60 protein-coding genes, 9 pseudogenes, 1 riboswitch and 2 other annotated features (1 of these 72 only partly in view) are annotated in these 57,671 nt (G+C 34.1%); of the genes and pseudogenes, 24 read left to right on the top strand and 45 right to left on the bottom strand.

Annotated features, from left to right (window positions below; all coding sequences use genetic code 11):
• Window positions 1–134: 134 nt before the first annotated feature.
• Entirely contained in the window at window positions 135–644 is a 510-nt protein-coding gene (locus C568_RS0100545) for a GNAT family N-acetyltransferase (RefSeq protein ID WP_003204482.1), read from the bottom strand.
• A 222-nt stretch (window positions 645–866) separates the two neighbouring features.
• On the opposite strand from C568_RS0100545, the gene C568_RS0100540 reads away from it, so the two are divergent.
• Window positions 867–1,442, top strand: a complete 576-nt coding sequence (locus C568_RS0100540) for a histidine phosphatase family protein (protein WP_006097532.1) — start codon at window positions 867–869, stop codon at window positions 1,440–1,442.
• A 535-nt stretch (window positions 1,443–1,977) separates the two neighbouring features.
• On the top strand, window positions 1,978–3,357 hold the full coding sequence (locus C568_RS0100535; RefSeq protein WP_006097531.1) for an aldehyde dehydrogenase: 1,380 nt from the start codon (window positions 1,978–1,980) through the stop codon (window positions 3,355–3,357).
• A gap of 218 nt (window positions 3,358–3,575) precedes the next feature.
• Here C568_RS0100535 and C568_RS0100530 read toward each other — a convergent pair whose 3' ends face one another.
• The 4 genes from C568_RS0100530 to C568_RS0100515 form a co-directional block, all read right to left on the bottom strand.
• Entirely contained in the window at window positions 3,576–4,112 is a 537-nt protein-coding gene (locus tag C568_RS0100530) for a histidine phosphatase family protein (RefSeq protein WP_018767015.1), read from the bottom strand.
• Window positions 4,113–4,407: 295 nt separating this feature from the next.
• Complete coding sequence (locus tag C568_RS0100525; RefSeq protein ID WP_018767014.1) at window positions 4,408–5,250, bottom strand: alpha/beta fold hydrolase; 843 nt, start codon at window positions 5,248–5,250, stop codon at window positions 4,408–4,410.
• 183 nt (window positions 5,251–5,433) lie between these two features.
• Complete coding sequence (locus C568_RS34530; protein ID WP_003204467.1) at window positions 5,434–5,595, bottom strand: hypothetical protein; 162 nt, start codon at window positions 5,593–5,595, stop codon at window positions 5,434–5,436.
• A 118-nt stretch (window positions 5,596–5,713) separates the two neighbouring features.
• Entirely contained in the window at window positions 5,714–6,946 is a 1,233-nt protein-coding gene (locus tag C568_RS0100515) for an MFS transporter (protein WP_050774453.1), read from the bottom strand.
• Window positions 6,947–7,917: 971 nt separating this feature from the next.
• Here C568_RS0100515 and C568_RS0100510 point away from each other — a divergent pair.
• Window positions 7,918–8,652 carry a ZIP family metal transporter gene (locus C568_RS0100510; protein ID WP_018780441.1) on the top strand — a complete coding sequence of 245 codons (735 nt, stop codon included), beginning with the start codon at window positions 7,918–7,920 and terminating at the stop codon, window positions 8,650–8,652.
• 83 nt (window positions 8,653–8,735) lie between these two features.
• Window positions 8,736–10,436 (top strand): pyruvate oxidase, encoded by a 1,701-nt coding sequence (locus tag C568_RS0100505; RefSeq protein WP_006097527.1) that lies wholly within the window; start codon window positions 8,736–8,738, stop codon window positions 10,434–10,436.
• Window positions 10,437–10,482: 46 nt separating this feature from the next.
• On the opposite strand, the pseudogene C568_RS32440 reads toward C568_RS0100505, so the two are convergent.
• Window positions 10,483–11,182: pseudogene (locus tag C568_RS32440) on the bottom strand (ABC transporter permease subunit); the annotation flags it as partial.
• A gap of 381 nt (window positions 11,183–11,563) precedes the next feature.
• Window positions 11,564–12,220, bottom strand: coding sequence for a DUF5105 domain-containing protein (locus tag C568_RS0100495; protein WP_231382350.1), 657 nt, complete (start codon window positions 12,218–12,220; stop codon window positions 11,564–11,566).
• A 628-nt stretch (window positions 12,221–12,848) separates the two neighbouring features.
• Here C568_RS0100495 and C568_RS36345 point away from each other — a divergent pair.
• Window positions 12,849–13,054, top strand: a pseudogene (locus C568_RS36345) (transposase); the annotation flags it as partial.
• Window positions 13,055–13,073: 19 nt separating this feature from the next.
• Window positions 13,074–13,547 (top strand): hypothetical protein, encoded by a 474-nt coding sequence (locus tag C568_RS36340; protein ID WP_018780439.1) that lies wholly within the window; start codon window positions 13,074–13,076, stop codon window positions 13,545–13,547.
• 16 nt (window positions 13,548–13,563) lie between these two features.
• Here the strand turns inward: C568_RS36340 and C568_RS0100480 are convergent, their stop codons facing one another.
• The 5 genes from C568_RS0100480 to C568_RS0100460 form a co-directional block, all read right to left on the bottom strand.
• The gene (locus C568_RS0100480) at window positions 13,564–14,196 is read right to left on the bottom strand and encodes a sterol desaturase family protein (protein ID WP_003204448.1); all 633 of its coding nucleotides are present in this window, start codon (window positions 14,194–14,196) and stop codon (window positions 13,564–13,566) included.
• 21 nt (window positions 14,197–14,217) lie between these two features.
• A complete protein-coding gene (locus tag C568_RS0100475; RefSeq protein ID WP_018780438.1) occupies window positions 14,218–14,901 on the bottom strand; it encodes a GntR family transcriptional regulator in 684 nt (227 codons plus the stop codon).
• 734 nt (window positions 14,902–15,635) lie between these two features.
• Window positions 15,636–15,902: a hypothetical protein gene (locus C568_RS0100470; RefSeq protein ID WP_018780437.1), complete on the bottom strand. Its 267-nt coding sequence runs from the start codon at window positions 15,900–15,902 to the stop codon at window positions 15,636–15,638.
• A 192-nt stretch (window positions 15,903–16,094) separates the two neighbouring features.
• The gene (locus C568_RS0100465) at window positions 16,095–16,409 is read right to left on the bottom strand and encodes a DUF3895 domain-containing protein (RefSeq protein WP_003204444.1); all 315 of its coding nucleotides are present in this window, start codon (window positions 16,407–16,409) and stop codon (window positions 16,095–16,097) included.
• Window positions 16,410–16,810: 401 nt separating this feature from the next.
• Window positions 16,811–17,509 (bottom strand): hypothetical protein, encoded by a 699-nt coding sequence (locus C568_RS0100460; protein WP_196813653.1) that lies wholly within the window; start codon window positions 17,507–17,509, stop codon window positions 16,811–16,813.
• A gap of 39 nt (window positions 17,510–17,548) precedes the next feature.
• On the opposite strand from C568_RS0100460, the pseudogene C568_RS0100455 reads away from it, so the two are divergent.
• From C568_RS0100455 to C568_RS0100445, 3 genes and pseudogenes are all read left to right on the top strand, one after another.
• A pseudogene (locus C568_RS0100455) lies at window positions 17,549–17,959 on the top strand (TGS domain-containing protein); the annotation flags it as partial.
• Between the two features lie 665 nt (window positions 17,960–18,624).
• Window positions 18,625–19,431: a hypothetical protein gene (locus C568_RS0100450; RefSeq protein WP_006097518.1), complete on the top strand. Its 807-nt coding sequence runs from the start codon at window positions 18,625–18,627 to the stop codon at window positions 19,429–19,431.
• Window positions 19,418–20,002, top strand: coding sequence for a hypothetical protein (locus tag C568_RS0100445; protein WP_018780434.1), 585 nt, complete (start codon window positions 19,418–19,420; stop codon window positions 20,000–20,002). Before C568_RS0100450 ends, C568_RS0100445 begins: the two co-directional genes overlap by 14 nt.
• 546 nt (window positions 20,003–20,548) lie before the next feature.
• Here C568_RS0100445 and C568_RS32435 read toward each other — a convergent pair.
• Window positions 20,549–20,743, bottom strand: a complete 195-nt coding sequence (locus C568_RS32435; RefSeq protein ID WP_078212172.1) for a hypothetical protein — start codon at window positions 20,741–20,743, stop codon at window positions 20,549–20,551.
• A 305-nt stretch (window positions 20,744–21,048) separates the two neighbouring features.
• Here C568_RS32435 and C568_RS0100435 point away from each other — a divergent pair, with 305 nt between their 5' ends.
• The gene (locus C568_RS0100435) at window positions 21,049–21,264 is read left to right on the top strand and encodes a hypothetical protein (protein ID WP_018780432.1); all 216 of its coding nucleotides are present in this window, start codon (window positions 21,049–21,051) and stop codon (window positions 21,262–21,264) included.
• Window positions 21,265–22,010: 746 nt separating this feature from the next.
• On the opposite strand, the gene C568_RS0100425 is transcribed toward C568_RS0100435, so the two are convergent.
• The 3 genes and pseudogenes from C568_RS0100425 to C568_RS0100410 all read right to left on the bottom strand — a co-directional run.
• Window positions 22,011–22,262, bottom strand: a complete 252-nt coding sequence (locus C568_RS0100425) for a hypothetical protein (protein ID WP_018780430.1) — start codon at window positions 22,260–22,262, stop codon at window positions 22,011–22,013.
• A gap of 609 nt (window positions 22,263–22,871) precedes the next feature.
• On the bottom strand, window positions 22,872–23,327 hold the full coding sequence (locus tag C568_RS0100415) for a hypothetical protein (protein WP_018780428.1): 456 nt from the start codon (window positions 23,325–23,327) through the stop codon (window positions 22,872–22,874).
• A gap of 149 nt (window positions 23,328–23,476) precedes the next feature.
• Window positions 23,477–23,980 (bottom strand): annotated as a pseudogene (locus tag C568_RS0100410) (Holliday junction resolvase RecU); the annotation flags it as partial.
• Between the two features lie 129 nt (window positions 23,981–24,109).
• Between C568_RS0100410 and C568_RS35045 the strand changes: the two are divergent.
• Window positions 24,110–24,407: pseudogene (locus C568_RS35045) on the top strand (hypothetical protein).
• 306 nt (window positions 24,408–24,713) lie between these two features.
• Here the strand turns inward: C568_RS35045 and C568_RS0100405 are convergent.
• From C568_RS0100405 to C568_RS0100390, 3 genes and pseudogenes are all read right to left on the bottom strand, one after another.
• On the bottom strand, window positions 24,714–24,908 hold the full coding sequence (locus C568_RS0100405) for a hypothetical protein (protein WP_018780426.1): 195 nt from the start codon (window positions 24,906–24,908) through the stop codon (window positions 24,714–24,716).
• Between the two features lie 432 nt (window positions 24,909–25,340).
• Window positions 25,341–25,559: a hypothetical protein gene (locus C568_RS0100395; protein ID WP_018780424.1), complete on the bottom strand. Its 219-nt coding sequence runs from the start codon at window positions 25,557–25,559 to the stop codon at window positions 25,341–25,343.
• 208 nt (window positions 25,560–25,767) lie between these two features.
• Window positions 25,768–26,052 (bottom strand): annotated as a pseudogene (locus C568_RS0100390) (IS4 family transposase); the annotation flags it as partial.
• Between the two features lie 452 nt (window positions 26,053–26,504).
• On the opposite strand from C568_RS0100390, the gene C568_RS0100385 reads away from it, so the two are divergent.
• On the top strand, window positions 26,505–26,918 hold the full coding sequence (locus tag C568_RS0100385) for a hypothetical protein (protein WP_231398607.1): 414 nt from the start codon (window positions 26,505–26,507) through the stop codon (window positions 26,916–26,918).
• Between the two features lie 350 nt (window positions 26,919–27,268).
• Here the strand turns inward: C568_RS0100385 and C568_RS36025 are convergent, their stop codons facing one another.
• The 3 genes from C568_RS36025 to C568_RS36015 all read right to left on the bottom strand — a co-directional run bounded on the left by C568_RS36025 (window position 27,269) and on the right by C568_RS36015 (window position 28,161).
• Window positions 27,269–27,568, bottom strand: a complete 300-nt coding sequence (locus tag C568_RS36025; RefSeq protein WP_018780421.1) for a WYL domain-containing protein — start codon at window positions 27,566–27,568, stop codon at window positions 27,269–27,271.
• Entirely contained in the window at window positions 27,565–27,882 is a 318-nt protein-coding gene (locus C568_RS36020; RefSeq protein WP_250636978.1) for a helix-turn-helix transcriptional regulator, read from the bottom strand. The genes C568_RS36025 and C568_RS36020 overlap by 4 nt, the downstream gene beginning before the upstream one ends.
• A 144-nt stretch (window positions 27,883–28,026) precedes the next feature.
• The gene (locus C568_RS36015) at window positions 28,027–28,161 is read right to left on the bottom strand and encodes a hypothetical protein (protein ID WP_006096861.1); all 135 of its coding nucleotides are present in this window, start codon (window positions 28,159–28,161) and stop codon (window positions 28,027–28,029) included.
• Between the two features lie 451 nt (window positions 28,162–28,612).
• On the opposite strand from C568_RS36015, the gene C568_RS0100365 reads away from it, so the two are divergent.
• Window positions 28,613–28,885 (top strand): hypothetical protein, encoded by a 273-nt coding sequence (locus C568_RS0100365; protein WP_018780419.1) that lies wholly within the window; start codon window positions 28,613–28,615, stop codon window positions 28,883–28,885.
• Window positions 28,886–29,266: 381 nt separating this feature from the next.
• Here C568_RS0100365 and C568_RS0100360 read toward each other — a convergent pair whose 3' ends face one another.
• Complete coding sequence (locus C568_RS0100360; protein ID WP_018780418.1) at window positions 29,267–29,722, bottom strand: DinB family protein; 456 nt, start codon at window positions 29,720–29,722, stop codon at window positions 29,267–29,269.
• Between the two features lie 39 nt (window positions 29,723–29,761).
• Here C568_RS0100360 and tnpA point away from each other — a divergent pair, with 39 nt between their 5' ends.
• The 6 genes and pseudogenes from tnpA (at window position 29,762) to C568_RS30285 (ending at window position 34,664) form a co-directional block, all read left to right on the top strand.
• Window positions 29,762–30,082 (top strand): IS66 family insertion sequence element accessory protein TnpA, encoded by a 321-nt coding sequence (gene tnpA, locus C568_RS0100355; protein WP_018780417.1) that lies wholly within the window; start codon window positions 29,762–29,764, stop codon window positions 30,080–30,082.
• Window positions 30,079–30,435 carry an IS66 family insertion sequence element accessory protein TnpB gene (gene tnpB / locus C568_RS0100350; RefSeq protein ID WP_018780416.1) on the top strand — a complete coding sequence of 119 codons (357 nt, stop codon included), beginning with the start codon at window positions 30,079–30,081 and terminating at the stop codon, window positions 30,433–30,435. Before tnpA ends, tnpB begins: the two co-directional genes overlap by 4 nt.
• Window positions 30,436–30,486: 51 nt before the next feature.
• Window positions 30,487–32,052 (top strand): IS66 family transposase, encoded by a 1,566-nt coding sequence (gene tnpC, locus C568_RS0100345; RefSeq protein ID WP_018780415.1) that lies wholly within the window; start codon window positions 30,487–30,489, stop codon window positions 32,050–32,052.
• Between the two features lie 59 nt (window positions 32,053–32,111).
• A pseudogene (locus tag C568_RS32425) lies at window positions 32,112–32,270 on the top strand (EamA family transporter); the annotation flags it as partial.
• Window positions 32,271–32,288: 18 nt separating this feature from the next.
• Complete coding sequence (locus C568_RS0100340) at window positions 32,289–33,974, top strand: M3 family oligoendopeptidase (protein ID WP_018780414.1); 1,686 nt, start codon at window positions 32,289–32,291, stop codon at window positions 33,972–33,974.
• Window positions 33,975–34,358: 384 nt separating this feature from the next.
• Window positions 34,359–34,664 (top strand): hypothetical protein, encoded by a 306-nt coding sequence (locus C568_RS30285; RefSeq protein WP_018780413.1) that lies wholly within the window; start codon window positions 34,359–34,361, stop codon window positions 34,662–34,664.
• Window positions 34,665–34,778: 114 nt separating this feature from the next.
• Here C568_RS30285 and C568_RS0100330 read toward each other — a convergent pair whose 3' ends face one another.
• The 6 genes and pseudogenes from C568_RS0100330 to C568_RS0100300 form a co-directional block, all read right to left on the bottom strand.
• Window positions 34,779–35,369 carry a DUF4030 domain-containing protein gene (locus tag C568_RS0100330; RefSeq protein WP_018780412.1) on the bottom strand — a complete coding sequence of 197 codons (591 nt, stop codon included), beginning with the start codon at window positions 35,367–35,369 and terminating at the stop codon, window positions 34,779–34,781.
• A gap of 412 nt (window positions 35,370–35,781) precedes the next feature.
• Window positions 35,782–36,327: a hypothetical protein gene (locus C568_RS35040; protein ID WP_018780411.1), complete on the bottom strand. Its 546-nt coding sequence runs from the start codon at window positions 36,325–36,327 to the stop codon at window positions 35,782–35,784.
• Window positions 36,328–36,345: 18 nt separating this feature from the next.
• A complete protein-coding gene (locus C568_RS0100320; protein ID WP_018780410.1) occupies window positions 36,346–36,627 on the bottom strand; it encodes a colicin E3/pyocin S6 family cytotoxin in 282 nt (93 codons plus the stop codon).
• Window positions 36,614–36,706 (bottom strand): annotated as a pseudogene (locus C568_RS36335) (DinB family protein); the annotation flags it as partial. The gene C568_RS0100320 and the pseudogene C568_RS36335, both read right to left, overlap by 14 nt.
• A gap of 314 nt (window positions 36,707–37,020) precedes the next feature.
• The gene (locus C568_RS0100310) at window positions 37,021–37,305 is read right to left on the bottom strand and encodes a hypothetical protein (RefSeq protein ID WP_018780409.1); all 285 of its coding nucleotides are present in this window, start codon (window positions 37,303–37,305) and stop codon (window positions 37,021–37,023) included.
• Between the two features lie 461 nt (window positions 37,306–37,766).
• Window positions 37,767–38,528, bottom strand: a complete 762-nt coding sequence (locus C568_RS0100300) for an SDR family NAD(P)-dependent oxidoreductase (protein WP_018780407.1) — start codon at window positions 38,526–38,528, stop codon at window positions 37,767–37,769.
• 113 nt (window positions 38,529–38,641) lie between these two features.
• Between C568_RS0100300 and C568_RS0100295 the strand changes: the two genes are divergently transcribed.
• Window positions 38,642–39,004, top strand: coding sequence for a MerR family transcriptional regulator (locus tag C568_RS0100295; RefSeq protein ID WP_018780406.1), 363 nt, complete (start codon window positions 38,642–38,644; stop codon window positions 39,002–39,004).
• Window positions 39,005–39,160: 156 nt separating this feature from the next.
• On the opposite strand, the pseudogene C568_RS36330 reads toward C568_RS0100295, so the two are convergent.
• From C568_RS36330 to C568_RS0100260, 7 genes and pseudogenes are all read right to left on the bottom strand, one after another.
• Window positions 39,161–39,235 (bottom strand): annotated as a pseudogene (locus C568_RS36330) (IS6 family transposase); the annotation flags it as partial.
• Between the two features lie 273 nt (window positions 39,236–39,508).
• Window positions 39,509–41,389, bottom strand: coding sequence for an ABC transporter permease (locus tag C568_RS0100290; RefSeq protein WP_018780405.1), 1,881 nt, complete (start codon window positions 41,387–41,389; stop codon window positions 39,509–39,511).
• Between the two features lie 11 nt (window positions 41,390–41,400).
• Complete coding sequence (locus C568_RS0100285) at window positions 41,401–42,168, bottom strand: ABC transporter ATP-binding protein (protein WP_029426823.1); 768 nt, start codon at window positions 42,166–42,168, stop codon at window positions 41,401–41,403.
• A 548-nt stretch (window positions 42,169–42,716) separates the two neighbouring features.
• Window positions 42,717–44,642, bottom strand: coding sequence for a threonine--tRNA ligase (gene thrS, locus C568_RS0100280; RefSeq protein ID WP_018780403.1), 1,926 nt, complete (start codon window positions 44,640–44,642; stop codon window positions 42,717–42,719).
• A 46-nt stretch (window positions 44,643–44,688) separates the two neighbouring features.
• Window positions 44,689–44,916, bottom strand: a binding site (T-box leader).
• A 36-nt stretch (window positions 44,917–44,952) separates the two neighbouring features.
• Window positions 44,953–45,179, bottom strand: a binding site (T-box leader).
• Window positions 45,180–45,312: 133 nt separating this feature from the next.
• Window positions 45,313–46,020: a 23S rRNA pseudouridine(2604) synthase RluF gene (gene rluF, locus C568_RS0100270; RefSeq protein WP_003197651.1), complete on the bottom strand. Its 708-nt coding sequence runs from the start codon at window positions 46,018–46,020 to the stop codon at window positions 45,313–45,315.
• 282 nt (window positions 46,021–46,302) lie between these two features.
• Window positions 46,303–46,923: a DUF4937 domain-containing protein gene (locus tag C568_RS0100265; protein WP_018780402.1), complete on the bottom strand. Its 621-nt coding sequence runs from the start codon at window positions 46,921–46,923 to the stop codon at window positions 46,303–46,305.
• Between the two features lie 123 nt (window positions 46,924–47,046).
• Window positions 47,047–47,850 carry a hypothetical protein gene (locus tag C568_RS0100260; protein ID WP_018780401.1) on the bottom strand — a complete coding sequence of 268 codons (804 nt, stop codon included), beginning with the start codon at window positions 47,848–47,850 and terminating at the stop codon, window positions 47,047–47,049.
• A 142-nt stretch (window positions 47,851–47,992) separates the two neighbouring features.
• On the opposite strand from C568_RS0100260, the gene C568_RS34525 reads away from it, so the two are divergent.
• The gene (locus C568_RS34525; protein ID WP_006096871.1) at window positions 47,993–48,154 is read left to right on the top strand and encodes a hypothetical protein; all 162 of its coding nucleotides are present in this window, start codon (window positions 47,993–47,995) and stop codon (window positions 48,152–48,154) included.
• Between the two features lie 64 nt (window positions 48,155–48,218).
• Here C568_RS34525 and C568_RS0100250 read toward each other — a convergent pair whose 3' ends face one another.
• Window positions 48,219–48,527 (bottom strand): hypothetical protein, encoded by a 309-nt coding sequence (locus tag C568_RS0100250; RefSeq protein WP_018780400.1) that lies wholly within the window; start codon window positions 48,525–48,527, stop codon window positions 48,219–48,221.
• A gap of 195 nt (window positions 48,528–48,722) precedes the next feature.
• On the opposite strand from C568_RS0100250, the gene C568_RS0100245 reads away from it, so the two are divergent.
• Both C568_RS0100245 and C568_RS0100240 read left to right on the top strand, forming a co-directional pair.
• A complete protein-coding gene (locus tag C568_RS0100245; RefSeq protein ID WP_018780399.1) occupies window positions 48,723–49,307 on the top strand; it encodes a hypothetical protein in 585 nt (194 codons plus the stop codon).
• A gap of 270 nt (window positions 49,308–49,577) precedes the next feature.
• A riboswitch (glycine riboswitch) is annotated at window positions 49,578–49,700 on the top strand.
• Between the two features lie 106 nt (window positions 49,701–49,806).
• Window positions 49,807–51,174: an alanine/glycine:cation symporter family protein gene (locus C568_RS0100240; protein ID WP_018780398.1), complete on the top strand. Its 1,368-nt coding sequence runs from the start codon at window positions 49,807–49,809 to the stop codon at window positions 51,172–51,174.
• A gap of 63 nt (window positions 51,175–51,237) precedes the next feature.
• On the opposite strand, the gene C568_RS0100235 is transcribed toward C568_RS0100240, so the two are convergent.
• From C568_RS0100235 to C568_RS0100225, 3 genes are read right to left on the bottom strand one after another with little or no spacing between them, the layout of a single operon-like run.
• A complete protein-coding gene (locus C568_RS0100235) occupies window positions 51,238–52,185 on the bottom strand; it encodes an MBL fold metallo-hydrolase (RefSeq protein ID WP_018780397.1) in 948 nt (315 codons plus the stop codon).
• 57 nt (window positions 52,186–52,242) lie between these two features.
• Window positions 52,243–52,755 carry a DinB family protein gene (locus tag C568_RS0100230; protein WP_018780396.1) on the bottom strand — a complete coding sequence of 171 codons (513 nt, stop codon included), beginning with the start codon at window positions 52,753–52,755 and terminating at the stop codon, window positions 52,243–52,245.
• Window positions 52,756–52,794: 39 nt separating this feature from the next.
• On the bottom strand, window positions 52,795–53,559 hold the full coding sequence (locus C568_RS0100225; protein WP_018780395.1) for a DUF3891 family protein: 765 nt from the start codon (window positions 53,557–53,559) through the stop codon (window positions 52,795–52,797).
• Between the two features lie 238 nt (window positions 53,560–53,797).
• Between C568_RS0100225 and C568_RS0100220 the strand changes: the two genes are divergently transcribed.
• Window positions 53,798–54,070, top strand: coding sequence for an HU family DNA-binding protein (locus C568_RS0100220; RefSeq protein WP_018767205.1), 273 nt, complete (start codon window positions 53,798–53,800; stop codon window positions 54,068–54,070).
• Between the two features lie 33 nt (window positions 54,071–54,103).
• On the opposite strand, the gene C568_RS0100215 is transcribed toward C568_RS0100220, so the two are convergent.
• The 5 genes from C568_RS0100215 to C568_RS0100195 form a co-directional block, all read right to left on the bottom strand.
• A complete protein-coding gene (locus C568_RS0100215; RefSeq protein WP_018780394.1) occupies window positions 54,104–54,652 on the bottom strand; it encodes a hypothetical protein in 549 nt (182 codons plus the stop codon).
• Window positions 54,653–54,765: 113 nt separating this feature from the next.
• Window positions 54,766–55,530, bottom strand: a complete 765-nt coding sequence (locus C568_RS0100210; protein WP_029426821.1) for a 4'-phosphopantetheinyl transferase family protein — start codon at window positions 55,528–55,530, stop codon at window positions 54,766–54,768.
• 161 nt (window positions 55,531–55,691) lie between these two features.
• Entirely contained in the window at window positions 55,692–57,146 is a 1,455-nt protein-coding gene (locus tag C568_RS0100205; protein ID WP_018780392.1) for an MDR family MFS transporter, read from the bottom strand.
• A gap of 2 nt (window positions 57,147–57,148) precedes the next feature.
• Entirely contained in the window at window positions 57,149–57,370 is a 222-nt protein-coding gene (locus tag C568_RS0100200) for an MbtH family protein (RefSeq protein ID WP_016114820.1), read from the bottom strand.
• Window positions 57,367–57,671: the final stretch of an amino acid adenylation domain-containing protein gene (locus C568_RS0100195; protein ID WP_018780391.1), read on the bottom strand. 6,850 nt of this gene lie beyond the right edge of the window; 305 of the gene's 7,155 nt are visible here — the last part of the coding sequence; its start codon lies off the right edge, out of view — the gene reads right to left on this strand; its stop codon occupies window positions 57,367–57,369. The genes C568_RS0100200 and C568_RS0100195 overlap by 4 nt, the downstream gene beginning before the upstream one ends.

The raw sequence follows: 57,671 nt of genomic DNA, 5'->3' as shown, positions 1-57,671 counted from the left end.
ACTCTAGTATAGACTACTTACATAATAAGTAAAAGTGTTATGTTTATGTAAATCTTACATCTTTAAGAAAAAGCTACTCCCCATTACAAGAAAAAGAATGCTTTACAAAAAAAGCATTCTTTTTCTTGTAATTTTTAATTATGTACAATTAAACCATTGGGCCGAAGACGACTCATCATAATTTCATCAATGAACTTACCATGAGCTTTTAGATTCCCCCTTTTTATACCTTCTTCCCTAAATCCAAATTTTTCATATAGTACTTTTGCACCAGGGTTTATTTCCAAAACACCAAGTTCTACTCTCTCTAGCATTAACCAATTATCTGTAAGATCCAGCATTTTCGTCATCAAACCTTTCCCAATGCCTTTATTATGATATTCACTATCTACACCGATAAATAAATCTCCCGAATGTGACCTTCGTCCTTGCCCTTGCGTTAAACCAATAAACCCAACGACTTTTCCATCATACTCAGCAACAAATTCAAATTGATTCGGCGCTAGATTTCGAATCCTATTTTCCATCGCATCCACTCGCATACTAGGCAAGAAAACCATATATGGTAAAACATCATTTTGTATGCATATACGATGAATTGCTCTAGCATCTTGTATTTCTACTGCACGAATCGTAACCTCCATCACTTTACCTCCTTTTCAACTAATACATTAAAGGTTCTTTATTTCTATACAAGAATCCTACTTGCATTTATCTTTAAATCTCCTAATTCATCTGTTTGCATAACAATATTCTTAAAACTTTTGTATAGAAAATATAAAATTTCCTTTTTTTATTTCCTGAATTGTCATATAATAACGGAATGATTTTTATTTTTCTAAAAACTATAGTTTGGAGGTTTTCATATGACTACACTCGGTATTATCCGGCATGGCAGCACACATTGGAATAAAGAAGGTAGAGCACAAGGAAATTCAAATATTCCACTTGATCAAGCTGGATTATCTGAAGCTTATAAACTTGCAGAACGTTTAGCTACAGAGAAGTGGGATGTAATCTACTCTAGCGATTTATTAAGAGCGAAACAAACTGCTGAGGCAATAGAAAAAAACATTGAAAATATACAAATCCATTTAGAGCCTAGACTTCGCGAAGTAAGCGGTGGACAAATTGAAGGAACAACCGAAGACGAACGAATTTCGAAGTGGGGAGATAATTGGAGAGAGCTTGATTTAGGAATCGAAAGTGCTGATAGCGTTAAAGCAAGAGCTATACCTTTTATTGAAGAAATTACATATAAATATCCTAACAAAAACATCTTAATCGTTAGTCATGGCTCATTCATTAAGCAGCTTCTCAAAGAATTAGTACCTCATTTGAGCATGATAGAATCTCCTAAAAATACATCAATAACTAAAATTATAAAAATAGAGAACGGATGGGATCCAGAATTATATAATTGCACGGTACATTTAGATTAAATGTTTAAAATTCTAACAAAAAAGAAGCTCTTAGTAGCAAGTCTTCTTTTTTGTTTTATAGTTTCCTACAAATATGAGATATTCGCTATTATATAGTGCTTAAATCTTTTCCCATAATAACATAAGGAACATCATCTTTCTGTATTAGTACGATATTCACCACAAATCCCCTCCTAATAAAAAAATCATAGCAGTTACTGTGTTTATAAAAAAATTAAAGAATATTGAAATAAAATATTCTATCTATAATTTCTTTCTTATTATTAATACAAAAACGTTCACGTGTAGCTTTAAAGTAAAGTTTGATTAAATTAACGGTTTTAACCTTGATATAAAAGCAAATATGAAGAGCATGTTTTGAAATACTATGTAATATTTATCGAATTTACCCAATTCTAAGATAACCACCCTTAGTTTAACAGTAGCTTTTTTCAGCAAACGGATGCATTAGTGAATAGAATATATGGAGCAAATACTCTCTATAATTGATATACATAGTATTTAAATATTTTCTTTCTATTGGAGGGATTTCCTAATGGTTGATAATATTCAACAACTTATTCAAGAGCATAGACAATTTTCCCATAATGATTATACAAAAAGTCTTCAATTCCGCCTTAAACAGTTAGAAAAATTAAAAATTTCTATTCAACAATATGAAAATCAAGTGCTGAGCGCATTATATCAAGATTTACACAAAAGCGAGTTTGAAGCTTATGCTGCAGAAATTGGTTTCACATTAAACAGTATCAACTTTATAATGAAATACCTAAAACAGTGGATGAAACCACAAAAAGTAAAAACACCTATTCACTTTTTACCTTCCAAAAGCTACATAATAAAAGAGCCATATGGTACAGTGCTAATTATTGGACCTTTTAATTATCCATTCCAATCATTAATTGAACCTCTTATTGGGGCAATTGCGGCAGGAAACTGTGTAGTTCTCAAACCTTCAGAAAATGCACCAAATGTTTCAACTGTAATTAACAAAATAATAAGTGAAACGTTTGATAAGCAATATATTCGTGTAATTGAAGGAGACAGAGAAACAACTTCTTTATTAATTCATGCACCATTTGACTATATCTTTTTTACTGGTAGCGTTCAAGTTGGAAAAATTGTCATGGAAGCCGCGGCAAAAAATCTTGTACCAGTAACATTAGAACTTGGTGGAAAAGGACCAGCTATTGTCGATGAAACAGCTAACCTCGATATAGCAGCCAAACGTATTATCTGGGGAAAATTCATAAACGCTGGGCAATCCTGTATTGCACCCGATTATGTTATTGCACACAAATCTGTTAAGGTAAAACTAATTTCGAAGATGAAAGAAATAATCACCCGCTTTTATGGATCGGATGTATCAAAAAGCAATGATTATGGTCGAATTGTCAATGAGAGACAATTTGATAGACTTATTTCTATATTAGAAAAAGACCAAAATCATATAATATTTGGTGGAAATTCATCTAGAAGTCATTTATATATTGAACCAACACTTCTTGAAGTAAAATCATGGGATGATGCAGCTATGAAAGAAGAAATTTTCGGACCAATTTTACCAATTATGGAGTACAACGATTTAGATGGGGTCATTCACATGGTTAACAACCATCCTAAACCGTTAGCCTTGTATGTGTTTACTGAAAATAAAAATGTTGAAAAACAGGTATTAGGACGAATTTCTTTTGGAGGAGGATGCGTCAATGATACAATGTCACATATGGCTAATCTCCACTTACCCTTTGGTGGAGTAGGAAATGCAGGGTTCGGTTCCTATCATGGCAAACATAGTTTTGATACTTTTACACATCGTAAAAGCATTTTAAAGAAAAGCTCAAGGATAGATTTAGGGTTTGTATTTCCACCGTATAGGAACAAAATTAAAATTTTGCGAAAGATTTTTAAGTAATAAGAAAGAAACTGTTTGCTGAACATAGGGTATGGCAATCAAAAGTAAAATAGGGGGTTAACTATTACCATTATTATTTATAAAATCTGCCCCCGCATTCTCAATACTAAAAAGGCATCCACTGGGAATCAGCAGATGCCTTTTTGCGTTTTAGTTTATTCAATTAACATTAACGTTAACATTAAACCCAAAAATACAATATTTCATAACCCTTTATATCACGAGTTACGATTAAATTTACATACTTTATATTCTCCATTATTGGATGAAAACTTTAAAATATTTCTGTCTTCTGGAATCCCCTCAAAATAAGCACCGATACAGCCAGTTGTACACCTGTGTCCAGATAACAAAATATTTAACTCTCTTTTTCTATATTTCACTTCAAGATCATGCATAAAGTTAAAAATTCTTTGCACATAGCTGTTACTATCCTCAACTCCATTATAAGCTCTAGAATCAGGAGCACCTCCAGCCATTTTTACTTCGTCTTTTCTTAATCCGTCTGCCTCTCCTAAATCAAAAACATCAAGTCTTTTATCGGTTATTGCTTTTATACCCGTTACGATTTCTGCTGTTTCAACTGCTCTTTCTTGCGGAGAAGAAAATACATAATCAAATTTTATATGTTTAAGCTTATCTCTTAAACATTCTGCTTGTTCTATACCATACTCATTTAATGGTAATCCTAATCTCCCTTGCAGTCTTCCTTCTTTGTTCAAATCTGTTTGCCCATGTCTAATTACATAAATCATGGCTATCCCCTCCCTGTTATTTTTATCCCCTTTAATTCAATAATTGCTTTTGATTACTATTCTAAATTCCTATGATACAGAATCAAATATATCTATCACTTTTTATTGATTTAATATTTATAATTTTAACATTTTCATTCACTAAATTAAGAGTTCTATTCTCATTTTCAATATGTAAAAAAGATATAACAAGTAATAATATCCTTATTGAATTCACACACCTAAAAAATCGATTCCCTGAACTTGAAAGGAATCGATTTTTCCTTTGACTTATTCAACTAAAACATCTATTTGTTTAATAAGAATGAGACCAGCACTTTCTTATTTCTTCCACTACAACCTCTGGTTTATCCCAATGTAGCATATGAGTAGTATTAGGAATTAATTTTACTGTTCCTCCTGTTTTCTGTTTAAATATGTTTGCTGTCTTACTTCTATATGCATCCCAGCTATTGGGTAATGTAGCCCTTAATAATAGGATGTTGGACGGCAAATTTTCATAAATATCTATTGTTTCATGTTTATGCATAGCTTTAATGATATGACCGACTGTTACACCTCTTGCATGCCAATACACTTTATTGTCATTTTCTAAACCCAGGCCTTTTACGGCCAGTTCTAACAAGGCAGACCATCTTGTATATGCTGCTTTTTCACTTTTGAAGAAAGATTTCCAATCATTAAATACATATTCTTCAAAATCTTTTTCATAGTAAGCTATTTCTTCTTCTACAGTTTCTTCTTTAAGTCTTTTTGTTTGATATCCTCCATCTATGAGAATACTACCTTTTACTCTTTCGGGGTATTCCATCAAATAAAACAAAGACACCAAACTTCCCCAAGAATGTGATAAGAAATAAAATTGTTCAATTTCAAGATGATTCAATAGGTCGTTTAACCATGTTGCCAAACGAGGCATTTCATATTCTTCAGCACTTTCAAACGGAGAAGTTTTACCGTGTCCAGGCACATCAATTGAAATCAATCTATACTCCGCTTTGAGCTGCTCAGCAATTTCTATAAAACTAAGACTCGTGCTTCCTAATCCATGTAAACAAAAAATTACGGGATTATTTTTACTCTCCCATTCTGTAATATGTACATCTATGTTCCCATTATTGATAAAATAGCGTTTCAAAATATTCCCCCCAAAAATTTCAATACAACTACTACTCATTTCGAATACATTTTTCATCTATGCGTCTTGACTATCATATACTTTTTTAGTAACAGGTTATTATTTTATCCCATATTAACAGGCAGTAGGACTCTCACCTCAAGATTGATAAAGAAACGAGGAAGAATTGGAGAATTGTACATTTTAATATAAAGATGTAGTATCTTTGATTTCTATGTCAAGTTTTCCATTTGCATCAACAAATTTTATCGTTATTACAGCATTTCCAGAATAACCTCTTTCAAAATATCCAATAACATATTCTGTATATAAATTCCCTTTGGTATCTTTACATTGAAGCTTCATTGCACTCTCACCAAAATTCTCAGTTGGATTTACGTTAGATTTATACTCTAGGTATCTTAATATCCGATTGAATATGCCCTTGACAACATTCTAATGGATTTTCATCTGAATCAAATACTCATAGTTTACGTATAGGACTCGTAAGTGCAATTATGACTTCAATGAACTTTGTAGCTGATGCTAGTATAAATATTGCAACTGGGTTAAAGTCAGAAATCACTCCACCCGCTAATGCTCCTAACGGCATAGCCAGACGGGTAAGCACTCTTGAGAATCCTAAAACTCTTCCTTGCATATCGGTAGGTACAGTTTCCTGTCGGACCGATGCTACAATGGTATTCCAAGCTATATTACAAATCATAGCAATACCAAATGCAATACCTGGTGCAAGCCAATATTTACTCCATATGGCATAGGTCAATCCAATCGCACCTATACCTAAAAGAACAGGAATAAGAATTCCACGTCTGAAACGTTGTTCGAGCGGAACAACAATGATACTTCCTAAAAGGCCACCTACTCCGATCAACGTATAATTAAGACCACTTTGTTCAGCAGATAAGTGTAATGTTGAAAGCAAGTAATACATAAGTGCTCCCAGTATGGCACTAGCGCCAAAGTTACCTACCATTGCTTGAAAAGATAAAGCAAGGTTAAGACGATCATTTAATAGCCATTTAAATCCCTCTTTCATATCGTTCCCTAGGTTCCCCAATAGATTTCCCGCTTTATCCATGGGTTTTCTTTTTTCGATTTTTGGTAATAGCAAGACTACAATTAAAGTAGCTACAAAAGAGAGGACATTTATCCAGAGAGCGTTAAGTCCTCCTATTACAGCAATTATAATGCCCGCTAATGCGGGTCCTGTTAAACTAGCAATTTGATTAACCATTTGGTATGCCGAATTGGCTCTTGTTAACGACTGACCTGCGATATGTGGAATTACTGTAACAGTAGCTACATCAAACAACATGGATAGTATTGCTAAAATAAAAGAAACAACGTATAGATGCCAGATTTGGAGAAGACCTAGCATATGAAGAATGGGAATGAATGCTACCAAAGCAATACATCCTAGATCAGCGGTCCACATTAATTTTCGTCGGTCACAACGATCTACCACTACTCCTACTATTGGACCAAATAAAACAATGGGTAGCACACCAATAGCAAAAAGAGAACTCATTATTACTGCTGAACCAGTCAACTCATAGGCAATCCAAGGAAGGGCAAACGTATAAAGGGAATCACCAACCCTGGAAATCAGTAAGCCAAAAACAAAAATCACGTATATACTAGGCAACTGTGTAATTGTTGAAAGCACATTTCCACTTGTTTCTTTGGATTGCAGCGGTGAATTAAGATTTGTCTCCTTTTTAATTGTCAAAACTATATCCCCCTTTAACAGGTGAATTTTGGTATGTATTTATGGGTAGTAAGCATCCTACTGATTATTAGCCTGACCAATCGGGCTTTTACAGGCAGTTGATCCCCCACCCAACTTCTTTGCTTTTGTTGAATTTTGAGGTAGGGGTCTGCCCACAAATAGCGGGATAAATGTTCTTCAAAAAGCTGATTAAGTGCTTGATAATTATAAAATTCTACAAAATATCCAAAAATCCTTACATTACTTAATACTTGCTCCTATCATTATAAGAATTACTTTTTTAAATAATGAACGTTTTATGTTTTATATAAGAGAAGTGTATACATCATGGATTGAATGAAAAGACAACATTAATGTGATTGAAGAACTGTCTTCAACTTCTTATAGAAAAAAGCAATCAACATATTATGTAAGTTTAATATATTTGCCCTTTTTAGTTTATTTTAATTCTGATCTCGATACATAATCCCTCGTCTGTAATATTAAAAGTAGATTCTTTTTAAACTTCTTCAAATCAAAAGTATTTTTGCTTTTTAACAAGCAAATAATAATTTATTTTTCACCTTATTCCCCCTTTTTTTCATATAAACCATGTATTCGAATAAATATCTCACAAGTTTGAAAGTCTATCATTTTGAAATTTTTTATACAAATTCTACTTACAGATATCAATCATTACATTTCATTAGAAAACTCTACAAGTTCAAGTTGATTCAATAGCTATCAATATATTCTGATTGGATTGTATATGAACAGACTCGCTTTTCTCTAAAACAAATACAATCTCCCGTTGTTTCAGACTAACGATTTTTTCACCATATTATTCGGATACTTCGAATCTCAATAATCTAGAATTACTTCCAAATAATTTGGACTAATCTCCCCTTTCACACAGTAAGCTGAAAATGAAGGCCATAAAAATGGAGTGTGATTCTATGGAACGATTATGGATTCCGATGATCGTTACGTTTTTTTCGTTTGGTGGATTACTATTAGGTGGCGCTGTCGGACTTGCCACACGTCAACTGATAGAAGAGAAAATGCATCGTTTATATGCGCTATGCGGCGGTATCTTACTCGGTCTATTATCACTAGAAATCATTCCAGAAACTTTTTCAAGCTATGAAATCATGGGTCCTATGCTCGGAATTGCCATTGGTTTATTAATTATGAGTTTACTAGATAATTATTGCCATCACCCTATCATACATAAAAAAGACCAGCAAGCATGGCAAACTTTTTTATTTCTCTCCTTCGCTATTTTTATTCACAATATGCCGAGCGGCTTTGCATTAGGCGCTGCTTTTACAAACCATAATGAAACTGCCATTCCCTTCTTATTTGCGATTGTTATACACCATATTCCAGAAGGATTAGCTTTAATCATTCCATTTTTATTTACACAGCATAAATATCTCTCATTTCTATTAACAATTCTGTTATTATCAATTATCCTCGGCACTGGCACAATCTTTGGGATGATGAACGGGAAAGCGATTCATTTACAAGGGATGATAATGGGAAGTGCAATCGGTTCTTTAGGATATGTCACAATACATGAAATGCTTTGGAAAGCGAAGAAACACCTCGCTTTACTTCCCTTCTTATCCTGGTCTATGAGCGGTTTTTTACTCATAACAGCCTTTACATTCTTCGCAGGACACCATTAGAACTGCACTTTTATTTATTATTTGTATATTTTACCTTTTTTTTCGAAACATAGTAGTATCACAGTATGTAAGGAGGATCTTTCATGTTTCGAAAAACAGCAGGTGAAGCGCTTGTTGATTTGCTTATCGAATGGGGCGTTGATCACATTTACGGTATGCCCGGTGATTCGATCAATTCTATTATTGAGCCACTTCGAAAAAAACAAGACCAAATTAAATTCATTCAAGTTCGCCATGAAGAAGCCGGTGCATTAGCGGCTGCATCTTATGCAAAATTAACAGGAAAATTAGGCGTTTGTATGGCTATCGCTGGGCCTGGTGCGATCCACTTACTAAATGGATTATATGATGCAAAACTAGATCAAGCACCCGTTCTCGCAATTACAGGTCAAGTTGAATCAGATTTACTCGGAACAGGATTTTTCCAAGAGGTAAACTTAGAAAGAATGTTTGATGATGTCGCTGTTTATAATCAACGAATTATGTCAGCAGAACAACTCCCTGCGGTTGTAAACCAAGCGATTCGTATGGCATATACAAAGAAAGGTGTATCTGTTCTTACCATACCAGATGATGTTCCGAAGTTTGAAGTAGAAGCTGGCGCACGTATAACAAGTTCTTCTTTTACATTACCCGAACTCTTTCCGCAAGAAGAGGATCTAAAGTTAGCAAAGCTAGCATTAAATAACGCAAAAAAACCTGTTATTTTAGCTGGAAAAGGAGCAAAACATGCGAAGGAATCTTTACTTGCATTCGCAGAACATATTGGCGCACCAATTGTTTTAACACTTCCAGCTAAAGGAATTATTCCTGATGAACATCCCCTTTGTATAGGCGGATTAGGGTTAATTGGAACAAAACCATCTTACGAAGCAATGAAGCATGCAGATACATTAATCATGATTGGTACTTCTTACCCTTTCACTGGTTTTTTACCCGAAAAAGCAAAAACGCTTCATATTGATACGGATCCTGCACAAATTGGGAAGCGTTATGCGACAGATATCGGATTAGCTGGTGATGCAGATAAAACATTGAAATGGTTTTTAGAAAATGTGGAGAAGCATGAGGATCATTCATTCCTAGAATATCATCAAGAACTGATGAAGAAATGGGAAGAAAAATTGCATAATCAAGAAGAGGACTCTTCTACTCCAATTAAACCACAAAGAGTTATGCATGCCTTGCAACATGTCGCTCATGATGATGCCATTTTATCAGTAGATGTTGGGAATGTAACAGTATGGGCTGCTCGTCATTTTCGGATGACGAATCAACAATTTATCATCTCTAGTTGGCTCGCTACACTCGGATGTGGTCTACCTGGAGCAATTGCTGGTCAAATCGCTTATCCAGATAAACAAGTCTTTGCAATTTGTGGTGATGGTGGATTTGGAATGACAATGAATGATTTTGTCACTGCAGTAAAATATAAATTACCAATTGTGATTGTTGTACTCAACAACCATAAGATTGCAATGATTAAATTCGAACAAGAAGTAATGGGAAATATTGAGTTTGGTACAGATTTAACAAACCCTAATTTTGCAAAATATGCTGAAGCATGCGGTGGAGTTGGCTACCGTGTAGAACACTTAGATGAACTTCTCCCTGCTTTTGAAAATGCAGTAAAACAAGATAAGCCATGTATTATTGATGTAGTAGTAGATGTAAATGAAGCACCAATGCCTGCAAAAATTACATTTGGGCAAGCTGCCGGATATACGAAACATATGCTAAAAGAGTTATTTGAAGAAGGAAAAATTGATTTACCACCTTTGTAAAATCGAAAAAAGATAGATGAAAACAGATTGTTCTCATCTATCTTTTTTATTTAGATACTTCTTGATGGAAGGAAAAATCTTCTCTTTCACTTTTCGCCTGTTTCTCAACTTTCTCTTCTTTCTCTCCTACTTTCCTTCTCCTCAGATTTCCTATTCCAATCGCCCTTTGTAGACTATTACTTATAAGATCCCCTTCCAAAATTGTCAGGATATGAAAAAAATCAGTACCAGAACGATCCAAGTATGTGTGGTCAAATGACGGAAATTTTGTCCAATCGGTCCTGTCCACTCCTTCGTCACACTATCTGTATCACCGCTATATGATATAGTTCCTCCAAAAAACCAATGGAGTAAACCAAGATGTAAAAGTAGCAATAACATGCTAACAAATTGCTGCGCAACCAGTAAGAAAAAAGATGGCAAAAGATGTGGCCAAACATGTCGACATAATTGATGCCATTTACTTCCTCCAAGAACCATTGCTGCCATCATAAACTCTTCTCTTTTTACAGGACCTCTTGTGCCGTATACAGCATGACAGTCGGTACAGCCAAGCATGTGAGAATACTAATTTGAAACAGAACTCGCATTGTAAACGGAGCAGGGACTGTTCCACTTTGAAAGACTAAAACTTCCTTTAACATAAAATAAGAAATCATGATCATCGGAACAATACTAAATGGATCAAAAGATGAAGAAATAACCGGAAAAGAACGTTTACTATATATACCAAGAAGGAAACCTATTTTGAGTTTCCCCTCATCAAACCTTACATCCCATATTAAGGGATATAACTTACCAACATGTTATATCGTGAATTTCAAATACTGTTCTCTGGACATAGTTTTATTTAGCGAAAGCTGTCTGTGCTGTTGAATAAGGATTAGATAATGATCAAACTTTTTTTCAAAATGGATTCTTTTTATTATCGTACAATACGGGTTTGTGAGGTGTTTTTAATCAAACTTTTTTTCAAACCTACAATAGTTCCCACAATATGTTGTTTCTGCATAACTTCGCTCCAAGAAAAATTCTTACCTTTCACAATACAGAAAATTCGAAAATCGTTTGAGTAAACCTGTATATCGAATTAATAGTATCTTTTTTATAAAGAGTTTAATAATATATTATGGTTTATATAAAATCCTTGGAAGTTTCGTTATATCCTCTCCATTTATATGCCACTTATCGTCACCTTTATTATACATATCAACCCTTACCGATTCTTCCGTAGAAGATATATCTGCTTCAAGTAATATTGAAGATGAATAATCATGTAGTTGCTTTATTAATTTTGGGTTAGATATTGATGGGTTTTCACTTAATATTCTTTTTTGCTCATCTTCAACTTTTGTTCTCAAACTTGATATCAATATTGGCTTTGATTTTATTTCCACTCCTGCAGTTTTACCTTCTCCGTCTATATATACAACATTCGTTTCAAATTTCACTTTTTGCCGTATTGCTTCTTTAAAATTTTTGAAATAGTTATCTACTGATTCTTCTGTAATACTAGATACGCCTTCATAATTATATAGGATTGCTTTTCTAACCTTTTCCGCCATCGCTTCATTAAATTGTTTTCCATCTTCACCTGTTAATTTACTCATTTTGTCTATGTCTTTATCATAGAAGCCCGCATTCATGTAAGCTGTTAGAGCTTCAGCTGGTCTATTTGCATTATCACTCTTTTTAGATACACTTCCTTGCTTTACTTTCGATGAATCTACATATGTATTACAAGCACTTAGCCCACCTATCGTAAGTGATACTATCAAACTCATACCTACTAACTTTTTGGAATATAGCATATTCTATCCCTATCCTTTTCTGTATAAATTATGAACTACAGTAATATCATACCATTATATTTCGGTGCTCTATAGCATATTTTATTTATATACAATTATTAAAATGTAAAAACCACTAAACATCACACCCTATTTTATTTCAAGGTGCGCCGTTATCTATAGCACTGGGATAAAGTTTAATTAAAATGACCCTACTAAATCCCTATGCAATACACAAAAAGAAACCATCTTGATTAATCTATTTTCAAAATGATTTCTTTTTGATTCTCACTAAATAAGGATTTGCAAAACATTTTTGATCAAACTTTATTTAAACCAACACTAACTTCTCCAAATAACTAACTGTAGAGAAAGAAAATTTTCATTTTGGGGGTACTTCAAAATCTTAGCTTGATAGTGATGGGGTCCCGCCAATCAAATGATATAAAACCCACGCTAAGACATTTTTTTAATTAACTGTACTATGATTATAAGAGGATAGTTAGTTCAATATAAGAGCTAATATCCTCTTTTTAATACATATTAGAATTATAAACTATATTTAAAAATTCTAGTTTAATATGTTTACTATATGATCTTATGTTTTAAGGTGGAGGATGTTATGAAAGTACAGGAAGTGTTACTTGATGGTAGTAAGAAAAGGTATTACTTTTTGATGAAGGAGGAATGCCTTTAGTTCCGGTGATGAAGTATTTGAAGTATTTAGATGCAGCAGAAAAAAGCAGCAATACACTAAAAACATACTGTTATGCCCTAAAGCAGTTTTTTGATTATTTTTGGGAAGTAAAAAAAGATTATAAAGGTTTGTTGAACAAGTTATACATGGATGACTGAAGAGAAACAACAGCGTTTATTAGAATGGTGGGAAGCGACTGAGCAAGGGACAGTAGTGGTGAAGCGCTTAGTTTCGTATATTACGGAACTCAGGTTGCACCCTGAATCAAGCCGTGCTGACGGGATGATTTTGTTTTATCGGGCCGCATCGGAGATTTCCTATGGTTATGCAGGGATGAGGGGCTGTATTCGTCATGCTTTCACGCCTGAATATTCCGAGTTTCTCCGCAATAACATTGTCAGGTGCCATAGCTTTACGCGGAAATTTTCTGTTGATACAAAGATTCTTCTGGAACGAGTCGCTAAAGAAATCACTGGGGCAAACGCGATGCATTTTTCGGTAAGAAAAACTTTCAAACGAGTCTTATGCAATCTATTACCATACTTACTACTCAATAGGAAAAAATGCCTGTCACTCCCTGAGAAATGTCGAAGCTGCAAAATTCATTCGACATTTCCAGGATGATGACAATGGATTATTTTTATAATTCTATTTTCTGGTCACCACGTTTTTCTAGATTTTTAGCAGTTTTACTTTGGGCAACATCCTTTTGGTCTTTAAAGGTGCCCATGAGAAAATCATAGGCTGGGTTCGTAACACCATACCAGTAATTTTCATTTTTGAAGTGATGCCATAAATGAACCTTTTTCATCCAGCGCCCCCATGGTGATATTGGTTGAAGGGGGCGATGCGCGATATAATGCTTCCACTCATAAAATAATAAAAAGAGCATAATACCTGCAATAAATGCGTTTGTCATGAAAAAGCTGGATGAAAGAAAATAAAAAATTGCTCCTGCAATTGCAATGTTGGGTACACTATACCATAAGGGTAAAAATAATAAATGTAATTCATTCGGATTTGTATGGTGGTCATAATGTAGGCGCTTAAGCATTTTTAATAAAAATGCATTCTTTGGTGGCTTTAGATGAAAAATAAACCTGTGAGTAGCGTACTCAGCTACGGAATACATAATCATTCCCAAAATAAAAGCACCCCAAATTCCGATAGAGATTAAATGTAGAATCATAAATCCAAAGCTAATGAGGAAAAAACAGCTCATGATCAATATATCAGGGTAGGAAAAATATTCTTTAAAATATTTTAGTTTCATTTATTACGCCTCCAGCTTTCTTTATTTTTTTCTATCTTTCCAGAGAGCCAAGCTTTTCTCCATTGTTGTCTTACACAATCTTTCCGCTTCAATTGCATCTCCCTTTAATGCAGCTTTTAATAAGTCGTGGTAATAGTTGAAGGACAACCCACGATGATCTTTTACAGAAAAATATCTTTTCCCCATATCTACATAAATGGAATCGAAGCTATTTAAAATGAGTAGAAAGATCGGATTGGCCGCAAGCCCAGCACACCTTTTTTGCAAATCCCAATCAAATGCTGCATAGCTTTCTGCACTATCTTCAAGCTGCTCAAGATTGGCAAGGAGAGCAACCACTTTAGGTTGATTAAACGTAACAGCATCACGAATATAAGTCGGAGTCAACGAACTTCTAAATTCTAATAAGTACATAATAAATTCATCTGTAATGGTATGATGATTCTCAACAATATTAATAAGTGTCGTTAGATTCCCATTGCTCCAATAATCATTAATACGCGCTGGCATTCCTTTTCTCCCTGTTATCCATCCACTCCTTCCTAAACGTTGAAGCGCCTCCCGAATAGTTGGGCGACCAACACCAAATTCTTTCGCAAGCTCTCTTTCCGGCGGTAAAGTACTTCCTACAGAATAAACACCAGCCAATATGGAGCTAATTAATTCATTCTCAATTTTATCTGAGGAGCGTTCCTTTTCTTTCAAACCATCGTCCCCTTTATTTTATGGTAATACATGTTAAAGACATTGGTAATACCAAAAATTATATAATGAATTTGAATTTTCTGTCAATAAAAAAGGAGCGAATTTTTATAAATAGAATTATCGAACAAGCCCGTAAACTACTTAGTAGGATGGAAAATGATTGCTTAAATGCGTTGTTAGGATATTTATAAAAGAGAAAAAAACTCATTTAGATATACAACGGAGAACCGTATCATAAAGTAAATGAGGTTTTTATTCAACCTTATGAAAATTATTAGTTTTAGCAACTACATAATTTATAAGAATGAATGTTAGAATATCTGTTCAAAATAGATGATCAACCTTTTATATTTTAAAGTATGTGAAGAATTGTACTTAAAGTAACGGGTGCTATAGTGAAAGAAGAATTAATTGAATTTAAAGATTGAGACCATGTTTTATTTATTCCATTAAAGGGCGCGATTGTGGAACAAGAATTACAAGGGTGATACATATTATACATGACTAATATGTATCATATGTATCACCCTTTATTTTTTATGACTTTTTACGTTTTAGGTATTGATAATTTCAAAACGGTTGAACTTTATTTCAAATCAACAAATACACGATATTTTCAATAAAATTTAAAGATCTAGGACTATCCTTAAAATTAACTTTAAATTCGAAATGCAGATACGCATAATCAAGCTGCTTCTATGACTGAAAATTCCCTCTCTAACTTTTTTAACTTTTCATGTTAAACCCATGCCTTTTTTTATAAATTTAACTACCATTAAAATTTGTAAGATAGGTAAAATTAAAGCTAGATATATAATTAATTCCAACTTATCTATTAGCATGAATATAACATTAGGAATTATTAAAATGAGGCTGACAAGTGTCATTATCCAAGATTCTCGTTTTATAGCGACAATAAAAGTTATTAAAGAAATTAATAGTAACACCCAGAAAATAAAACCTACATACCAAAACATAAATATTTCATATTGATATCCCATTCTATTCTCCTGTCTATTTATTTTGAAAGCAAAAGGAGTCTTAGACTGCGTAAAGCATAATATAGAAAGAGTAAATTCGTAGAGTAAGTGGGTATAATTCTGTCATAAAAAATGACAGAATTATACCCACTTAAATAAAAAAACACGTTATTTTAAGCGTATTTAATCTGGGTATTATACGCTTTTGAAGCATTAAGAAACTTCTTCTTTCATTTTATATAATCTATCTCTTTTCTCATCATTTTTTATAAAAGTAAGCTTTCCTTCAGTAACAAAACCTTCAAGAATTAAGCATACTTGTCCGTAAGCTTTAGGCTTATCGGTTGTGAATCTTTCATTAGGTATTTTTCCTGATAGTATTAATTTTTCACATAGCTGCATTGCACTTATTTCTTCAGAATTGAGTAATTCCAAGATATCTTTCTGCAGTGAAGATAAAGGTACTTCTATCTCGGTCGCCTCCACTACATTCTCATCAAATAAATCTTCAAATGAAATTTGATTCATCTCATCTATTCCTTTCTAACAATGACTTTGCAAAGTATAAATTGTTCGCTTATTCTATTAATACTTGCAAAGCTTAATTTCCATACTATTAAGCTTCTAGTAGCATGTTTTGATTATACCAAATATACGTTCTGGTATCTATTGAAGAGTTCATTATAAAAGGATGGACAGCGCTGGCAGAAGTTTTCCATTACCATATTTCTTTATTATTGTAGAAAGACAAGGATATGGATACTTTTTTAGAAAGAGATTTCTTACGTTATATATAATTTGAACTCATTAAAATAACATAAAAAATAGGATACATGAACAATTTCTAGATCAGAAATGTTTATGTATCCTATTTCAATTACTCTATTTCACACCTGCTACACATTGTGAGATGTAGTATAGTATAGATACTATACAGGTACTGTAGCACTCATATCATTAAAGAGTTTGTAAATTGGTAACTCCTTATAACGCTCCTGATCCGCCGTTTCAAATTGTTCGAATAATAATTTCGCTTCACGTGCACTTCCCAACAATACGTTGGCACAAAACTGCATTTCTAGATTTTCTGTATTTCTTTGTTTAAATTTAAATAGTTTCCTCATTTCTGCTTCTGTAATAACCCTTTCTCTTCGTAATTTGATTTGAAGTTGATTAATGAAAACAATAGCATCTGTTAAGTGCTCCCCTGAATATTTGCTATACAAATGTTCTGCTAAATGGAGCCATTCCGCATCTTCTGTAAGATCGAATACAGTCATGCACATCAAACAAAAATGATTTGTACAGTTTGCTAGTTCTGGGGTTTCATATGGATTAATGCGGTTAAACGACTCTTTAATTACTTTTTTCTTTACATTCACCCCATATGCCATTCCTGACGAATTTAATAATACATAGGGAGTATAGCATAATTGAACATCTTCATTGATAATATGAGTTCGCCCGTTTAACAACTCTTCTGAAAAAGCATTTATTAATTTTGGCGTTGATGATGGATTGTAGAATAAAATTATTTTGTTTGAGCCAATATTAAATACTACAAACTTAGCTTCATGCAGTTCATCTATTTTATAATTACTCATATCATCCTCAAGTGTAATCTCCATAATCTAATTCAGCATACATAAAATTCCGAATAATTGCCCACAAAAAGTATAACTGATAAGGACATGCAAGATATTATTTATAAGTTGATGGACCAGTTTATTATAACTAATGATTTAGTCACTCAAGACGCTCTCGAATTTTATGATTTAGTATCATTTGAATTATTTCAAGACACCATCGTTGTATTTACACCTAAATTAGATCCTATTCATCTGCCACAAGGCGCTACTGTAATTGACTTTGCTTTTGCACTAAATCATGAGACGGCTAAGCATATGTCAGGTGCTAAAATTAATGGGGTGACAAAATCAATAACAACAAATGTTTCACATCTAGATATTGTAGAACTTTTGGTTACTGATAATAAAAGTAATGTGAGGAATGATTGGTTAAATTTCGCTAATAGCTCTAAAGCTCAACTTGAAATTTATAAAGAGTTAAAAAGATAAACTTCTGATAGCGGAATATATGTTAGCAAAAGGTGTTTTCACATATGGAAAAAACCTTTATTATTCTACAACTATTTTTTAACAGTCTACCATTTTTTCCTATAGTCTAAAATAAATTTTTAAGGATATATATTAGTGAATAACTCACCCGTTTGTCTAGATAGCTGATTATTTTATTTAATCTATAATCGCTTGTTTAGTTAATTATTCTTATTTTCTTAGGTCCTCGATGCTACGCATCTGCGGATACGCCTCCCGCTATGAGCTTCTTCCTCCTCCAAAACCAATCAACCCTTTATACATAATTTTTCTGTTTTATACTCTTTCGCGTATAGTATGTAGTATTTTATTTTCAACTAATTTATTATTAAAAGATTATAGAAACATCGTAACTTTATTTTAAATCCAGGTCTTTAAGTATGTTTAGAGAAAATACAAAAACACGATCGATGGTTCGCTGTAAAATGTTGATTGATACACATGTTAAAACGTTGATATAATAAGGTTTATCACCTGTATGTAGATAGGGGTTTTATCTGAACTATACGGAGTACTTAACTACTTTAAGTTGATGGTGAGGGGACAACTCCAGGGTAAAGTTGATGCAAGTAAACAGCCTTAATTTTCATTTATAACAACACATTACTCCTAAAAGGAGGTTTTTCATGTTACAGGCAGAGATTAATGCAAAGTTCTCTAGTACCAGTGAGGATTTACTTACCTCCTCGGTAATCGGCTCTTTACAGTTTCTATCCTCCCCTGCTTTTCTTGTAGCTGTTTTACAAAAAGCTATGAACACAGAGGGACAGCATCCTCAGCTTAATGAGGAGTTTCAGGATGCTCGATTCTATTTCTGGCCGCGGCTTCCGCTAAGTGAACCAGATGTCATTGTGTTATTAAAGACAGCTGCCGAAACCCTGTATGTCGTCTGTATAGAAGCTAAGTATTTCTCTAAGAAATCCAGCGAAGAAGATAAGACTGTAGCCATTGAGGAAAGAACTGTACAACAACGTGACCAATTGGCTAGAGAATATGAAGACATACATACACAAGAGTTTTACAGGACGTTTTCTATTAACCCTTCTGAAATAGCTGGAACCATCTTACTCTACCTAACTAATGATACAGCCCTGCCAGTTGAAGAGTTAAACCAAAGTTCCTCCAGCATTCAAATATCTAATGCTGGCCAAAAACATCATTTATACTGGTTGCCGTGGAAAGAATTTTATAGCGCAATCCATCAGAATTCTTCCACTATGATCAACAAAGATAGAAGGATACTGGACATTTTAAGACAATATCTAGAAAAGAAGGAGCTTGTTTGTTTTACACAGCCTACTCCTCTTCAATCGGTAACATTTAGCACCTGGGCATATGTTACCCACTCTAACAACGCCCTTGATTGGAGTTCCTTACAAACACATGAACCACTAGACTGGAAATATGGAGGAGATGCACATGAATGCAAATGAGATTTTAAAGATGTCTATTCAGAATGTAAGAGAGATGTATTCTAATAGTATATTAATCCTACGGGATGTTGACACACAACTATCAAAGCTTAATTTGATGCCTTTGTTTGGAAACACTCTTGGCTCCGAAACCAGCAAAAGTATAACCCAAACGACGGAACAGTTTAACACGTTCTTTCCCCAGTTCATGTGCAGAGTGTATGTTAGGGTTGCAGAGCAACACCTTAAAGTTGTGTTTGTAAACGTACAGTTTTACCATACTAATTATCCGACTTTAGGACCTACTGTAAACGTAGGTGTATTCACTCTACCCGAACCTTACACATCTATAGAGTTAAAGAAAAAGCTTTACTATTGGTGGTTAAAGTACGCAATTTTTGAGACTAACACATCTGAACAAATAGATGTGACTGGAAACCACATAGAAACACAGCCATGGATAGAGAATGGAGATACTACAGTATGTCACTTCTGGTCCTATGAATTGGTGCACTTTCAACATCATGGTGACATTCAAAGCAAGGTTGTACAGGGTATCCTGCAATACTTTTCAACACCTAGGGACAATTAGGTTGGTTCGTATAATCATTTTGTCGGCCATGCCCCATCGCCACCAAGGTAAGATAAAATCATATTTCAAAAACGAAAAAAGTTTACCTTTAAAATTAAGTTTAATCAAAAACGTTCGTTCTTTTACAAATCAAATTACTTTGTCCCTGGTTACAGCAACGCTGGTACTGGGCCAAATAGTAAGTGTATCTATATATAATTCTACAAGAAACCCCTTCACCTTTAAACTGAAGGGGTTTCACTGGTATAATAAAGGTTATGTAAACTAGATTTCTGGGAAATATGCCGTCATATCAACGTTTGTTCCACTTTCGAGAAAGTTACCCTTCCGTACCCTTTATACATTGCTGATTTTACACTATTTTCAGCACCCAAACACCGTTATTTCCTACATAAACTTCACCTTGTTAACTATCTCTATTTTCGTTTGGTTTGTTATGCCTTAAATCGAATTGCAACTAGATTCTTCATATTTAATGAGTATTAATTCAGAAAACCCATAAACAAAAAAAGAGTGCTGTGAAGAAGCGCACTCATTCAAAGGACTTTACCAATCCCGACGATTATCACGATCACAGTCATGATGATGGTTACGTCTGCGACGACATTCATCACAATCGCAATCACGGTCACGTCTACAACGACAGTCATCAAAATCTCTATGTCTGCGTCTGCAAAACATTAAATCATCCCAAAATCTATTACAATCACGGAAATGTCTGAAATTACCATTGCATCCCATAAATATGATTACCTCCTCTTAATAATAGAATTCATCATATTCTATTATTAAAAGTTAAAAACGGCTTGTTTACTAGTCTATATTCTGCATTTTAGAGTAATAATATTCGTATTTAATCTTCAAATTGTAAATCTAGTTCACCCTTATCATCCCTTAACAACAAATAAGACGCTGTACCGATCACGGCAGCGCCTAAGATAGTTATTGTTATATACATCTCATTACCTCTTTTAAATCCCCCCACATTCTAGCAGGATTTATGTCACCAAAAGTCGAAGTATGTATTTTTGAAGGAGGTGAAATACATGTCTAAAGTAAAAACTCTAGAAATCCAATGTACTAATTGCAAAACTTGGTTTCCATCTCCTATCTTCTTCGGTGACATGAATTCACTTGATACTAGTATGCTAGCAGGTAATACAGTAAATTGTCCTTCATGCGGAAAATTTGTAGGTTGTAACAAAGAAAACATGCGCGTCAGATCAGAAGATGGTGGATTTAGCGGAAATGAAACAAAATAAACAAAAGTGGTGTAACTCATCTACAGTTGCACCTCTTTTATATATTTCTAAATGTATTGTGTTTAATAAGCATTCTGTTATCGGGTTTATTATTTATTTCCATTTCTCCGCTAACGTCCATATTCAACATAACAGAATCTTTACCTGCCAATACTTTAATCAACCAATGTTTCAGTTTCCACATTATTATCCATCCATTCAAATGTCCATTTGTCCAAAATAAAAAGAGCACCCGTTTCCGCGAGCGCCCTTTAAAGGATTATGAGAATCCCCATTAACGAAAGTTAATGCTACTAAAGTTAATGAGGTACAAGCAGTATATGCTTGTACTATTCGAATAGTGCATAAAAAGAGAGCATCCACATCAGTAGATGCCCAAATGTGTAGGAGTTTTCAATGAGTATTGAATAGGACCTGAGAGAGGTTGTCCCACACTATAATATATGCTTGTCCATCTCAAAAGGTGCAAATAAAAGAGCTCTATCCCTATTTATAGAGCTCTTTATGCGAGTAATGGTGTATTTATGTTGACCTAATATTGTATGCCAAGAACTTCCTTATGTGCAAACGAAAGAGAGCACTACCCCAGTAAGTGCTCTCTCGTGAAATATATGGGGTAACATGTTGAGGTCCGTTCTTTATCACTTTATGATTTATCAATTCGTGTTATACCTAAATCATTCTTCAATTACGTTTATTGTGTAATTTCTATATAACAAAGAAAAAAGCAACCGTTATGGATGCTTTTAAATCTTTTCTATAACATAAACCATTGTCTTTCTTGATGGTGCATGATAAGAGTAACCTTCATTTCTATGAACGTATATTTCATATTTACCCATCACTTGAAATCTTTCTGTTTCAGATTCACCGAATTTTGATACAGAATCGCATAAAATAGTTAATTCTTTTCTATTATTGCATAACAAATTAGAAATTTGTTTTTCGGTATATATTCCTCCAATCGCTAATTCTTTCAACATTTCTACATATTGCATAATTTCTCCACCTTTCCCAATCTATTTATTCAACAAAAACTATAATTATCCTTTTATTCAACTAAACAAGAACCTATCACCGAAGTGACAGCTTTCCAAAGGGATGGGAGAAACATTCACGAAAGGAGAATTTCGAAAATGAATCAATTCAAGGTCAAGATTACTCTCAATCTTCTCCAAGTCACCGCATCAATACTATATCGTGTCAGTGACTTGGAGAAGAACGAAAGTCTTCTCGTTTATAGTCCGTAAACTTCGAGAGGTATGGGTCCTTTCTTATAAAGGTCCTTTAACCTATATCAAGACGTATCATTTCTTCCGACGCCTTGCGTGAACCAACACATTTAGGCGGAGGGGATAACCACTGTATTGGCTCAAACAAAGAGCGGAAGCTCTCTGCTTATCGAAAATTCGTGAGTAATCGATAAAAGTGTAATGCCGTTCAAATCGACGAAGATTTTGTTCTTGTACTACAGTTTTTGAAATGTGCGATTCATTCAATCATGCGAACCACCCCATTCCATTTTCAAATGTAGAAAACATGAAACGGCATGACGCAAGACGGTGGTCGTGTGCACCTCTCACTACTAATAGTATATCAGTGATTAATCAAGAGCAGTGTTGCACGTTTGTAGCATGATTGTAGCACTTCTTCATGTTACTACTTACTCGTCTAATGTGTTGGTAGCTATATCCTGTCTCACTAGCAATCTCTTTCAATGTTAACCCTAATACATCACGCATATATACAATTTGTTGCTCTAACCCCTTCTTCTTACTCATAACAAAACGCAATTCTCCCATCACCGACTGTTTATCCGCAATACGCTGTTGTAAGTACTGTGACTTCTCCATAATGCGATCATGACGACCTGCAATCTCATCTAATGCTAAAGGCACTTGTCCCCCAGTAACACGTTCCGCACGATAATCCGTCACTCCATTAAACTTAGGAGCATTCATTTCCATGTTTTTCAACAGATATTTATGCTCAATCTCCAAATCTTTCAATTGAATCTTCATCATTTCGATTTCTTCGCCTAAGTCTTGGTAAATGCCTGTCATGTTAAATCCCCCTATTTCAATTTTAGTTTTTACAATCACATAAGGTATGTGAAATTTTAATACTTATTTTCTGAATAAGGGAACGATAACTACAATACAGCCCCCACCACACTGTTAGTCATGGTTCCGTTATCCATTTAAACCGCTAATTCATCAACATATCGTAAGTAATCAACTGGCGCTCTTTCCGTCTGATCCACTAAGTATCCATAAATATCGAAATCTGCTCTTGGTATAGACTTCTTCCCATTTGGCTGATGCGACATCTTTACATAAGATTGAATTACTGAAGATGATACAAGGAATACTGTCTGATCCTTACTGAATTCTATAAGGAAGAAACACACCGCTCCCATCTTCTCCGCTTTCTCCAAATAATCTAATTGGTGCTGTGCGATGTTACTTAAATCAAATCTTGTAAGACTTTGTGTTGATTTCGCTTCAAATGCAACAGCTCGTCCTTTATAAACACCGTCATAATCCACTGTACTTTTAGATTCATAGAATCCGTTTAACACCCGTCCACCTTTACTTTTCAACACCTTCACAGGAGTCGGACGCTTGTTTATAAGCGCTACTCCCTCACGTTGGTACATTTCATTCAATAGATTGATAAGCATCTCAAATGCCATTCCTCGGTTTCCTAAGCCCATTGTTATTCCTCACTTTCTTCTAAAAGGATTATTTTGTTAAAAACTTTATTCAAATTCATATCTAGTATCTTTTTCTTATATTTTCCATTAAAATTAAATGAAAATTACTTTGCCAACGAAGGAGAAAACATGAAACATAACATCAATCTATGGTCCTTTATTTGTTCATTAATTTGCATCGGTTTATTCCGCTTGTATTTTGAAGTTTCGCCTGAAATGTTTAAATTTTTTATGAATTTAATACATGTCCACCCTTTATTTTTTTTTACTAGTTTTTACAATAGGAACCTTTTTTGCCGGCATTATAGGATTCTCTAAGATGAATAATTGGATAGCAATGCTTAGAAGCATAGTAACAGTTCTACTAACATTTTTATTATCTGTGTTTTTAACGCTTACTTTGGTTGTTGGATATGCATTAAGTTAAAAAGCATTCCTTAAGTATCTCCCCCTGAATAAATCTCAAAATCCCGTCCATACTGTAAGTAGGCTGATAAACAGCTATAATCCAAATCTGTAGTTCCCTAATCTCTTTCTCCCTTTCCCCTAAGGGCTAAGCAGTTAGCTTTTGCTAGCTGCTTTGTTATACAATTGGTTACATTTACCTGATGCTTCTAACGTAATATTACGTTAGAATAAAAAAGAACAAATAAAGTGAGCTGTTATACCTTCTCCCTAGCACTGTATGTACAGAGCTAGGGTTTTTGTTTTAAAACAAAATGAAATTTTTATACTAATCTTCCTCAAGTTCCGTAACAGTTAAGTAATTCCTAGGATTCTTTCTTTCTGACAATCTTCTTTGATATGCTGGTGTCTTATAGAAGTGAATCGTCTTAGGAAGCACGCCCATATGTTGAGCGCATTCCTTTATGGTACCGATACATATGAGCGATTCACCTTTATAAACGGCATATTCCTTTCGGTTCACTTTTCAACTTCCTTTTTCACATTTTCTTAACATTTGTATATTAATATATTATAAAATATATGATGTTATTTCTAATGTCGATTCATCTGACTAATTAATCATGATGTATAATATTTATCCAAAACCCTAACTCCCCCGTTAGGGTTTTGGCATTTAAATAACTATTTTGTTCAAATTTTAGATAGATGTTAATATTCTTAATAAAGGGGGTCTACTGATGAAAATTTTATGGATAAAGATTCCTTTAATTATTTTCATAGCAATTTTCCTTTTAATAACTTTATATTTTGTTGGTATGTCACTTTTTTGGAATCAGCCATAAATTAAGTACAGCAGTTAGCTTTTGCTAGCTGTTCTTTTTCTGTAAAATAACGCTTTGGTTTAATTCCCCCATCCTAATCTCTCGCTTTTTTGTATCACTTTGTTATATTTTTACATTTTTCGCAAGTGAAATAACCTCATGCCCTTCACATAGTCTTCCTTTGAATCTCTTAGCAACATAATTTCCTTTGGTCCCACTTCATGACCTAGCGAATCCACTTTCCTCGCATGAACCTCGCTATACATCGTCACACGCGTTACAGCGATATGCTGCCCAGTTTGTTTATGTGTCCAGAAACCTCTTAATCTGGCTTTCTCTTTAACTGTCATGGCTGTTCCCCCTTAGCTGATCTGTTTCTTCTTATATTTACGTGCTGGTTTCGTTGCCGCTTCGTAAGGGGGGCATCCCATGCCCATCAACTTAAGAACGGAAACAAAATGAACTTTCGTTCAAATAAACTACAACACTCTTAAAACACTTTTTATTCATTAAAAATGAGCATGCTAAATAAACCTAGATAGGTATCATTTTTAAAGATTATGCAGCTTTCTTTTGTTTTCTAAGTCCACTATACTCATAGACAACACCCATAATATCAAAGACTGTTTTCTTCTCATATCGATGAGATTTCCGCCCATTTTTCTGTAGTAAGTGGAATAGACGGATTAGAATCTTTGTTATTTCTTGGGTGTCTTTCTGTATAGCTTGATACAAGAGATATAGATAATCTTGGTTCATTCCTATCGCTTTATATTCGCTTAATTCTCTTTTCTTCTTTTGCAAAAGAAGTTGGCGCATTTTAAACATAGTAGAGGAGCACATGTTAGTTTTAAAAAATGTATTAGACTCCAACTATATGCTATAACAACTTTTCATCTCCTAAAGATTGTTACTCTACACAAAAATAGTTGTAGACTATAAATTGTTACACTGGCTTCCACCTATAAAAAATAATATAAAGTATTAGACTAAATAGCTAATATGTGATTTTCAAACGAGAAATAAGACAGTTCTAAGAACAGAAATTATATGAATAATTGATTTTAAATTCACAATAAATACACACCTATTTTGTAAAATATAACCATAATTAGAAAGGGGTGGTCTTACTGGCTAAATACAAATCATATATTGTTATAGGTTGTGTTAGCATAGGGATCTTTGTTACAGGTATCATTGGATGGAATGGAACAACTGAGGCTGTACATGAGAATAAAAATGTATCATCTTTTGAAGTTAGAGAACATGAACAAGGTATACATTGGATTTATGATTTGTATGGTATCGAAAACCAGATAGGTTTTATTAAGAAACCTATAGTTGTAAATAAAGGTGAAACATATGATTGGTTTCTATGGGGAACTGAGAAACAAATAGCTAATGAACCACTTAAAATTACCGCTATTCATCCAAATACAAAACAAGAAATTCAAATTGCAGACATAAAGCATATGAGCCACTATGATCAATCTATCCACTCTTTCTATGAAAAAACTAACTTATCCTTACTACCACTAAGCCATTTTGTTAAAAAAAACAATATAAAGCTTATTTCACATCAAGCAATAAGTATGAAATTTCCTGAGAACGGTAAATGGAATTTGTATGTTGTAATTGGGGATAAGAAACTTCCTCCTATTTCTATTGAAGTAACAAACCAAGAAGAAAAATTAACCCCTTTGAAATAGATATTTAATCGTATATACACCACCTTCAACTTCAAAATGAAGGTGGTGTATATTGAACTCTATTTCAGTCTACAACTATTTTTTAATGTAGTGTAGTGCTTTAAGAAAAAACGACAAATCCTTTCCCCCCTACTTTCTAGGCCAAGAGTAGGGGGGTATGGCGTTTTAATAGACTTTAGAAGATAACTACAATTCATTGCTAATAAGAACATCATCCATTGTAGACTTGAAATAAAGTTTGATTATTTTTAATCTATATTATGCCACAATCTTACCCTTTAGTTGAATAAATGAACAATCACCTAATGTAGCAATCATTTCTATTAGTATAAAATTAAATGCAAATTAAGCTACAAGTTATTATATTTCGTTATGATTGATTTAGCCCTTTCAATAAGCTTATTTTTTATAGAATAAGGTTCTATTATTTCCGCCTCATGTCCAATACTCCAAAGTAGGTCAACATAAAACCACTCTTCTGAAGGGGTAATATTTTTTGTTATTTTTGCGGTTCCATCTGAATTGTATTCCATATTATCTCTTAACCATGACATGCTCTCAGCTTTTCTTTTTCCCTCTTTGTTTAAATTCACTTCGAGCTTTATGGGATTAGATTCATACTCAGAATACAACCATTCTTTAACGTTCAAATGGATATTTCTGGAATGATAGTTAGAATTGATAATCGTTTTTTTATTCGATCTACTCTGAAAAGCCTTATGTCTCTTCTCATTCTACAGTAAGAGGGACAGTACCAGTATCCGTTATATACGTATAGGCCCATAGGTTCTATTTCCCTGTATATTTCATCTTCTGTTTCATATAAGATACTTACAGTTTTCTCTTCTACAGATGCATCATAAAGGTTTCTTAGCGTCCTTTCATCTACTTTAATATTTGGTTGCCACATCAAGACTTTGTCTCTAGTATTCTCAATTACATCGGAAGTTTCCTGAGGAATCATATTGAATAGTTTATTTAAAATTACTTCATACGAAGAAGAAAAAGGTGTGGAGCCAACATACTCATCAAAATTAAAAATTGTTATTTACTGATAACCTGTATGACATCCGCATCCTGTCAGCCTAATAAACTCCCGTAAATTTACTTAATCTACATTTCTTTTTGTAAATTTTAATACAGATTCTCTTGAACGTTCGATTTCATTTTTATTTTCATTATAGAACTTTGACACATACACATCTGTAGTAATTACGTCACTTACATAAATTTCATTTTCCATATCTAGTTCCTCCGAATCATTTATTTCTCTTACTTTATGTTTATATATGCAAAATGAAAAACGTAAATCAAACGAAGAAATTTTTAAAATTCATTTTTCCTAGGATTGGTTCCAGAAAAGCTATCTTTCTATTTTAAATAAGAAACATAACAAATTTGGAACATTAGATAAGTATATACGTAAGCATCAAACTGTCCCCACTTGCTGTAACTAGAAGACAATTATGTTGGATACTTGATATGGGTACCTTTTAACCAAAAACAAGGATATCAAGAAGTTCTTGCCCAAACAATCATATAACAGTGAAATTTTTGTCTAATAGTGAAGGTTTTTGGTTAGATATTACGAATATATATAATCATGAATACGACTATGAAAACTAACAATAGAAAGTTATTTACCACCCACTAAAGTATGAATAGTCATTATGGTCGAAAGGAATGGAATAGCTATGTTCGATAAAGGTAAGAATCAAACTAACGATATATTTTTTTCATATGATGTTAAGAAAGACGATAAGGTGCTTATTTATTGGTATGATAAGCTTATAAAAGTACTTTCAGGTGAAAATGCAAAGAAATTTTTATATAAAATCGAAGGTGCAGATGATGCAGAATCCCAGCTCATTATGGCTAAGCTTACCAGAAACCTTAAGCGTGGAAAGGACGAAAACACAAATACTATTGTAATAAGAGGAACTCATTATACTAGAAATAGGAATTAAGACTAATCGTAAATAGATTTTAAATAAAATTACAAAAGATGTTCAATCTCCTCAAGTATATAAATACTTAGAGGAGATTATCTCATCATTAATTGAATATTAAAATGTGGGACGATTTGACACTTACTTAAAATATCGCATTTGTGTTTCTCCTTACTCTTTTTTTCTAGAGTGTAGTCTCATTTAGAAAACTTTGCAACAGAACCCCTAAAAGAATATAGGTCGAGAGCAAAAAACCACCTGTTTTAACAGGCGGTGTCTCTTCACATAATAGTGTTCAACTCTTCTTACAACTTTCCATTCCCCTCAAAATCCACTTAATATCCGCAATATAACTATATTGAATCAATTCAAAGGAAAGGGTTCCACCCATAACCTTGTTTAGACCGGATATCCGCCTGTTGGCGGTGGCCAAGCACTAAATAATCTGCGAGTCAGCACAATTTCTCCTAAATGGTAGGAGTTGTGAGATGCAATATTGCGTAGCACACCGCCCGGGGTTTCACCAGGCCATTTCTCCAATGGTTTGTCCAATTGAACAGTTTGGGCAATCGTGCATGCCTGTTCAATCCCTTGAAGAAAATAATGAATAATTTGTTTCCACTCTTCCTCACTGCCAGGACATTCTTCTTCAGGCCAGCTCTCTTTCACATGGGCAGGCAATGCAGGCTTCTCCCCCTGAGCGGATAATAAGAGAAAATCTTGCCAGTATGTCATGTGTTTCACTAATTGATAAATAGAATAAGGCAGTTCCTCTCTGCGTTTTCCCGCAAGCGCCAAGTCTATATCCGACGTAAGCGTCAAATATTCCCCACCTATAATTTGTAAATAACCCATGAGATAATCTCCTTACATAATACATGTGGAGGTTTTTTTATGAAAAGACACCTAGTAAAGAAAGAATGGGAAACTTATATTCAAGACTATAAAAACAGTGGATTATCAAAAGTTTCCTGGTGTCAAAAACAGAACCTACCAGTTCATCGGCTATATTACTGGTTGAAAAAATTATCACCTGAAACGGAAGATCACAATAAAAATGAGCGTGTGAATTGGGTTTCTATGAATGTCCCTGTCGTAGAAGAAAACATACAAGCCACCATTCGAATTCATATTCAAGAAGCAACCATTGAATTAGATGTGCCTTTTACTCCACAAGTGCTCCTACAAGTGATGCAAGCGGTGAAACAACAATGATTTCCGAAATCGCAATTGAAAAAGTATATCTTGCACAAGGGGCAACAGATTTACGTAAATCAATTGATGGACTAGCGGCTATTGTAAAAGAAGAATTTGAGTTAGACCCCTTTTCTTCTTGTTTATTTGTTTTTTGTAATCGCTCACGCGATAAACTAAAAATTCTTGTTTGGGAACATAATGGTTTCTGGTTGCACTATCGCAGATTGGAAAAGGGAACGTTTTACTGGCCAACTGGGCATCCAAGTGTGCCACTTACCATATCAAGACGACAACTGAGATGGCTTCTTGATGGATTGGCTTTTCAACAAAAACAAGGGCATCAAGCCGTACACGCGAGAACCATTCTATAAAAATCATATATGCAAAAGGAATTTGGATAATTTTATCGAATTTATTTATCTATGAAAACAACACTTTCCCATTCAAATCAACCCACAATTGAATCACTTCAAGCTCAAGTAGAGGAACTCACGGCAAAGGTGAGATGGTATGAAGAACAATTTCGTCTCAGTCAACAAAAACGGTTTGGTACGTCTAGCGAAAAAACACCTAATAATCAACTCGCTTTAGAACTGTTTAATGAGGCTGAGAAAGAAAGTGATTCTGAAACCCCTGAACCAGCTGCTGAAACGATCACCTATCGTCGTAAGAAGAAACGCGGTCATAGGGATGAGTCTGTCCAAAACCTTCCGGTTGAAACGATTGAATATCGTTTACCTAATGAGGAGAAGGTTTGTTCGTGCTGTGGTGGTGCTTTGCATGAGATGAGTGTGGAAGTCCGAAAGGAACTGACGATTGTTCCTGCGGAAGTAAAGGTGACGGAACATAAGAGATATGTGTACGCTTGTCGTAAGTGTGAATTAGATGAGGTGTCCACACCGATTGTAACGGCCAAGATGCCAGCACCAGCCTTTCCTAAAAGTATCGCTTCTCCATCGATTATGGCGTATATTATGTCACAAAAATATGTAGAAGGATTGCCTCTTTATCGTCAGGAAAAGCATTTTGAACGAATGGGGATCTTCTTATCACGACAAACGATGGGAAATTGGTTATTATATGGGGCTGATCGATGGTTAGCGGTTTTGTATGAAAGGATGCATGAACATCTACTTACTCGAACCATTCTTCATGCGGACGAAACAACCTTCCAAGTCTTACGAGAACCTGGGCGGGCCGCAACAACCAAGTCTTATCTGTGGTTATACCGTACAGGACGAGAGGATATCCCTATTGTTGTCTATGACTATCAACCCACAAGAGCAGGGGAGCATCCGAAACGTTTTTTAACTGGTTTTCAAGGGTATTTACAAGTAGATGGATATAGTGGTTACCATCAAGTACCGGATGTCACCCTTGTGGGATGTTGGGCGCATGCCAGACGGAAGTTTGATGAAGCCTTAAAAGCTTTGCCTGATTCACAGAAGGGGAAAAAAGTGAAGGCGAGCGAAGGTTTACACTTCTGTAATCAACTCTATTCAATTGAAAGGAAGCTCAAACATGTCAACCCTACGGAGCGATATGAGCAGCGACTTGAAAAAAGCAGGCCCATTCTGGACCTTTTTTCGGCATGGCTTTATGAACAGAAAGATCGTGTTTTACCAAAAAGTGCGCTAGGAAAGGCCATCACTTATTGTTTGAATCAATGGAATCATCTTGAAGCCTTTTTATTAGACGGTCATTTAGAAATTGATAACAACAGAAGTGAACGTTCTATTAAACCGTTTGTAATCGGGAGAAAAAATTGGATGTTCTCAAATACACCGCGAGGTGCTAGAGGAAGTGCCATCATGTATAGTGTGGTTGAAACCGCAAAAGAGAACAATCTAAGTCCTTATCATTATCTTCGTTATTTGTTTGAAACGCTACCCAATATCGATTTAAACAATAAAGAAGAAATTGATAAAGTCTTGCCGTGGTCAACGGATTTACCGTCTAGATGTAGAGTGCCGAAAAAAGTGAAGTAAACAAAAAATAACTCCAAAATCAACTTTTATTGTATATTTTAGAGTTACTTTACGTTTACCTTATCACGATTATTGCAGGGGTATTATTCTTACACGAACAAATCGAATACTATCATATCATTGGCGCCATAATGATTGTTCTTGGTATAGTAGGTACAAACTTTTTGGGTAAAAAAGGAATTCGTAATAACGAAAAGAATATCTCTATTAGTAAATAAAAAAGTGAGGGATAGTTCATGCAGCAGGCAATGCCTATTAATATTAGTAATATAGATGAATTAACAAAAGAATTGGATGTACTATTAAATGTACCAATATCTTCTAGCCAAGAACTTGAGAATTGGTTAATACAACAATCACAGACTTTAAATTCTATTAATGAGCAACTCATGCAACATTATATTGCCTTTCAACGAAATACCAATGATATAGAGGTTAAAAAATGTTTTGATTTTGATCAAAAACACATACAGCCTATATTAAAACGTTATAAAAGTCTACTAGATCAAAAATATTATGATTCACCCTATCATTCACAGTTAGATCCTTCTCAGTTTGGATTCTTAGATACAAAAATTCAAAACACTAGAGAACTTTTTAATGAAGAAAATATTAGTTTAGAGGTTACTGAAGATGAGTTAATAACAAGATATTTTGAAATCACTGGTAACCTCTCTTCTATGTGGGATGGTGAAGAAGTAAACCTTTCTGAATTAAGAATATATTTACAGGATTCCGATCGAAACATTCGTCAAAGAGCGATGACTGCTATCTCTGAAAAGTTTTTATCCGTAGAGAATGAAATTCAAGAAATCTTAAATCAGTTGATTGTACTTCGAACAAAAAAAGCTAGGAACGTTGGTTTAACGAATTATCGTGACTACATGTTTAAAAAATACGAGCGTTTCGATTATACGGCCGAACAATGTATTGAATTCGCTGAATCTATTTGTAAATACGTTGTGCCGCTTCAAGAAAAAATGCATAAAGAATTACAGGAAAAGCTTGGGGTAGATACATTACGTCCATGGGATATACATGCTGTACCTGCAGATCATAAACCTTTACAACCTGTAAAAAATGAAAATGAATTAATAGAAAAAAGCAAAACACTTTTCGCAGAAATTGATTCAAGTTTTTCATCTCTTCTAGAAAAAACGCATAACTATTTAGATTTAGAAAGTAGGAAAGGAAAAGCACCTGGAGGATTCTGCGAGTACTTGCCCGCCTCTAAACAATCATTTATTTTTATGAATTTAACGCAAACACAAGCCGACGTTGTTGTTTTCTTACATGAAATGGGCCACTGTATTCATCATGATTTAATGAAAGATATTCCTATACATCAATATCAGCATTTACCAATGGAGACTGCTGAATTGGCAAGTATGACAATGGAACTATTTACAATGGACAACTGGAATGTTTTTTATAGTAATAAAGAAGAGCTTAAACAAGCTAAGGAAGAACAATTAACACAAATTATAGAGTATTTACCAATTACTCTTATCATTGATCAATTTCAACACTGGTTATATGAGAATCCTAATCATACTATCGAAGAACGAAATGCTAAGTTTATCGAACTCTCTGCAATATATAATTCAAATTTAGTAAATACAGATGGATATGAAAATTGGATCGTCGCACAATGGTTATCTGTACTGCATATTTTTGAAGTACCTTTCTATTATATTGAGTATGCAATTGCACAAATTGGTGCCTTACAAATGTATAAAAATTATAAAGAAAACCCTCAGAAAACGCTACAAAACTATAAAAATGCTTTATCTTTAGGTAGTTCTAAATCTGTAAAAACAGTATATGAAGCTGCTGGAATTCGATTTGACTTTTCTGGTGAAACAATAAAAGAATTAATGTGTTTTGTAGAGAAGGAATTAGAGTTACTAGAAAAAATATAAGTAATTAAGAATACGTTTCACTTAATTATTTACTCTTTACTAAATAAAAGACTCTATTTTGAAATTATTTTTTTCAAAAATAGAGTCTTAGTTTATCACTATAAGTTTACATAATAACATTATACTTTTTTTAAGACGATGATTTACAAGGACTATTTCCAACTGGCAACTACACTTTTATGAAACCATAAAGAATTTTACAGTTATAGAACGGTATAAAAAATATTTTCAGCCTGAATCTATTAAAAGGTGGTTAGTTAAATTTGTGTCCATGAATAAAGAAACAGAATTAAATTCCATTTTGAAGCTAAAGACTGGGTTGCCTACCTCCTACATGATTTTTATTTTCGGCTTACAAATAAAACAGAGCTTACTCCTCTTGCTATGAATGTTCATAATTTTGGATATATGGAATTTAGTAACTATCAGTGGATTGATGATGGCACATCATTTTACCTACCTCAAAGTGTACAGGTAGAACCAAAAACTAAGACTACTGGATTGGCAGTACAAATATATCATAATAGTAAGCTTCATAAAGAATATAGAGTTAAAGGTTCCTTTTCGGGTGGATTAAACATTCCTATTTCTCACCTTTTAACTGGTTCTGGTAATTATTATGAACTTAAACTTAAGAATTATGGCGGGGGAACTATATATCTCTATGGTGGACAAGTATATTATAAATAATACAATCTCTTAAATTTAATAGTTATATACAAATAAAAAAGACTGGGTATCCAGTCTTTTTTACTTGTATATAACTATTAATACTAAGTTTCCTATATCCTGTTCACAGATTTGTTAGTTGATTCTTTGATTATCTTGACTATAAACTTCAATAGTATATAAATCATTTTCAATCCATTTTCGTGCTTGCGGTGTTTTAAGTAAATTATCAATTTCTTTCTCAATCTTCTTTCCAAATTCTTTAGCCCCTGCATCAGTACTATTTATAGGGGTATATATAGCAAACGGAATAGGTTGGTTCAGTTCTATATAAGCCCGCATTGAAAAACCTTTGTATTCTTTTTTATGGAACAATTCTTCAAGAATATAACTGTAAATTTCGTCCCATCTGTTCTCTATTTTTACGATATCCATATTTCTTTGACTAACATTAATAGTATATGGTCTAATATCTTGATTCTTTAGCTTAGTGTTAATCTCTTTTTTTACCTTACTTGTATTTACAGTATCAGCTATTTCTAGGTCTACAACTCTCGCTTTATCATCCACAGACGAACTGAGAAAATCTTTTTTATTCACTGTATTCCTAACAGTATCCATAACTTTTGAACCTTCACTTTTTGCTTCTTCTATATCGCTCTGTTGGCAGGCACTTAATAAAGTGGCTAATAAAAGAGGTAACAATAACCCTTTTCCTTTATTCATCCCAATCTCCTTTCCAGTGATTCCTTGTTATATATTTGAGTCGTATCTGAGCCTAGATTATAAAGAAAATACTTCAAGTGTAATTGATCTAACTTCTATTTTCATATTGAATTAGGTATTCTCCAAAACAAACGAAAAACCTTCACCTCATTTTGGGGGTTATTTTACTTTGCTATTAACTGAATTTGAAAAATATCCGATTCTTTTAGACCTAGAACTCTCATCTCCTCTTTAAACGTTCGCCAAGATTCAACTTTAATGGATTTGGTACTTCTATCCCTTAATGGGGTACGGAAACGATTCTAGGTATGAGGGATCACTTTGGAAAAATATTCAGCAAAAAAAGTCGTAGGAACTATCTACGACTTTTTTACTAAACCTTGCTAACTATTAATTGCAATTTAAAACCTCATTAATCTGGGCAAACATCCAAAATATCATGAAAAATGGCATACTCTACAGTTACTTGAGGACCAAAAAAGGTTACACCTTCTGGAAATTGAACGCCTTCAACAACTTCATTTATTTCTGCATACGATAAATCTGTATAACCACCTAATTTTAAAGTTTTATTTATCATTTGTTCCAGTTCTAACTGTTGAAAAGTATATGGTTGTACATCATATCCAGTCAGTGTAGACATTACTAAGTTCTCATCTGGACTTTCAATTTCAAACTCATGTTGTAAGTAAAAAACAGGCAATAGTTTAGAAACTAGTAAGGTACTGCTATAAGTGCTTGAAAATCCGTTTTTTTCAAATTTTGGAAAATCAAACATAAATTTTGCAGATGGCCATGTATTGTCACTATTCACATCTGTAACATTTATTTCGCTCTTATTTAAATACATATTTAATTCTGAAGGTAATTGAAATATTTCTTTACATTTTAATAAATAATTTTCTATATCTTGTTTTTCATAGTACTTTTTTATCGTGTTATTTAATAATTCTTTCATAATATAGCTCCCATGCAGTTAACTCATTTTTAAATCGTGTCCACCTGATTTATCAGCTGGTTTTGTTGAGTTTAAATTAAAATCTATCTCGCCTTGATGCTTACCCTTTTTATTAACAACTTCAAATCTACCATGTTGTGTATCTAAAGCATAATATGTATCTGTTTTTGCATCATAATAAACATCCCTTTTATTCAGTTTAGTTCTTTTTGAATCTTTTTTCCATCCGTTTTTTGAGGCAATGTCTTTGGATGTTTCTTTTATTAAAGCTATTTTTTCATTTACTATCCGACAAAGCATTCTTGATAGGAAGATGTCCTCGTTCTCCTCTTAACGATTTTACTAATGCCTCGCTAAACGCTTTATTTGATTGCTCCATAATAACCGACTCCCATCCTGTTTTATTTTCTAATTTGCTGATTTTATGGTTCCGTCTCTTTTATATGCACTAAATATATTATAGAAGATTTACGACCATTAAGAGAAAACAAAATAAGAAAAAAGCTATATTTTAAATTATTCTACTGTTTGAAATGGCTTTGTCTGAATTGCTTTCATCATTTTCATACGAGTAAATCGCTCATCTAAATTATTTTCAAGTATCCCATTCATGATGTGTTTCCGCAATCATTGGCTTATTCACAGCAGACATACCTTCCCATTCAAAATCTACAGAAACATTTATCGTGTTATTTACATTTTCTGTAACTGAAAATTTTCCGGATAATGTCCGCTTTGTTTTACTTGGTTAGAAATGGTTGCTAACCATTCATTAAACCCTTTTAATGTATTAACTTTAGAAGTCGTACTTAAATTTAACTCAATTTGATCTGCTAATAGTTCTTTGAATTTGTCACTGTTCACAGATGCTGTTTTCATTAAATATAACCAGTAATGCATAAATGATTTTGCTCTATTTTCTGCATAGGCAGATTTAAATTGTGGATTTTCTACAGTACCTGTTGGTTCTAAATGCACCTTTGTAAAAAGAGGTAATTCGTTATCTCGAAGTTTCAGAATTGCTGAATAATGAATCAGCTTTATCTACTATTATCTGGACGTATATTTTGATAAAGAATATTAGCTTCTAATGAAAGTTCCTCATCGTTCAACTGATTGATGTGTTTTCAACATGATGCGCATTTTTCCATCCTTCAAACATTTTTAATCTGTCTACTAAACCAATTTTACCTTTCGAAGTTCCAGCTTGATAAAATTTCAATTTCATCCTCTAAAATGTCTAACTGATTTTCTAGACGAGCTTTGTTAAGCGAAACTTCATATACTTGATACCAACGATAATATTGTGTTAAAGCTAAATGATTATTTTTAATATATCTATCGTAAATGCAAAAGATTTACTAGAATTACCGCCACATTTTAACGAAAATATACGCTAAGGAACTATCGGCTTTTTGTTATGTTTGGATTTTAAAAGACTAGTTTCTTGTCCGCGTCACATACGGATAAATCGGATCTCTTAATTCGAAGTCATACGTTTCTCCATTCACAATTCCTACCACCTTCTCACTGTCATATAAATCCAGTAAGAAACCGGCCATTTCTTCAGCTGTATGGAACTTTGGAACAATACCATCATATTCAAAATTATCAACATCATAGGAGCGTTTCGCAAATTCGGTCTCTGTTGCAGCAGGAGCCAAGACTTTTGCTTGCATGGCTGCTCCTTTTCCTTTCAATTCTTGTGCAAGCCCTTCTGTAAAGGCACTTACATAGAACTTTGTCGCGCAGTAGGTCACAGCATCGGCAACAATCAGATATCCTCCTCCTGAAGAAATATTGATGATTTGCGTTTCTTTAACATCTGCATAGTCACGCACATAAAGAGAGGACAACAAGGTTAAGGCTTCAATATTCAAATGAAGCATCGTCCCAATCTTATTTAAATTTTGTTCCCCAACGGAAGCAAAGTTTCCAAATCCAGCATTGTTGATCCAGGTCTCGATCTGATAGTCCTGAAGACTTTCATAGAATGCATAAACATTTGTGGTAACAGATAAATCAACAGTTCGAATGACAACATCCAGGTCTGCGTTAACGTCAGCCACTTTTGATTTTAGCTTTTCCAATTCCTCCGTTCTGCGAGCAGCTATGATTAAGTTTTTTCCGCGAGCCGCAAAAGCAAGAGCCGTTTCATACCCAATTCCTGAACTGGCACCCGTAATAACTGTATATTTCATATAAATCCCTCCTGAATTTTATCCAATTGATTTTATTGTGAACGAACTATGAGTTGATTATAATGATTAGAGTTAACTCTAAGTCAAGAAAAAAATTAATCTGGAGGTTTCTTATGCACACCATTGGTGAAGTGGCTAAAATTTTAGGGATAAGTACACATACATTGCGGTATTACGAAAAGGAAAAAATTATAACTCCGGTTCGTGATGCCAGCGGAGACAGGCGATATAACGATTCACATATTAAATGGCTACAATTTGTTATCAAGTTAAAAGAAACACAAATGCCTATCGCGAAAATAAAGAAGTATGCTTCATTAGTTTTAGAAGGAGAACATACTACACTAGAGCGATTAAGCCTTTTAGAAGAACATAAAGACGCTATTAAGAAACAAATCAGAACATTAAAAGCTGCAGATGAGATGCTTGAATATAAAATTGCCGCTTATAAAGATTTCATCAGTAAACGAGATTAGATGCAGGCTCTATAAGGGTAATCACCACATCTCCATGGGGTAGAAGGAGCATCCAACGATTTTGGAGTAATCATCTGTCCAATAAATATAAAAATTGAGGGTTCTGTTGCAAAGTTTGAAAAAAGCATAAACAGGTTGGTAAATGAGGAACAATGTTTAGGAAGTAGCCAGTAATTGTTGAAGTTCATTGTACGTTGAAAAGACGGAGTCTCTTTGAAAACTTCGCATTTGTGTTTCTCCTTACTCTTTTTTTCTAGAGTGTGGTCTTATTTAGAAAACTTTGCAACAGAACCTGTTTCGGATATTGGGAATATTCCATTAGAAGCACATTGAAATAACTAAGCCTATGTGGAGCCTTAGTTTAAGGAGAAATAAGAGGTAAGTACATATTTAACATAACTAATATGTACTTACCTTTATTTTTTGAGGATTTTTAACTTTTAGGTCTTGATAATGAAAGTAAGCGTGTTTTTTCATTCTGCCAGTAAATTATCTCATTCATTATTACTTTGAAACTTGTTCTTTTGGCAAAACCATTCCTTTATATAGTTGCACCGTTATCCAGTAATATACAACATAAATAATAAGAAAAATTCCAATTGGCATCCACACTTTTACAAACGGATCAACTAAGAAGAGGCGGAACAAGTTAAGTCCTACTAAAATATGTGAAATACCAATGATAGCCGGGAAGATAAAGAGATATGAAATTTCTTTATAGATACTACGCGACAACATACTACGGCGTACTCCAATTTTTCGAAGCATTTCATAGCGACGTACATCACGAGAAGCTCCTGTTAAAATTTTAAACATAAGAGAGCTCGCCATCATAGCTAAGAATGCAACTCCAAGGAAGAACCCCATAAACATCGTACCGCTCATGAAACTATTCATAAATTGGTAAGTTGTCATTTTTGTATATAATTCTACTTTTCCGCCTTTTGCTTTTTCTACTAACTCTTTTTGTCGTTGATCAATATCTATTAACAACGGTTTATATTTTTGTAAGTCATCCACTTGCACTAGCGTGACACTATGTTCTGTTCCTTGAATGTTTTTATAATGGTCCTTATCTGCAATTCGAACAGGTTTCCCGTTGAATTGATTGTGTGTAACTTGAACTTCTCTTATGATTGCATCATTCCAATCACTTGGCATATGTGGAAGTTTACTTGCTGCCTCAGGTGCTTCCATAGATGTATAAAGAGGTTCCGTTAATGGTTCTTTTACACGTTTACGTACAGGCTCTTTGACATTCTTTGTATCTTGATGATCAGAAATGAGTGGTGGCTTTGTAGTTAAATCTTCTCGTAAATAATAGACTGCTTCCCCGTCCACTTTATATTTATAAGTTCGTTGCTCTTCAATTTTCATTTGTTTTAATGCCGCTATATCTTTTTCATTCGGATCATGAATTGTCGCATCATAGACTCGAGAAAAATCCGTCATAATACCAACATTTTTTTGAAAAGCCATTCCAGCTGTCATCGCCCCTGCACCAAGTGCAATTAGCATCGCGACAGTCCCAAGTACCCGAGATAAACTATTTATTCGAAAACGAAGCTGAGCATATGTAAAACTATTTAAACCTGTTTCATTTCGTTTTTTGTTGCTTTTTAACTTTGTTACAAACAATGGTAACAATGAACTAAAAATAAAATATGTCCCTATCGTTGTAGCACCCGTTGCTAGTATAAATCCTATTTCACGTAACTTGTCTATATTCAGTATAGAATAGTATCCTGTTCCTAACAGTAACACTCCCATTACAGTAAAAATGATAACACGACGTTTACTCTTTCCTATTGTATCTTGTGTTTCATCTTCACGAAGTAGCTCAAGTTCAGTTTGACGCAATAACCGTATACTATTGATAAATCCAGTAATAATAAATAAGACCAAGAAGAATCCACATGTAACAAGAACTGCAGGTATATAAAATGGTGCATAGCCTTTCGCCGAAATTTCTAAACCATTCATTAAAAAATTCCCCGCTGCACTTGCTAGTAATATTCCTACAATAATCCCAATAATAATGCTGATAATTCCCATACCGAATGTTTCGATAAATAATAACTGAGCAACTTTTTTCTTCTTTGCACCGAGCATCATATACATACCAAGCTCTTTCCTGCGCAATGTAAGTAAAAAGGAATTCGCATATACGATATAAAAGACCGTAATGAAGGAAAGTAAGACAGCACCAACCCAAAATACAAGGCGAATACTATTAATCATACTATTATCTTTTGTAAATTGGCTGTTAATCGCCATCGTTTGAAACATATAGAAAATACTGATACTAATGACAAGACCAACAAGCAAAACAAGATAGTCCTTTAACATTTTTTTCATACTATGACGTGATAATTTCAATAACATGATCTCGCCCCCTATTTGGATTCAGCCGCTGAGCCCATATGAGCAAGCACACCTAAAATATCTTGATAGAAATCCTCTCGTGTTCCTTGGCGTTTCAATTCTTTATAGAGTAGCCCATCTTGAATAAATAGAATCCGCTCACAATAACTTGCACTAAATGCATCATGCGTTACCATTAATATACTTACTCCATGATTTTCATGTAAGTCTTGCATCGCTTCTAATAAACTCTTCGCATTTTTGCTATCAAGTGCTCCTGTTGGTTCATCCGCTAATACAATGGCCGGATTATGTACTAAAGCTCGTGCTGCAGCTGTTCTTTGTTTTTGTCCACCAGAGACAGCTGATGGATATTTTGTTAAAATTTCAACAATATCTAATTTCTGTGCAACCTCATTTACTTTCCCGCTTATCTCACTTGAAGGCACTCCTTGTAGTGAAAGTGGCAAAGCAATATTCTCATAGATCGAGAGATTTTCAAGCAAATTAAAATCTTGAAAAATAAACCCCAGTTTTTGAGAACGGAAATCTGATAAAACGTTCCCCTTCATTGAAGTAATATCTGTGCCTGCTATCGTCACACTTCCTCCTGTCGCATGATCAAGTGTACTAATTACATTTAGTAGTGTCGTTTTTCCAGATCCAGAAGGTCCCATAATCCCAACGAATTCCCCTTCTTGTATCGTAAGCGATACCCCTCTTAATGCTTTTGACTGGCTTTCATTTCTTTTGCCATATGTTTTCTCCACACTTTCTACTGTCACTACATTTGTTGCCATTCCTATCACTCCATCCCTTTTGTATATCATTACTTTGTCATACATTTCTTAGATTTCTCCTACATAAATTCTTAAGATTTTTTTAATTTTTCATTTTTTTATAACAAAATTGATAAAAAATCTTATATCCTTTACTTTCTTTTTTAATATTCTCACTTTTACTCACAATCTTCCTGCGATTTATCTTACATTCACCTTACATTTTTGTAAGGGGCAAAAATAACAACCTAAAATCCCCCACCTACACTTTGCTGAGAAGCGGGCGCTTCTAAATATATTAAGACAAACATAATTTAAAATAAGTAAAAATGGAGAGGAGAGCCGTCGACATATATTAAATCAGACCATGGTTATATCCTTTACAAGGAATCTAGTGGAATGAATATAGTTTTAGAGATTAAAAAGAAGAATGATGGATGGAAAGTAGAAAATAAACAGGTTAAAAATGATTTTTAACGACGAACAACTTCAAATAATTTCTTTATGATAGTAAAAAACACACTACTTACTTAAAGTAGTGTGTTTCAACCCGATTGATTTATGATTTATTACTTAGATCCTTTATTATAAACTTCCTTCCGTATACTTTCCATAAATGCAGATAGCGAAACCACTTCAGATTTTTCTTCACCATATTTACGCACATTTACAGATCCATTTTCCATTTCTTTATCCCCAATAACAAGAATGTATGGTATCTTTTGGAGCTGTGCCTCTCGTATTTTATACCCTAGTTTTTCACTACGAGCATCTCGTTCGGCGCGAAGGCCAACGCTCTTTAACTTTTCTTCAATTTCCTTTGTATATTGTTCATGTACTTGATTGGAAACAGGAATCACCTTTATTTGAACCGGAGCCAACCATGTTGGGAATGCCCCTCCGAAATGTTCAATTAGTATTCCTAGGAAACGATCAAAAGAGCCTAATACAGCACGGTGAATAACAACCGGTCTTCTTTTCTCATTTCTTTCATCAATATAATTCAAGTCAAATTTCTCTGGCATTTGGAAATCAAGCTGAACTGTTCCACATTGATGGCTTCTTTGTAAAGCATCTTTAATATGAAAATCAATTTTAGGTCCGTAAAATGCGCCATCTCCTTCGTTCACTCTATAGTTATAATTTAATGATTTCAGCACATTCTCGAGAGACGATTCAGCTTGGTTCCATAACTCATCATCACCCATTGAATCTTCAGGTCTTGTTGAAAGCTCCACTTCATATTCAAAACCGAATGTTCTATAGACATAGTCAATTTGTTTTAACACTGATTTTATTTCACTTTCTATTTGCTCAGGTGTCACAAATAAATGTGCATCATCCTGACAAAATGTACGAACTCTTAATAATCCATTTAATGCACCGCTGAATTCGTGGCGATGTACTTGACCAAATTCACACATTCGAATTGGTAAATCGCGATATGAATGTAGCTTATTTTTAAAGATAAGCATGTGTCCAGGGCAATTCATCGGTTTTAATGCAAAGCTTTTGTTGTCTACCTCTGAAAAATACATATTATCTTTATAATGATCCCAGTGCCCTGATTCTTCCCATAGCCCCTGATTCATCATAATGGGAGTACGCACTTCTTGGTAATCATAGTTTTGTTGTATTTCTCTTAAAAAAGACTCTAATTCATTTCGAACGATTTGTCCTTTCGGTAAATAAAAAGGCATTCCTGGTGCTTCTTCCGAGAACATAAATAATTCAAGTTCATTTCCTAACTTACGATGGTTTCTCTTTGCTGCTTCTTCTACAAAATGCAAATAGCTTTCTAATTCTTTTTGAGAAGAAAACGCAACGCCATATATACGCTGAAGCACTTGATTATTACTATCCCCGCGCCAATATGCACCGGAAACGTGAGTTAATTGAAATGCTTTCAGGTAGCCAGTTGACGGTAAATGTGGACCACGACATAAATCAACAAATTCTCCTTGTTTATAAATCGTTACAATCTCATTTTCAGGGATTGCTTCTAAAAGCTCCAACTTTAGGTGATCATTTACATCTTTGAAAAGCTTTTCTGCTTCTTTTCGAGTGATTTCAACTCGCTCTATTTTCAAATTTTCATTCACAATATTCTTCATTTCTTTTTCAAGTTTAGGTAAGTCTTCAACACCTATACTACTTGGAAGATCCATATCATAATAAAAACCATTTTCTATAACAGGTCCTACGCCAAGTTTTACATCACCGTATATTCTCTTTACAGCCTGCGCTAATATATGTGCAGAAGTATGTCTTGCAACTTCTATTCCTTCCTCTGAATCCATAGTTATAATTTGAATTTTGGCATCCTGTTCGATATTTCGACGTAAGTCAAATAATTGATCATTCACCTTTCCGGCTACTGCTTTCTTTTTTAAACTTGAACTAATTGAGGCTGCAATCTCTTCTAGAGTAATTCCTTTTACATAGTCTTTGGCACTACCATCTGGAAAAATAATGTTAATCATCTGTTTTCTCATTTTAATCGCTCCATTTCATAAATAAAAAAGCACACTCATCCCTAATAATAGGGACGAGCGTGCTTTTACCCGTGGTTCCACCCAGATTCCCATCATACTAAACATACAATGGCTTCTTTTGCGGTAACGTCGCTTACACGGCACTAGATACTTTTATTTTCCCCAGTGCAGCTCTAAGGTGGTAAGTTATTTCACTGCGTTAGGAAGTTCTCAGCACTCCTTCCCTCTCTGTATAACCGTTAAAAATAACTCGTGTCCTTTTCTTCGCTTATTATGAATTTAAAAATAAAAAAGCATACTCATCCCTAATAATAGGGACGAATATGCTTATATTCGTGGTTCCACCCAGATTCCCATCATATTAAACATACAATGGCTTCTTTTGCGGTAACGTCGCTTACACGGCACTAGATACTTTTATTTCCCCAGTGCGGCTCTAAGGTGGTAAGTTATTTCACTGCGTTAGGAAGTTCTCAGCGTTCCTTCCTTCTCTGTACAACCGTTAAAAATAACTCGTGTCCTTTTCTTTGCTTTTAATAACACATCCATTAATTGTTATTTACTATACCCTATTCATTTTATTTTTGCAAGTGTCAAAAAATATTTTTTGTTCAATAAAAAAAGGGAAACCAAAAACAATTTTCATGTTTTTTGATTTCCCCTATCTTTTTTACCAATCTTGTGGTTCGTAGTTTAAGTCTGCAAATAATCTTTTTTTCTCTTTCTTCGTTAAATCTCTCCACTGTCCAACTGGTAAATTATTCAACTGGATATTCATAATTCGCGTACGTTTTAATGTGTATACTTGATAACCTAAAGCTTCACACATACGACGAATTTGGCGATTTAATCCTTGTGTTAAAATAATTTGGAATTCATATTTTGATAACTGTGTTATTTCACAAGGAAGTGTTTTTGTTCCTAAAATTTTAACACCCGCTGCCATTTCTTTTAAAAATTCAGGCGTAATCGGTTTATCTACTGAAACAATATATTCTTTTTCATGTTTATTTTCAGCACGTAAAATTTCATTAATAATATCGCCATCATTCGTTAACAAAATTAAACCGTCTGAATCTTTATCAAGACGTCCAACGTGATTAATTCGTAAAGGATGATTCACTAAATCGATAATGTTACCTTTAACTGCCTTTTCACTTGTACATGTAATACCTACTGGTTTATTTAAAGCGATATACACATGGTCTCGAGCAATTCGAAGCTGCTCTCCATTTACTCGCACGTCATCACCTGGTTGTACTTGGTCACCTATTTTTGCAACCTTTCCGTTAATAATTACTCTTCTTTCATTAATTAACTTATCTGCTCCGCGTCTAGATGCTTTTCCAGATTCACTAATAAATTTATTTATACGCAAGTTAGGCACATCCTTTTTTCTGAAAATTTCAAGCTCACACTGCTTCTACCGTACAATAACAAAAGGGTAAGCCTCCTAATATAACTTAAATATATTAACACGAAAGGGTATCTGACGTCTTCTATAATTTTCATGTTTAAAAGAAAAGAGTTCGTCTTATTGAACTACATACCAATAATACATTCGCTGCATGCCTTCTACTTTTAAACTAATAATTCATACAACTATAACTACTAAAATCATTCATCCTAGATATACACCATTTATTCACTTTTTTTATAATTAATATACAGACCATTCTTTTATACACGCAACTTGCTTTCCATTTATATTTTCAACATCCTCGGTTACATTAGCTAACTCATATAATCCAGGAAAAATTTCTTTCACATAACGCTGATGTGACATTTCATTTTCCCAAAAAGAAAGGACGACATAGCGATTGGAGTTTTTAAGAGATCTTCCCACAACGCCGCCTAACATTCCTTCTGATTTTTCCATTCCTTTATTCCAAATTGTTTCTTGTATATGTAAAAAGTTCTCTTCCCTGTCTCTTTTTACATCACAAACTGCTGCTCTGACAAATAGATTTTTTGCAAGTACATTCGTAAATGGAGTAGCTTTTATATCAAATAACGTTTGAAATAACTCTATTTCACAAGATACATACGTATCCTTTTGATTGCTATTATGAAAAATTGGATCATGCATTTCATTCATAAATTTTTGATATGTATTCATGTTTTCCCATACAGTAAATATACAGGCCTCATCTTCATCCCAGCCTCCGAATTGTCCATAAAATCCCTCTAGATTTTGTAAACCTCTCCATTTCTCTTGTGCCTCTGAAAACAAACCCTTTTTCTCTTTTTCTACCTGACAAAATATCGTTTTTAATAACATATAGATCCCCCCTAATTATATATTCCGTATTCCTTTTGCAATGATTGCTATTTCTTCACCTACTATTTAAAAAATCAAACACTTTTATTTACATAATAAAATTACAATCTATTCAATTGTTTTTTAAAAATACTGATTCGCTTCTTTTATCATCCAATCTCCCAGTAACTCTAAAAAAGACAAAATCTCTGTTATGTCGTCTATAGGATTAACTGCATATTGCAGCGCTTTCCTCATATTTTGTTCTTGCTCTGGAAAATGCTTACTAAACAACTCATACGCTGGATGAAGGTCTCTAGAATAAAGTCCTTCTTTATCAATTGTTAATGCTAATCCTGCTCTAACTATGATTTTCATAATCCAGCGGCAACAATCTAATATATCTTCCCTACCTTTATTATGAATTAATTCTTTACATGCTTGTTCAATTTGTGGCTGTAAATGTATAAGATGTTCACGTGCTAATTCTCGACTTACTTTACATTTAGGTAGCTGTGATCTTATATCTTCACCGAGTATACATACTCCATGTGTTTGAATCATAAAACTTATAAACGACAAACGACTGGAATGTAACACTTCTTCAACATCATAAAAACTTAATTCCACCCCAGATATACAATCAAATTTTTGGAGCACTTGTTGTTCTATACTTTCGATCCATTCCAAGTCTAGTGCCTTCGGATCTTTTCGAACTAATATAATTGTATCTATATCTGCAATCCCCTCTATTCCAATCCCTCTTGGAACAGACCCCCTAATGTAAATGCTATGGAGGTCATCCTGCAGCATATGAAAACATATATCCTGTACTTCTTGTATAACTTTGAGAAAGACTGGTTGAATATTATTCATATGTGAATCATTAATAATGTATCCTTTGTCATCTACAGGACAAAACCGACCTATTTTCTTAATAATTGACAATCAATCCGCCCATTTCTATATAAAGTGTTATATGCAAATTAATTATAAATCAAAAAATTAAGAATAAAAACAAAAATACACTTTATCGTAGTATTATTATAATGCATTTACTAAATAACCCAATAAAAGGAGTATGTTGACAATGAAACTCGCATTCTCAGTAACTGATTCAACTCATATTCAAAAGATTGAAGCAGAAGGTTTGAAACTACTAAACGAATTACAAAGCTTCATACCTTTATTGCGTGAAAGGGTTACATTTCTCTTACGATTACATGCAAAAGAGTTCGGATTGTTATCTTAAATAATAAATAGGACACAAACAAAGTAATCATCCTGTTTATGTCCTATTCCCCTGATATCTTAATCTACTCTTCAAACAAGTAATACATATTTCCCCCTGGATAATGTAATACAATTACCTTCCTATCTCCTTTTTGAAATACTACAGTATGCCCATCTTCTCCAAGGTTTTCCCATCCTTTTGCTTTTGATATAGGCATTAGACTTATATATTGATAATGTGCTTGATTTTCATCTTCAATATGAATAGCTGACATAGAAACTGGAAAATCTTTAATCTTTGATTCTTTCGTCATAAATATTAGCGCTAATAGCCCTCCTAAAACTCCTACCATAATAATATTGGAGTATATTTTCCGTCTCTTTTTCTCCATCAAAATCTCATCCTTATATGTTAATAAAAGGAAAATCCTTTAATGTTTTATCGGTTTTTACCATACAATGCCATTTATTATTGGACATTTATTTCACAAATCTTTTTTTCGACAAAATATAACAATTTTCAAACGTATAACTTGTTATTATAGATTGAAACATCTCATGTTTTGCATATTAGGAGGAATTACTAAATGAAAAAATTGTTTCATAAAAAATGGTGGCTTTGTCTTTTTAGCACGCTGATAATTGCCAGCATTGGAGTCATTGTTTTTTTGAACTACACGAAAGAGAAAAAAATTCAAACTACTAAAGAGCCTATCGATAAAAAAATCTATCAACAAGAATTAAAATCCCAAATTGATTTACTTACTACAAACTACGATACTATCGTGGAACAGGAATGGTTACCAACATGGACTGAACTAAATTCAAAATCAGGTAACATAAATACAACTGAATTACTGGATAAAATGAATCATATAGCGAACCAATTCAACGAGATTTCTAAAAAAACGGAAACATTTAAAGCTGAAGAAAGAATGAAAGACCCTGCACTGAAGCAGAAAATAAATCATTTTAAAACCGCGTTTATAGCCGCTTCAAATTGTATGGAAAATGCCGCATTATCTATTACACAAGGCCTAAACAATGAGAAACCCTTAAAAGATAGTTTAGAAAATGCTACGCAATCTTTAGGTCTTGCTGATCAAAATATTGTCATGGCTTTATCTACGTTAGCTGAACTAGAAGGCATATTAGGGATAACCAAAAAATAAATTGACGACATCATTCCCTTTCATTTTAAAAGATAAAAATTTTGTTCAAAATTATTTTCCAATAAAAAATGATTGCAATTCATTTATAAGGAACCTATAATGTTGTTTATTGATTATGTATAAACCATTTCATATCAATATAATTAAGTTTTTAATCACATAATTCGGATGAACCATTCAGGAGAAGATCAATTGATCTACCGACGGGGCAAAAAGTTGATGACTCAACTTTGAAACTCTCAGGTCTTGGTTACAAGTAGAACTGCATGGGGACGAATCTCTGGAGAGACTCCCTCTCGCCTATCATATAGTGCAGAGGAAACAGAGCACCGAAGGAGCAAATCCGCTTATATTAGCGGATAATCTCTCAGGTAAAAGGACAGAGACAAGCGAAAGAAAACGCCGATTTGTATCGGTTTATTTTTCTATTCCTTGTTTCTCCAGAGACCATTTCATTTATGTGAAGTGGTTTTTTATTTTTTCTAAAAGGAGAATAAATATGGAGACAGTAAGTAAAGTATTAGAACAAATCAATCACTACGTATGGGGATTACCGACCTTATTCCTTCTAGTCGGAACTGGAATCATTCTCACAGTGCGCCTAAAAGGTTTACAGTTTAGTAGACTATTATACGCTCACAAACTAGCATTTCGAAAATCAGAAGACACATCTTCTTTGGGAGATATTAGTCATTTCCAAGCACTCATGACCGCAATGGCCGCAACTATTGGGATGGGAAATATAGCCGGTGTCGCAACAGCTGTTACAATCGGTGGGCCAGGGGCAATATTTTGGATGTGGATCACTGCCTTGTTCGGTATGGCCACGAAATATGCAGAAGCAATCCTCGCGGTAAAATATCGTGTAAGTAATGAAAACGGTGAATATTCCGGTGGTCCAATGTATTACTTAGAACGTGGTTTAGGGAAAAAATGGCTTGCTATTTTATTTGCCATTTTCGGAACAACCGCTTCTTTTGGAATCGGAAATATGGTGCAATCGAATTCCGTTGCAGAAGCTATGAGAATAAACTTTTCGTTTCCCCCTGCTTTAACTGGTATATTAATGGCTTTCTTAATTGCGATTGTTATTTTAGGTGGCGTAAAAAAAATCGGAAAAGTCACTGGATTTTTCGTTCCACTTAAAGCTTTCTTTTATGTAATTTCTGGTCTCATTATTATTTTTTATCACTTTGATCAAGTCCCAGAAGCATTTTCACTTATTTTTTCTGGTGCATTTCAAGGTACTGCAGCGGCTGGTGGTTTTATCGGTGCAACCGTTGCTTCTGCTATTCAAATTGGGATGGCACGCGGAGTATTTGCCAATGAAGCAGGCTTAGGAAGCGCTCCAATTGCTGCTGCTGCTGCAAAAACAGATTCACCTGCCAAACAAGCGCTTGTGTCAATGACAGGAACTTTCCTCGATACCTTTATTGTTTGTACAATTACTGGTTTAGTATTAATTACAACAGGTGCCTGGAAATCTGGAAAAACTGGTGTTGAAGCAACAACACTCGCTTTCCAATCTGTATTTGGCGATACTGGTAGTATGATACTTGGTATTGCAATCATATTATTTGCCTACTCCACTATTTTAGGATGGTCTTATTATGGTGAAAAATGTGTAGCTTATTTATTCGGACAAGGTGCTGTGAAATACTATAAAGCCATCTTCATTGTAATGATTGCAATTGGTGCCAACTTAAAACTCGGAATCGTTTGGACATTTGCTGATATCGCAAACGGACTTATGGCTATTCCAAACTTAATCGGTCTAATTGGATTAAGTGGTGTTGTGGTAGCAGAAACAAATCGTTTCTTACAAGCTGAAAAACTCAAAACATCAAATAAAAAAACAGCAAGTTAATCAACATTTAATGCCAAGGGTATCCCATATAGAAATAGGATACCCTTTATTTGTATTATTTCTTTATTTCGTAACATTACTTTGCAAAATTGATAATTCCATTACTTTTTTTAAATACTTTAAGTTTGATGTGAAAACCTCAGGAGCATACCAATTTTTATAAGCATTCGGACATTCGATCTCATCAATACTTGTATTCTCTCTAACTAATAACGTTAATTTCTCCATGTACTCTATCACTTTTCTCAAGTCTGTTTTTACACCTACAGGGCCATGTCCTGGTACTACCTTTTCAATTTCAAATTCCTCAATCATTTCTAACATACCCTTCCATTCTTGAAGATTAGATTCTTCAAAAAAAGTAGGATGTGATTTCACAAATAACAAATCACCCATAAAACAAACCTTCTCTTTAGGTAAGTAAAGAATCGTATCACAAACGGAATGCCCTCCGCCTAACGTAATTAATTTTGCAGTTCTCTCAGAACCATGTATAGTAAATTCATTTTGGAAAGAATATTGGGGTAATACAAGTTGCAATGTAGGTAATGAAATCGCTAACTGATTTAAGAATGAAATCTGTTTTTGTAAGCCTTCATCATTGGTTTGAATGAATTGATCTTGTAGGGATTGTATATATGTATGTAAACCTTCTATGTCTTGTTTCTGCTTATCAATTCTGGAAGGATGAATTTCTGCCATTTGCTCGTATGTTTTATGACTAGATATGATATTACAATTTTTAAAAACTTGATTTCCACGAATATGGTCTCCATGCCAATGACTGTTAATAACCCATGATATAGAGTGACCTGTTATTTTTTCTGCTAGCTCTTTTAAATCTGCAGCTGCTTGTTGTGTGTTAAACGTATCAAAAATAATCGTTTGATCTCCTATATCAACAAAACCGGCATTGGCTAAGGAGCCTCCTTCTTCTTTTGCAATTGCCGCGTAAATACCATCATTTAATTTCTCAATCGTAAAATGTTCGCTACTACATTCTTTATACATTTCTTTCCTCTCCTTCTATTCTCAGTATATTTGAATACTAAGCTATCATTTTCTCCATTAAGATTTTTGTTCTGCATGTAAATAAAATACAAAGTCCGTCATAGTAGATGGATAACCTAGCTGCCGCAACATAGCTGTTATATTTCCTCTATGATATGTTCCATGATTTACAACATGCTGCACTAATTCAGATACAGAGGTTTTTAATCTTCCAGCGTATGGATTATCAAGTAGAATTACCTGATTCATATCCTTTTGTTTATCCAAAAACACTTTATACTGCTGCGTTACTTTGTGGAACAGACTTTTCAATTCATCCATTGTTTTGTTTTCGACTTGCTCTTGTAACTCCTTTCCTACCTGTAACGCTTCAGCCATACTTTTACCATTTAAAATATGTAACCATACACAATCCACTACATAAATATGAATCAGTACCTTTTCTATAGAAGGAAATACACTTTGAACTTCTTGATAATACACCTCTTTAGGGAGCTCCCTTAGATGCTCAAGTATTCTTTTATTTGCCCATGTATGATAATCAAATTGTTTTATCATATATTGTTTCATATTCTATTCTCCTTTCCTTATTTTCACGTAACTACATTCTTACCTCACAAAATATAAATCTAATTTCTGAGATTCTACCTCCTTATCCGCCTTAACAATACCAATCTCCTCTATTCTATTCGTTAGCACAGATTTATATTTTACATACGTTTTAAACTCGCCTTCAAAAGGGAACGGTGTAATACGAATCGTTTCTTTATCTAACCACTCTGCCTTTAATCGTTCATTTGTGTTCTTATTAAAAGTTTCAGTTCCTTCAAATCCCTCTTTAAATAAATCAATTTCTTTTTCTTTCTTTACACCAGGTTCATTCATACAAGCATATAACGATAGCTCATCACAAAACTTTAAAAGTTTATAGTGTATATCGAACATATCATACTGCTCTGTTGTTAACGTTTTCAAAAATTTCTTTTGACGATCCAATTCCTGTTTATAAAACTTTATCATTTCATCGTCTTCTTGATTAAGAGGAAATGATATGAAATGTTTACTACAAAGTATAGCACCATAAGGATTTGTATGTTCAATCTCATTCAACCCTACGGTATAAAAAACAAATCTCAATGAACTTGGACAATCCATAAACGTATAAGGTGAATTTTTAGCATCATTCCAAATTGGCGTTGTATCTAAGCCAATCCATCCCCTATCATGTTCATAAATCGCATCAATACACTCTTTTAAATATGTTTTATCTTCAAATACATCTTTTCTAAATTTTTTTGCAAATTCTCCTGCCAAAAAACCATGATCATGCTGCCGAATTACTATTAATTCTTCTAGCTTTGTGCGAATAATCATTATAGAATCCTCCTTACTTCTATTTTATATATCGATTGTACTATAATCTATATATATCCTCTTTTTTCAAGAAACAATTCAAATAAATTCCTTCATACTTTGCAGGGATTCCGCCTCTTTCACCGAAATTAAGATAACAATGCAATCCTATCAATATTTTACATTAACAAAAATTTCTCTATCATATCACTCATTCCAAAAATAGACTTAGACAAAAAATTAATATGAGGTGAAAAAAATGAACAAAACTGAATTAATTAAAAATGTAGCCCAAACTGCCGATATCTCCCAAAAGGAAGCTTCAGCAGCTGTCCAATCTGTATTTGATACAATTGCGAATGCTTTACAAACTGGTGACAAAGTGCAACTTATTGGTTTTGGCACATTCGAAGTACGGGAAAGAGCTGCACGTACTGGCCGAAACCCACAAACAGGTGAGGAAATTCAAATTGCAGCTGGTAAAGTTCCTGCCTTTAAAGCCGGAAAAGAATTAAAAGAAGCTGTAAAATAACAATAAACCAGCCAATTAGGCTGGTTTATTGTTTTATTTCATGACCGCATATATATTATCCTCATGATATACTTCACAAATATAAAATAAGCATCTACAGTTGCTTACGATTTGATATTTTCTCGTAGGGTATATACTAGATTGTAATAAGCAGCCATCAAACAGTTCAATAATATTTCCAGAAGGCTGATATCCTTGATATAGCATGTTTTTTCTTACTTCCATTTGCTCAACTAGGTTTTCAATAGGAACGTTTCCGTCTTCTAACTCTTTCACAATTTCACTTGGTAATAGTGAGGTATCAGTAAAAATTAGATTTTCAGATAACACCTTTCCTTTGTAACTAATGGATGAAACTCGGTAAAGAAATGTTCCATTTTTATCAAAAAAGCTTTTCGCTTCTTTTGGAATATATTCCCTATCTAACATTTCTTGTTCCACAACATTGAACTGAACTATATCTTTCACAATATTTTCTAAAGACGTAATAGATGACGTCTCTTTAGAAAACAATAAATCTTTAACCATTTTAACTACTGTAGCATCAGCCAATTCTCTTTTTCTATTTTCCACTACTAACATGACTAACACCTCTTCTATATTTATATAATCTAGCAGCCACTCAAGCGAGCATTTTCACTCTAGGTATCTGTATTATTCGTACACACCTTCGTCAATTAAAGTATTACTATTCATTAATGAGGGAGAAGTCTACTACTCTGCAAAATCTTTCCGGCATCAAATTGCCTCATTTCTGTTACATCTTTGTTTAATAAAGCTATTGAAGCGACATAGTCTGAGCCAGGTTGCAAATTCATCAAAGTTGTAATCTCAACAAGCTGTGGCTTATCCTGAAAAACAAGTAGTTCCGGTAAATGATCTTGAGTTGATACAGTCAGATTAGAAGGTGATATCATTAAGCCTTCTCCAGTAGCCTTAAGTATAGCTTCCTTCCGCGTCCAATATGTTAAAAACCCTTCAATTCGCCTTTCAACTGGCAGTTGCATTAACTGAGCAATTTCTATATCTGTTAATACTCCTACTGCCATTTTAAGTACATCAATATTAGAATTTATTTGTTCTACATCTATACCAATAGGTGTAGATGTTGTAAACGCGACAGCAACTCGTTCTCCTGAATGTGATACAGATAGCTGTGGCATGCCTACAGGTAATTGTGGGCGTCCATGGGCTAGCTTACAAACTGAACAGGTTCGATCAATTGGTACTTGAAGCGGGGACATTGTGAGTTGTTTTCCCAGTACCAATCGACTAATTGCACATCCAAGCATAAATCTTGCTCGGTCCTCGGAATGATGGAACAAATTTGCTTTCTCACGCTCGATTTCATTTAGTAAATTATAGTGCCAACATTGCAAATCTGAAATTTGCGCCCACCATACTTGACAGTGATGACTTCTTAGCTCTGGTACTGAATCTACAATCTCCCAATCTTTCATAAAAATTCTCCCCTTTTCATATTCAATATCCCATACTAAGAAAAGTATGGAATCTATTCCAGCCTTCAACAAATATCTCCACTAGTATACAGGGAGTATCCCATCCTAATTTTTCATCATTACTATTGTAATAGAGAATCCTACCTAGATTTTTCACTCCATTATTCACCTGCAACTGCTTTTGAATGAGCCTCATTTGATTGGACTGCCGTTTTTTTCTTTGATGTAGCTATTGCATCCGTATCACGAATACGTAATGCAAATAATAATGCTACGAATAGGAATACAGCTGCACCAAGCAGGGCCATTTGATACGCTACAATACTAGCACTCTCATTTCCTGCTTCACCTACACTTTTATTTCCAAAAGCAGCTAACAGACTTGCAAGAATCGCAACACCGATGGCAGAACCTAATCGATTTTGCACATTAAAAATAGTTGTCGCTCTCCCCATTGAAGATGGATGAATATTATTAAAAGCTGAAAATTGTACAGCTCCTACAGAGTGACCTAAGAAAAAACCTATGCCAAACAGTAGTATTCGAATCATCCAAGGGTTTGTCTCCTGATTCACGAAGCTTAAAACAACAAATATAATCGCTGCACATAGCAAACCGGTAGAAATCAACTTACGTGGCCCAAGTCTTTTGTAAGACAAAGGCACAATTTGCGAAGCAATCATTAACCCGATTGCTTCTGGAAATGTTGTAAGACCTGTTTCTAGTGCCGACGCATGTAATACATTTTGATACATAAGTGGGAATATAAATAACATGCCCAGTAATCCAGCAGCCGAAAATAACGAAATGAGACTCATATTCCGAAATAAACGATCTTGCAGCAAACATAAGTCTAGCATCGGCTGCTTCACACGAAGTTCAACAAATACAAAGAGAATAATAAGCAAAAGTCCACCTAATCCTGTCCCTATTATTTCTGAGGAACCCCATCCTTTTGATGGCCCTTGACTCATTGCATATATCAACATTGCAAATCCTGGTGCGGAAAGCATAAAACCAGGTAAATCTAACCGCCCAGCAGTTTTTTCAATATGCTCTACTAAAAATAACGCACCAATTAGTAAAGCTACTATTCCAAACGGTAAATTAATATAAAATGCCCAGCGCCAAGACATATGATCCACAAAAAACCCGCTAACAATTGGTCCTATTGCAGGCGCAACAGCAATAGGCAAGACGATGAACCTAGAAATCTTCGGTCTTTCTTGTGGTGAAAATGTTCGAAATAACATTGCCATTCCTACTGGCGTCAATAATCCTCCGCCAGCACCTTGTATGATACGGAATATATTTAAGGCAGTAATATTATCAGCAATTCCGCATAGCGCGGAAGCAGCTGTAAATACAGAAAGAGCAATTAGGAATACTCGCTTTGTACCAAACCGATCTCCAAGCCACCCAGAAATAGGTAAAAACACAGCCAAACTTACTAAATATCCAACATTGACTGTCCCCATTGCTGAAGGTGGAACTTGTAGTTCATGACTAATCGTTTGCAGAGCTACATTTACAATCGTTGCATCCATAGCAGCCATAAACATAGCCGTTACATATACAACACTAACAACAATTTTCGGATTCAGCTTCAAATTCATTACTACTCCCCTACTGAAACGCACTCAAGTGAGTGAAGACTCTTTGGCTGCATATCACTCCAGTGTAATTCGATATACGCAAGACAAGCTTGTCTACTATCTTGTTCATGAACAACATCCCACCCGGCTGGTACATCGAGAAAGGCTGGCCAGACAGAATGCTGGCCTTCCTTATTTACTAACACTTTATACATAAAGTTATCGTTTTCAAATGGATTCGTCATACTTTATTTACCCCTTTCATCGCTTGCTGTCTACTAGCTAATACTTGTCCGATTTCTGTAAGTGGTCCTGGCTGACATAAGTCTTTATGTCGGCAATCAATATCATATTGTTCAATTTCCCCATCTATATAACTAAGCCATGTATCTGGAGAAATCGGATCAAACCATTCTGGTATGATTGTTGATCTAAAGAATACAAGGTTTCCATGAAATTGTTTTGGAACATACTTTCCTAAAAGACCAACAGAATTTACGTATGTTTCTTTCAAGTTCAAAATTGTTTCCTCTTCCAGACTCGCTA

It is taken from the genome of Bacillus sp. 95MFCvi2.1 (assembly GCF_000374965.1).
Taxonomy (GTDB): Bacteria; Bacillota; Bacilli; order Bacillales; family Bacillaceae_G; genus Bacillus_A; species Bacillus_A pseudomycoides.
Note: the sequence above shows the minus strand (reverse complement) of the source record. Positions and strands in the feature narration are given on the sequence as shown.

Excerpts from the sequence above, each read along its gene's own strand:
- tnpA (WP_018780417.1), top strand. The coding sequence starts at position 29,762 with ATGAAAAGACACCTAGTAAAGAAAGAATGGGAAACTTATATTCAAGAC.
- C568_RS0100235 (WP_018780397.1), bottom strand. The coding sequence starts at position 52,185 with ATGTATAAAGAATGTAGTAGCGAACATTTTACGATTGAGAAATTAAAT.
- C568_RS0100250 (WP_018780400.1), bottom strand. The coding sequence starts at position 48,527 with ATGGAGAAAAAGAGACGGAAAATATACTCCAATATTATTATGGTAGGA.
- C568_RS0100330 (WP_018780412.1), bottom strand. The coding sequence starts at position 35,369 with ATGAATAAAGGAAAAGGGTTATTGTTACCTCTTTTATTAGCCACTTTA.
- C568_RS32435 (WP_078212172.1), bottom strand. The coding sequence starts at position 20,743 with ATGGGATGCAATGGTAATTTCAGACATTTCCGTGATTGTAATAGATTT.
- C568_RS0100360 (WP_018780418.1), bottom strand. The coding sequence starts at position 29,722 with ATGGGTTATTTACAAATTATAGGTGGGGAATATTTGACGCTTACGTCG.
- C568_RS0100220 (WP_018767205.1), top strand. The coding sequence starts at position 53,798 with ATGAACAAAACTGAATTAATTAAAAATGTAGCCCAAACTGCCGATATC.
- C568_RS0100505 (WP_006097527.1), top strand. The coding sequence starts at position 8,736 with ATGTTTCGAAAAACAGCAGGTGAAGCGCTTGTTGATTTGCTTATCGAA.
- C568_RS0100265 (WP_018780402.1), bottom strand. The coding sequence starts at position 46,923 with ATGTTATTAAAAACGATATTTTGTCAGGTAGAAAAAGAGAAAAAGGGT.
- C568_RS0100510 (WP_018780441.1), top strand. The coding sequence starts at position 7,918 with ATGGAACGATTATGGATTCCGATGATCGTTACGTTTTTTTCGTTTGGT.
- C568_RS0100205 (WP_018780392.1), bottom strand. The coding sequence starts at position 57,146 with ATGAATTTGAAGCTGAATCCGAAAATTGTTGTTAGTGTTGTATATGTA.
- C568_RS0100465 (WP_003204444.1), bottom strand. The coding sequence starts at position 16,409 with ATGAATCAAATTTCATTTGAAGATTTATTTGATGAGAATGTAGTGGAG.
- C568_RS0100285 (WP_029426823.1), bottom strand. The coding sequence starts at position 42,168 with ATGGCAACAAATGTAGTGACAGTAGAAAGTGTGGAGAAAACATATGGC.
- C568_RS36015 (WP_006096861.1), bottom strand. The coding sequence starts at position 28,161 with ATGGAAAATGAAATTTATGTAAGTGACGTAATTACTACAGATGTGTAT.
- C568_RS0100535 (WP_006097531.1), top strand. The coding sequence starts at position 1,978 with ATGGTTGATAATATTCAACAACTTATTCAAGAGCATAGACAATTTTCC.
- C568_RS34525 (WP_006096871.1), top strand. The coding sequence starts at position 47,993 with ATGAAACTCGCATTCTCAGTAACTGATTCAACTCATATTCAAAAGATT.
- C568_RS0100540 (WP_006097532.1), top strand. The coding sequence starts at position 867 with ATGACTACACTCGGTATTATCCGGCATGGCAGCACACATTGGAATAAA.
- C568_RS0100435 (WP_018780432.1), top strand. The coding sequence starts at position 21,049 with ATGTCTAAAGTAAAAACTCTAGAAATCCAATGTACTAATTGCAAAACT.
- C568_RS0100215 (WP_018780394.1), bottom strand. The coding sequence starts at position 54,652 with ATGTTAGTAGTGGAAAATAGAAAAAGAGAATTGGCTGATGCTACAGTA.
- thrS (WP_018780403.1), bottom strand. The coding sequence starts at position 44,642 with ATGAGAAAACAGATGATTAACATTATTTTTCCAGATGGTAGTGCCAAA.
- C568_RS0100225 (WP_018780395.1), bottom strand. The coding sequence starts at position 53,559 with ATGATTATTCGCACAAAGCTAGAAGAATTAATAGTAATTCGGCAGCAT.
- C568_RS0100300 (WP_018780407.1), bottom strand. The coding sequence starts at position 38,528 with ATGAAATATACAGTTATTACGGGTGCCAGTTCAGGAATTGGGTATGAA.
- C568_RS0100470 (WP_018780437.1), bottom strand. The coding sequence starts at position 15,902 with ATGGGATATCAATATGAAATATTTATGTTTTGGTATGTAGGTTTTATT.
- C568_RS0100290 (WP_018780405.1), bottom strand. The coding sequence starts at position 41,389 with ATGTTATTGAAATTATCACGTCATAGTATGAAAAAAATGTTAAAGGAC.
- C568_RS0100495 (WP_231382350.1), bottom strand. The coding sequence starts at position 12,220 with ATGAGTTTGATAGTATCACTTACGATAGGTGGGCTAAGTGCTTGTAAT.
- C568_RS0100460 (WP_196813653.1), bottom strand. The coding sequence starts at position 17,509 with ATGGAGATTACACTTGAGGATGATATGAGTAATTATAAAATAGATGAA.
- C568_RS0100480 (WP_003204448.1), bottom strand. The coding sequence starts at position 14,196 with ATGAAACTAAAATATTTTAAAGAATATTTTTCCTACCCTGATATATTG.
- C568_RS0100230 (WP_018780396.1), bottom strand. The coding sequence starts at position 52,755 with ATGAAACAATATATGATAAAACAATTTGATTATCATACATGGGCAAAT.
- C568_RS0100545 (WP_003204482.1), bottom strand. The coding sequence starts at position 644 with ATGGAGGTTACGATTCGTGCAGTAGAAATACAAGATGCTAGAGCAATT.
- C568_RS0100295 (WP_018780406.1), top strand. The coding sequence starts at position 38,642 with ATGCACACCATTGGTGAAGTGGCTAAAATTTTAGGGATAAGTACACAT.
- C568_RS0100245 (WP_018780399.1), top strand. The coding sequence starts at position 48,723 with ATGAAAAAATTGTTTCATAAAAAATGGTGGCTTTGTCTTTTTAGCACG.
- C568_RS36020 (WP_250636978.1), bottom strand. The coding sequence starts at position 27,882 with ATGATTCCTCAGGAAACTTCCGATGTAATTGAGAATACTAGAGACAAA.
- C568_RS34530 (WP_003204467.1), bottom strand. The coding sequence starts at position 5,595 with ATGAAGCTTCAATGTAAAGATACCAAAGGGAATTTATATACAGAATAT.
- C568_RS0100320 (WP_018780410.1), bottom strand. The coding sequence starts at position 36,627 with ATGCTTTGTCGGATAGTAAATGAAAAAATAGCTTTAATAAAAGAAACA.
- C568_RS36340 (WP_018780439.1), top strand. The coding sequence starts at position 13,074 with ATGACTGAAGAGAAACAACAGCGTTTATTAGAATGGTGGGAAGCGACT.
- C568_RS0100530 (WP_018767015.1), bottom strand. The coding sequence starts at position 4,112 with ATGATTTATGTAATTAGACATGGGCAAACAGATTTGAACAAAGAAGGA.
- C568_RS35040 (WP_018780411.1), bottom strand. The coding sequence starts at position 36,327 with ATGAAAGAATTATTAAATAACACGATAAAAAAGTACTATGAAAAACAA.
- C568_RS0100365 (WP_018780419.1), top strand. The coding sequence starts at position 28,613 with ATGTTCGATAAAGGTAAGAATCAAACTAACGATATATTTTTTTCATAT.
- C568_RS0100425 (WP_018780430.1), bottom strand. The coding sequence starts at position 22,262 with ATGCAATATGTAGAAATGTTGAAAGAATTAGCGATTGGAGGAATATAT.
- C568_RS0100340 (WP_018780414.1), top strand. The coding sequence starts at position 32,289 with ATGCAGCAGGCAATGCCTATTAATATTAGTAATATAGATGAATTAACA.
- C568_RS0100210 (WP_029426821.1), bottom strand. The coding sequence starts at position 55,530 with ATGAAAGATTGGGAGATTGTAGATTCAGTACCAGAGCTAAGAAGTCAT.
- C568_RS0100240 (WP_018780398.1), top strand. The coding sequence starts at position 49,807 with ATGGAGACAGTAAGTAAAGTATTAGAACAAATCAATCACTACGTATGG.
- C568_RS0100415 (WP_018780428.1), bottom strand. The coding sequence starts at position 23,327 with ATGACAGGCATTTACCAAGACTTAGGCGAAGAAATCGAAATGATGAAG.
- tnpC (WP_018780415.1), top strand. The coding sequence starts at position 30,487 with ATGAAAACAACACTTTCCCATTCAAATCAACCCACAATTGAATCACTT.
- C568_RS0100200 (WP_016114820.1), bottom strand. The coding sequence starts at position 57,370 with ATGACGAATCCATTTGAAAACGATAACTTTATGTATAAAGTGTTAGTA.
- C568_RS0100445 (WP_018780434.1), top strand. The coding sequence starts at position 19,418 with ATGAATGCAAATGAGATTTTAAAGATGTCTATTCAGAATGTAAGAGAG.
- C568_RS30285 (WP_018780413.1), top strand. The coding sequence starts at position 34,359 with ATGAATGTTCATAATTTTGGATATATGGAATTTAGTAACTATCAGTGG.
- C568_RS0100395 (WP_018780424.1), bottom strand. The coding sequence starts at position 25,559 with ATGACAGTTAAAGAGAAAGCCAGATTAAGAGGTTTCTGGACACATAAA.
- tnpB (WP_018780416.1), top strand. The coding sequence starts at position 30,079 with ATGATTTCCGAAATCGCAATTGAAAAAGTATATCTTGCACAAGGGGCA.
- C568_RS0100450 (WP_006097518.1), top strand. The coding sequence starts at position 18,625 with ATGTTACAGGCAGAGATTAATGCAAAGTTCTCTAGTACCAGTGAGGAT.